The organism is Flavobacterium algoris, from assembly GCF_048158525.1.
Taxonomy (GTDB): Bacteria; Bacteroidota; Bacteroidia; order Flavobacteriales; family Flavobacteriaceae; genus Flavobacterium; species Flavobacterium algoris.
Genome location: NZ_JBLNKT010000005.1, coordinates 1 through 57,671, shown reverse-complemented (window position 1 = coordinate 57,671; position 57,671 = coordinate 1). Strand labels below are relative to the sequence as shown.

Below are 57,671 nucleotides of genomic sequence, written 5' to 3'. Positions count from 1 at the left end.
GCGTTAGTAGCAGGAACTCCAGCTGCAACCGTTTTCAAGATTGAAAATGACGAAGTATTCGAAATTGGACTAACACCTAATCGTGCCGATGCTATGAGTCATCTTGGAACTGCCCGTGATTTAAGAGCGGGAATGTTACAAAGTGGTGTTAATGTAGAATTGATAACTCCATCAGTAAGTAATTTTAGAGTAGATAAAAGAATATTGAAAATTGATGTAGATGTAAAAGAAGTTAAACTTGCTCCTAGATATTGTGGCGTTACTATTTCTGGAATTACTGTAAAAGCGTCACCAGCTTGGTTACAAAACAGATTGAAAGCGATTGGAATAAATCCAAAAAATAATATTGTCGATGTAACCAATTATGTTTTACATGAATTAGGTCAGCCTCTTCATGCTTTTGATGCTTCAAAAATCAATGGCAAAATAATTGTAAAAACACTTGCTGCCGGAACTAAATTCATAACTCTTGATGATGTCGAAAGAACGTTACATGAGGAAGATTTAATGATTTGTGATGAAAAAGGACCATTGTGTATTGCAGGGGTTTTTGGTGGAAAAAAATCTGGAGTTTCAGAAAATACTACTTCAATTTTCTTAGAAAGTGCTTACTTTAATCCGGTAAGCATTCGTAAAACTGCCAAAAGACATCAATTGAACACCGATGCTTCTTTTCGTTTTGAAAGAGGAATTGATCCTACTATTACTGAATACGCATTGAAACGAGCCGCTTTATTGATTCAAGAAGTAGCTGGTGGAGAAATAACTTCGGATGTAATTAATGTATATCCAAAGAAAATTGAAGATTTTACTGTGTTTTTAAATTTTAGTAAAGTCGCTAAAATTATTGGTCAGGAATTACCAAAAGATACTATTAAGAAAATATTAGTTTCATTAGACATAAAAGTAAACAGCGTTTCTGATGCTGGACTGGGATTAACAATTCCTGCATATCGTGTGGATGTGCAAAGAGAAATTGATGTTATAGAAGAAATCCTTAGAGTTTATGGATACAACAACATTAATTTTTCGAAAAAACTAAACGCAACGGTTTCCAATTCTCCAAGAAACGAAGATTATAAAATCCAAAATACGATTGCCACACAATTAAATTCTCAAGGATTTAATGAAATGATGGCGAATTCATTGACTACAGCATCGTATGTAGCACTTTCTGATGTTTTAAATTCAGAGCATAACGTAACAATGCTTAATCCTTTGAGCAATGATTTAGCAACAATGCGTCAATCGTTATTGTTCTCTGGACTTGAAGCGATTTCCTATAATATTAATCGGAAAAATGCGGATTTAAAATTATTCGAATTTGGAAAATCGTACCATAATTTTCCTTCAGGTTATGAAGAACACAAACATTTGACTTTATTCCTTTCTGGAAACAGAAACCAGGAAAATTGGACAAGTGCTCAAAAACCATCCGATTTCTTTTTATTCAAAGGATATGTAAATGGTATACTTTCTAGATTAGGCATTCAAAAAACACAAAATTTACCGGTTACTTCCGATGTGTTTTCTGAGGGAATTGCAATTGGATTTGGTTCAGAGATTATCGTAGAATTGGGTGTGGTTAAAAAATCCATATTGAAAAGTTTTGGAATCAAACAAGAAGTATTTTTTGCTGATTTTAATTGGGCATTGATTCTGAAATTGATTGCTACAAAAATAAAGTATACGGAGATTCCTAAATATCCTGAAGTTCGCAGAGATTTAGCGTTACTTATTGACCAAAACGTAACGTACGATAGTATTTACAATATTGCACGCCAAACAGAAAAATCACTATTGAAAGATATTAATTTATTTGATGTTTACGAGGGTAATAATCTTCCCGAAGGTAAAAAATCATACGCCTTAAGCTTTACCATTCAAGACAATTCAAAAACGTTAACGGATGCTCAAATTGATAAAATCATGGGTAAATTGCAAAATAATTTTGAAGTAGAGCTTGGAGCAAGCCTTAGATAAAACCTATTTTATTTTATTAAAAGTCCCAATTCTAAATAGAACTGGGATTTTTTTTCACAAAAAAGTCCTGTAAAATTACAGGACTTTTTCAATTAACAACTTTCAACCTCTAATCAAAAAAACTATTGTTTTGGTAATACAACTGCATCAATTACATGAATCACACCATTTGATTGGTTTACATCGGCAATTGTAACTTTAGCAGAATTACCATTTTCGTCAGTAATGTATAAATCTTTTCCTTTCATCCAAGCGGTCAAAGTTCCGCCGCTAACCGTTTTTAGAGTAGCTTTCCCTTTTCCCATTTTAATAGCTTTTGCTATATCAGAAGCATTCATTTTTCCTGCTACTACATGGTAGGTAAGAATTGTTTGCAACATTTTTAAATTTTCAGGTTTCAATAATGTTTCAACTGTACCTTTTGGTAATTTATCAAACGCTGCATTTGTTGGGGCAAAAACGGTGAATGGACCTTTACTTTGCAAAGTTTCAACTAAACCTGCTGCTTTTACAGCGGCAACTAATGTAGTATGATCTTTAGAGTTTACGGCATTTTCAATAATATTTTTAGTTGGATACATCGCAGCTCCACCAACCATAACATTTTTTTGAGCGAAAGAAGTTGCTCCAAATACTAATGCAAATAATGCAATCGATAAAATTTTTTTAGTTTTCATAAAATCTATTTTTTAAGTTATATAATTTCATTTACGGTGTTCTTTTGCTTTTGGTTTTAAAAAAACCAAACTATTTCATAAGTAATTGATTTTAAGATATTTGTTTGTAAATAAATTTATTAGATAAACCATTTTATCGGATCTATTTTCAGAAAAATACCCGTTTTATTAGCTGCAAAATAGTTCTTTTGAAACGAATGCTTTAGCCCTGATAGGAATGGAAATCCTTTATGGTTTTTCTTTAAAACCATAAAGATTACTTCACTATAGATTCATTTTAATTGGAGTTCAGTGAACTTCGTTTGTAATAGATAGCAGGAAGTAGCTACTAAAAAATCTTTAAACAAAAAAAAAGCCACACATGACTGTGAGGCTTTCTATATTCAAAAAGTTTTAAGAAATTATTTTTTCTCTGACTTTTCCATTTTAGCTTTCAAGGCTGCTAATACATCATTGTTGTCTCCTAAAGTTGCAGCTGGTGCATTTGTAGATGAGTTTGAAGTAGAAGTGTTTTCAGTAGCTGTTTTTACATTTTTCTCTTCTTCTTCACGGAAGATAGCAGTGTGAGATGCAACTACTCTTTTGAATTCTTTGTTGAATTCAATTACTTTGAAATCAGCTGATTCTCCTTTTTTCAATTTCTTACCATCTTCTTTTTCAAGGTGACGAGTAGGAATGAAAGCAACGATATCATCTCCGAATTCTACAGTAGCTCCTTTGTCAACAATTTCAGAAATTTCACCTGTGTGGATAGTTCCAACTGCGAAAGAATCTTCATATTGATCCCAAGGATTAGCAGTAGTTTGTTTGTGACCTAAAGATAATTTACGTCCTTCAACATCTAATTCTAATACTACTACGTCAAGTTTTTCACCAACGTTTACAAATTCAGATGGATGTTTGATTTTCTTAGTCCAAGATAAGTCAGAGATGTAAATTAATCCATCAATTCCTTCTTCTAATTCTACGAAAATTCCAAAGTTTGTAAAGTTTCTAACGATACCTGTATGTTTAGAACCTACTGGGTATTTAGCAGTGATATCAGTCCAAGGATCTTGAGACAATTGTTTGATACCTAATGACATTTTACGGTCATCTCTATCTAATGTTAAGATAACAGCTTCAACAACATCACCTACTTTTACGAAATCTTGAGCAGAACGTAAATGAGTAGACCAAGACATTTCAGAAACGTGGATTAAACCTTCAACACCTTCAGCAACTTCGATGAAAGCACCGTAATCAGCGATTACTACTACTTTACCTTTTACTTTGTCTCCAATTGCTAATTTAGCATCTAGAGCATCCCAAGGGTGAGCGTTTAATTGTTTCAATCCTAATTGAATTCTTGTTTTCTCATCATCGAAATCAAGGATTACAACATTTAATTTTTGGTCTAATTCAAGAACTTCACTTGGGTGGTTAATTCTACTCCAAGAAAGGTCAGTAATGTGAATTAATCCATCAACACCACCTAAGTCAATAAACACACCATAAGAAGTAATGTTTTTAACAACACCTTCTAATACTTGTCCTTTTTGTAATTGACCGATGATTTCTTTTTTCTGGATTTCGATATCCGCTTCAATAAGCGCTTTATGAGAAACAACAACATTTTTGAATTCGTGGTTGATTTTTACCACTTTGAATTCCATCATTTTGTTTACATATACATCGTAGTCTCTAATTGGTTTAACATCAATTTGAGATCCTGGTAAGAACGCTTCAATTCCGAAAACGTCAACGATCATACCACCTTTAGTTCTGCATTTTACAAAACCATTAACGATTTCTCCTGTTTCGTTTGCCGAAATAACTCTATCCCATGATTTGATAGTACGTGCTTTTCTGTGAGATAATACTAATTGACCAGTTTTGTCCTCACGGATGTCAATTAATACTTCAACAGTATCACCTACTTTTAATGCTGGGTTGTAACGGAATTCGTTCAATGAAATAACACCTTCCGATTTTGCGTTGATATCAACGATAACGTCTCTATCTGTAATTCTAACAACTGTACCATCCACCACTTCTTCTTGATCAGTAGCGATAAATGTTTTTGAAACTAGTTCTTCGAATTCTAATAAGTTTTTCTCATCTACTGCATCAATACCTTCTTCGAAATTGTGCCAGTTAAAATTTGCTAAAAACTCTTCTTGTGATTTTACTTGTTCAGACATGCTGATTAAAAATTTGTATTCTGTATTCTCTCGAGTTTCTTAATGTGCTAGAAAACAACAGAAGTTGTTTGTATAATTAGTTGAACCCTAAAGGAAACTCTTATTCACCAAAAGGATTGCAAAAGTAACACATTTATCTTAAATAGCAAAATTTTATAGACAAGATAATAGATTGAGAATCAGGAGCACAACCTTTTTGGGTTTTATAGAACTTCCACTCCCGCTTTTTGTTGCAATCTCCCGAAAAAAATCGGGAGGATTTCCACTGCAATCGGGGCTAGTTATGACGTTTGAGGTTTTTAAGCAATAAAAAACCCGATACCTATTTAAAGCTATCGGGTTTCATGTAAAAGAAAAGGATTTTAATGCTTAATTTCTCCTAATACTTTTGGTCCAAATTTATCTTTAAAAACAAAAGGAAAAATGATGGCAAGTACTAAAGCATAAGAGGCAAAAGTGATCCAGATATGAAACCAGTCTTTACTCCCATCAGCCATAGTAAAATATTTTTGAATAATATAACCACTCGCAAAACTACCAATCAAGGCACCAAAACCATTTACCATCATCATAAACATCCCTTGTGCACTTCCTCTGATTTTTGAATCCGTTTGTGTTTCCACAAACAAAGAACCCGAGATATTAAAAAAGTCAAACGCCATTCCGTAAACAATGCAAGACATAATAATCATCCAAAGGCCATCTGACGGATTTCCAAAAGCAAACAATCCAAAACGCAATACCCAAGCCAGCATACTAAACAGCATCACATATTTAATACCAAATTTTCTAAGGAAAAACGGAATGGCTAATATAAACAGTGTTTCTGAAACTTGTGAAATCGACATGATTATTGCAGGGTATTTAACTGCAATTGTATTTTTATAGGCATCAACAGTAGCAAAATCGTGAATGTAAGTATCTCCATACGCATTGGTCAATTGTAAGGCAGCGCCCAATAACATAGAAAAGATAAAGAAGATAGCAAATTTTCGTTGTTTAAACAATTCAAAAGCATTCAATCCCAAAGCTTGTGCAAAAGAAGCACCTTTTTCTCCCTTGCACATTGGAGGACATTTAGGAAGTGTAAATGCATAAATTCCTAATAGCATAGAAACGATTCCTGCAATATAAAATTGATTTGCGGAAGTTTCATTATGCGTTAAACTAACCACCCAAAGCGCAATAATAAAACCTATGGTTCCCCAGATTCTAATAGGTGGATAATCTTTTACGACATCCATATCTTTTGCAATTAATGCATTATAAGCTACCGTTATTGACAAGGAAATTGTTGGCATGTAGAAAAACATGTTCACTAACATGACCCAGAAAAAAGTGGTAGGATTATCGACTTGAGGCAAATAAAATAAAGCTGCTGCTCCAAAAAAATGAAGCAAGCCATATAGTTTTTCAGCATTAATAAATCGGTCCGAAATAATTCCTGTTAAAGCCGGCATAAAAACCGAAGAAATTCCCATTGTTGAAAATATGATTCCAAATTCGGTTCCAGACCAATGTTTGTTATTAAACCAATACGCACCAATAGTAAGTAACCAAGAACCCCAAATAAAAAATTGAAGGAAGTTCATTAATACCAACCTATTTTTAATTCCCATAAAATGAATTGTTTTTTTAATTTAAAAAAGTAACAAGGCGTAAATCTAATATTAAAAAAGAAATCTACAAAAGATTAAAGTGTTTTAACAACTTCATCCACTAAATCCAAAACAACTTTAAATTGTTCTTCACGAGTAAGGTAAGAATTATCGATTTCAATAGCATCGTCAGCCATCACTAAAGGCGAATCCTTTCGGTGTGTATCAATATAATCGCGTTCTTCTACATTTTTTAATACTTCTTCATACGTAACTGAATCTCCTTTTTCCTGCAATTCATCAAAACGTCTTTGCGCTCGGGTATCTGCTCCTGCTGTCATAAAAATTTTAAGTTCTGCATCCGGAAAAACGATGGTCCCAATATCTCTACCGTCCATAACAATTGCTTTATCCTTACCCATTTCTTTCTGCTGCTCCACTAATTTGGCTCGCACTTCCGATATTTCAGCCACTTTACTAACAAAATTAGAAACTTCGATAGTTCGTATTTCCTTTTCAACATGGACATCATTCAAATACATTTCGGCAAAACCCAAATCAGGATTGAATTTGAACTGTAATTTTATACTTGGCAAACTGTTAATCAATGTTTCTTTATCAAAAGAATCCGCATTTATGTATCCGTTTTGCATCGCAAAAAAGGTAACGGCGCGATACATTGCTCCTGTATCTACATATACATATCCCAAGTGATTTGCTAGCTGTTTTGCTAATGTACTTTTTCCTGTGGATGAAAATCCGTCAATTGCTATGGTAATTTTTTTATCCAAAATAATGTTATTGCAAGTTAATAGTTAAACCAAATAAGCTCGTATTTCCCGCTAATGTATACTTCGAATACGAATAATTGAATTTTAATTTATTCATTTTTAATCCAAACCCTAAAGAGACTCCCGAAAAATTACGTTGTTCCAAAAGTCGTAATTCTTCTGCTCTTCGAAAATTATAACCTAATCGAATATTAAACGATTTTTTAGGAAAAAGCTCCACTCCCATAATTACATGGCGCAACGCATTATTTATTACTGATACTTTTTCTGCGGTGGAACTCCCATCAATTGAAGATTGGGCTCTTTCAGGATTAGAAAAAGCAATATTCCATTGTTGCAAATTTTCCAGTGTGAGATGCCAGCGAATCGGTACATTTTCTAATTCTTGTGAAACACCTGCTATAATTTCAAGTGGCAGTTTTTCATTAGTACCATTGTAGGTTGTAAATTGAGTTCCTATATTTCGTATTGCCAAACCCCAATTCACATCATTTCTTTCATCTATAAAAAGAGCACCAATATCAATCGCCCCTCCCAAAGAACTATAGCTTTCTAAAGTCGAAGAAATCAATTTAGCATTCGCACCTAAATAAATAGTTGTGTTAGGAATATTGTACGCATAACCTAGGGAAAGAGCAATTTCACTTCCTGTAAATGTGGATGTGGGCTGACCATTTTCATCGTAACCATCAAAATTACCATAATTTACATAATTGACACCAGCCTGAAAAGTTTGCAAATGACGGTCATAAGTATAAGCATAAGAAGCCGTTCCATACGTCACTTCTTTGAAATAACTTCCATAATTTAATGCCAGATGATTATCCATATCTGCATTCAATGTTGCCGGATTAAAATTGACCTGATTCACATCATCGTCATAAATTGTTACCGTTTTGCCTCCTAAAGCTGCTTGTCTTGGCGAAGTGACCAAGTTCAAAAACTGATAGGTGTACTTCCCTCCTATTTGACCGTAAGATACAGCGCAAATAAAAACTAAGGAGTATGATAAAAGTTTTTTTAGCATGCTTTAAATCGCGATTTATGTAAGGTAAAACGCAAATGCGAAGATAAAATTATAAATACAATAAACAGCAACTTTCAAACTCGTAATTATAAATAAAATTCCAAATTCAAAGCACTGCAGAACAGGTTTTGAAATTTGGAATTCAGATCTTATTACTTGTTATCTGTTATTTCAGATCTTTTGCATTTTTTACTTTTTGATCAGTCAAAGCATATTTAAGCACTTCGCTCATTTCTTTAACATAATGAAAAGTCAAACCTTCAAGGTATTCTGGTTTTATTTCATCAATATCACTTTTGTTTTCGTGACATAAAATAATTTCTTTGATATTGGCTCTTTTGGCTGCTAAAATCTTTTCTTTTATGCCGCCAACTGGCAAAACTTTTCCCCGCAAGGTGATTTCTCCAGTCATTGCCAAGTTTTTCTTAACTCGTTTTTGTGTAAACAACGAAACTAATGAAGTCAACATCGCAATCCCGGCACTAGGACCATCTTTTGGAGTAGCTCCTTCCGGAACGTGTAAGTGGATGTTGTATTTAGAAAGTATCTCCGAATCCAACCCTAAAAATTTAGCATTTGCCTTGATATATTCTAAAGCAATCATTGCAGATTCCTTCATTACCGTACCTAAATTCCCAGTAATTGTCATAGTTCCTTTTCCTGGAGAAAGTAACGATTCTATGAAAAGAATATCACCGCCGACAGAAGTCCAAGCCAAGCCAGTTACCACACCAGCAACATCATTGTTCTCGTATTTGTCTCTTTCTAATCTTGGAACACCCAATGTTTTTATAATATCTTCGTCAGTTACTTTCTTGTTATACGGTTCTTCCATTGCAACAGATTTTGCGGCATTACGAATTACCTGAGCAATCTTAGCTTCTAAACCACGAACTCCCGATTCACGTGTATATCCCTCTACAATTTTTTCTAATTGTTTTTTTCCAATGGTTAAATCTTTGGTAGTCAAACCATGCTCTTTCAATTGTCTTGGAAACAAATGCTGACGCGCAATTTCTACCTTTTCCTCAATTGTATAACCAGACATTTTGATGATTTCCATTCTGTCTTTCAACGCAGGTTGAATCGCAGCCATATTATTTGAAGTAGCAATAAACATCACTTTCGACAAATCATATCCCATTTCAAGAAAATTATCATAAAACGAATTGTTTTGTTCCGGATCTAAAACTTCCAATAATGCCGAAGATGGATCACCTTGATTACTATTCGATAATTTATCGATTTCATCTAAAACAAATACAGGATTTGAGGTTCCAGCTTTTTTTAAACTTTGGATTATTCTTCCCGGCATTGCGCCAATATAGGTTTTTCTATGTCCACGAATCTCAGCTTCATCACGTAAACCACCCAATGAAATTCTAACATATTTTCTACCTAATGCTTCTGCGATAGATCTTCCGATAGATGTTTTTCCAACTCCCGGAGGTCCTGTCAAACAAATTATCGGTGATTTCATATCATTTCGCAATTTTAAAACTGCCAAATGTTCAATCATTCTTTTCTTAACATCTTCAAGACCAAAATGATCTCTATCTAATATTTTTTGCGCTTTCTTTAAATCAAAATCATCTTTAGAATATTCATCCCAAGGCAATTCCAAAAACAACTCTAAATAGTTTCTTTGAATACCAAAATCTGGCGCTTGAGGATTCATGCGACGCATTTTAGACAATTCTTTTTCGAAATGTTTTTTAGTTTTCTCGTCCCATTTCTTAGTCAAAGACTTTTGCAACATTTCATCCATTTCCTCTTCCTGTGAAACACCACCCAATTCTTCTTGGATTGTTTTCATTTGTTGATGAAGGAAATATTCTCTTTGTTGTTGGTCTAAATCAAAACGAACTTTAGATTGAATATCGTTTTTCAATTCGAGTTTTTGCAACTCAATATTCATATAACGTAAAGTTTCTAAAGCTCTAATTTTCAACTCATTAATAGCTAATAAATCTTGCTTTTCTTTAACCGTTAAATTCATATTTGAAGTAACAAAATTGATTAAAAATGATTGACTTTCAATGTTTTTAATCGCAAATGTAGCTTCACTAGGAATGTTTGGACTTTCTTTTATAATTTGAATCGCTAATTCTTTGACAGAATCAAGAATTGCGATAAACTCTGTATCCTGTTTTTTCGGTCTTTTTTCTGGGACTTCTTTAATTTTTGCTGTTATATAAGGACTTTCGGCAATTACAGAATCAATTTCAAATCGCTTTTTCCCTTGAAGTATAACGGTGATATTTCCATCAGGCATTTTTAAAACCCTTAAAATTCGAGCTACTGTACCTATACTATGAATATCTTCTGGAGTTGGATCTTCATCTTGCTCATTTTTTTGAGCTACTACACCAATGATTTTACCTGCTGCATTGGCATCATTGATTAATTTAATTGATTTATCTCGTCCGGCCGTAATTGGTATAACAACTCCTGGAAATAAAACCATGTTACGTAATGGTAAAATAGGCAAAGAATCTGGCAATGCTTCGTTATTCATTTCCTCCTCATCTTCAGGAGTCAATAAAGGGATTAAATCAGCTTCAGAATCAAATTCTTGAAGTGACAGATTGTCAATAGTAAGTATTTTATGATTTGACATATATTATTTAAGTCTTTTTGTCATTAAAAATTTTAATTTGTCAAGCAAATATCAAGTATCATAGCAGTGATTTTAAATAAATCGATATATGACCTGATTAATTAGCTTAACACTAAAAGAGTCAATCATTATGCCAAAGTGAAAGTAAAATCGATTACATCTTCTTACAAATAAAGAAAAAATTTAAAAACAATAATTAGGAAAATAGCTGTTTTTTAAAGTATAAAAAACAAAAATCAGAAATGCTATTTTATGTTTTATTAATTCAAAGCATTGTTTTTGGGTACTCTTTTCAATAAAACAACACCTATTATAAAAAACACTCCTAAGAAAACTATCGCAAATCGCGGACTTCCGGTAATTTGGTCAATAATTCCATAAACCAACATTCCGATAACAATCCCAATTTTTTCGGCAACATCATAAAAACTGAAAAAGGAAGCCGTATCTTCTGTCTCTGGTAATAATTTAGAATAGGTTGAACGTGATAAAGCCTGAATTCCGCCCATTACGAGTCCTACTAAACCAGCCATAATATAAAAATGTATGGGTAAAGTTATAAAGTAAGCAGCTGCACATAATAAAACCCAAAAACAATTAATCACAATAAGTGTAGGAATGTTTCCAAACTTCTCTGAAGCTTTTGAGGTTAAAACAGCACCAACAATGGCTACTAACTGAATTAATAGAATACAAATAATTAAACCTGTTGTACTTTCACTTTTTGATGCCCAAGTAATTTCTTGTGCCCCAAAATAAGTAGCGATAAGCATAACTGTCTGAACAGCCATGCTATAAACAAAAAAACTAATGAGATATTTTTTTAAGACACTATTTTCTTCCAATAAATGCCAAACTTTTTTTAATTCTCTAAATCCATTAAAAACTAAAGCTTTAGTCGCTTTGCGCTCCGCATTTCTACTTCCTTTTGGTAAATAATAATACGTATATTGACTAAAAACAATCCACCATATTCCTACCATGATAAAAGAGTATCGCATGGCTTTCATTGCAGCTTCTCCTTTAGTTCCTGTTATACCAAAAATATCCGGCATCATGATCATGCCTAAATTGATAATCAACAATATAACACTTCCTATGTAACCATAAGAATATCCTTTGGCACTAGTTTCATCTTGTTGTTCAACAAAAGCAATATCAGGCAAATACGAATTGTAAAACACTAAACTTCCCCAAAAGCCAATCAAACCTAAAAAATAAAATAATAAACTGATATAAATATTTTCTAAACTAAACCAATACAATCCCACGCAGGATAAGGCTCCTAAATAACAAAAAAACTTCATAAAAGATTTTTTATTACCAACATAATCTGAGATTCCTGATAACAAAGGAGAAATTAGCGCCACTACTAAAAAGGCAAATGCTGTAACAAAACTAATCAACGCAGTGTTTTTGATACTAAAACCAAAAACAGATATATAATGATTCCTGTCTGAAAATAATGCTTCATAAAAAATAGGAAAGACTGCAGACGAAATGACTAATGGATAAACTGAATTTGCCCAATCATAAAAAGCCCAAGCATTTAATAATTTTTTACAGCCTTTTGGTAAATCTGCCATGTTTCTTTTTTTATGTTGCGAATTTATTTATTTTTTATTTAGTATGATTCAAAAAGTAACTAATTTGACGTTAATAAATCATTATTAACACATAATCAACTCTATATCATTACAGTTAAAATAAAAAAATAGGCTATTCTCGTTTGATAAGAATAGCCTATTTAAATCTTTGTTAATATAATAATGATAAACATCAAGAATGTGTTTTTATCTATAAATAACTCCAACTTTAGCAGCTGTTGCTTTCGCTTCCGGAATCAATGCTTTTAAATTTGCAATTCTGGTAGCATCAGATGGGTGTGTACTCATAAATTCTGGTGGTGCTTGTCCTGTAGACTGTGCTGCCATTCTTTGCCAAAATATTACTGCATCATCTGGATTATAACCCGCAATTGCCATCAATGTAAGTCCTATTTTATCAGCTTCACTTTCATGACTTCGGCTAAATGGAAGCATTACTCCTACTTGAGAACCTAATCCATAATATTGTTGCCACATTTGTTGTTTTTCGGCACTTTGACTACCAGTAGCAACTGCAACTCCTACAGCACCCAATTGTTGCAATTGAGCAGCACTCATTCTTTGTGCACCATGATTTGCCAATGCATGTGAAACCTCATGTCCCATTACCGTAGCTAACCCCGCATCATCTTTAGTTATTGGTAATATCCCTGAATAAACAACGATTTTTCCTCCTGGCATACACCAAGCATTTACTTCTTTACTATCAATTAATTTATATTCCCAACGGTAATCATTCAAATATTGTGATTGCCCTAAATAGGTCAAATATTTTTCTGCTGCTGCTTTAATTCGCATCCCAACTGTTTCTACTCTTCTTGCATCTGCAGTTCCGGTAATTACTTTATTCTCATTTAAAAAAGTTCCATATTGTTGAAACGATGATGGAAACAACTCACTGTTTGAAACAAAATTTAGACTTTTCTTTCCTGTAAGAGGATTTGTAGCACAAGAATAAACAAGTCCTAACGCACAAACTCCTAATAATAATTGTTTTTTCATAATTTTAAGTTTAATTAGTATACAAAAATACAAATAGTTATTAATTTTCTTTTTATATAATTAAATTCAAAAGTATCAACTTTTTTGTTTATTCTCCAATAATATGCAGCTCTGTAAATTCTTTATCTATGATTAGATAATTACCATTTTCAAAAGTTCTTTTATCAAATAAAATTTTTTCATTATCAATTTCTATATTTTTAACTTTAAATGGTAAACCTATAAAATTTATTTTATATTTTGAATAATTAGTATCGTATTTTCCTTCTTTATGAACCTGAATTATCAATTCTTTTTCCTTTCCAATTATTTGAAATGACAGAAAACTATATCTACCTTTTTTATAATCATATCCATCTTGAGCATCCTCATAAACTACCGACTTTTCTTTGCCTGATTTGTAATAAACATCTAATGTTAACTCGTCAAATTCTAATTCTCCAACGTATTGTTGAATAGGATATTTTGGAATTATGGAACCTGATTTTACAAAAAGTGGGATTTGGTCAAATTTAGTATCCACCCAAATTTCTTTTCCTCCTTTGACTTCTTGATTTGTCCAGTAATTATACCAATGGCCACGTGGAATATACATTCTTCTTCCTAAAGAATTAGGTTCCAAAATAGGGCAAACTAAAATTTGGTTTCCAAAAATAAATTCGTCATTTCTATAATGTGTTTGAATATCTTCTTGATCATAATATACCAATGGTTTCAACATTGGAATCGCTTCTTCAATATATTGCCAGAACATGGTGTATAAATAAGGTAATAACTGATAGCGCAAACTGACAAATTTTCTAGTGATATCAATAACTTCTTCATCAAAGGCCCATGGCTCTTGATTTCCATGATCCCCAGAAGAATGGGTTCTGCAAAAAGGATGAAAAACTCCTAATTGAATCCAACGTGCGTACAATTCTCCCGATGGTTGTTCCGCAAATCCTCCAATATCTGATCCTGTGAAACCCATTCCTGAAATAGACATTCGTTGCACTTGAATATTTGCAACCCATAAATGTTCCCAAGAGGCAACATTATCACCAGTCCAAGATGATGAATATCGTTGTGCTCCAGCATAAGCTGATCGGGTAATAACGAAAGGTCTTTTTGGGTAAGCAAATCTTTTAACACCATGATAGGTAGCTCTCGCCATTTGAGTTCCATAAATATTATGCGCTTTTCTATGACTGCATGGATTTCCATCGTAATCATGCCTTACATCCATTGGAAATGTTTTATTGGGAACCTCCATAACGGCAGGCTCATTCATATCATTCCACACGCCTTTTACACCTATATCCGAAACTAATTCTTTAAATAAACCTGCCCACCATTCTCTAACTGCTGGATTTGTATAATCTGGAAAATTACATTCTCCAGGCCAAACTTTTCCTTTCATGTAAGGACCATCAGCTCTTTTACAGAAATAATCTTTTTCTAATGCTTCTTTGTATATCGAATATTCTTTATCAATTTTGATTCCCGGATCAATAATTACCACAGTTTTGAAACCATCCTCAGCTAATTCAGCTACCATTCTTTTTGGATCAGGAAAATATTCTTTATTCCAAGTGAAACATCGAAAACCTTCCATATAATCAATATCCAAATACAGCGCATCGCATGGAATTTTCAATTCCCTAAACTTAGCTGCAACTTCTTTTAAATTACTTTCTGGATAATAACTCCATTTGCATTGGTGGTATCCAAGTGCCCAAAGTGGTGGCAATTCCGGTTTACCGGTCAAATCAGTAAATGTGGTTACAACATCCTGCATTTGTGGTCCATAAATAAAATAATAATTCATTTCTCCACCTTCAGCCCAATAACTGGATACATTTCTTCTTTCGTGACAAAAATCAAAATAAGTTCTGAAAGTATTGTCAAAGAAAATCCCATAAGTTTTTTTATTATGTAATCCAATGTAAAACGGAACCACTTTATATAATGGCTCTTGGTCTTTTTGAAAAGCATATTGATCTGTAGCAAAATTTTCAAGCCTTTTCCCTTTCAAATTCAATTGGGTTGCTTTGTCTCCAAGTCCGTAAAAGCATTCTCCATCTTTGGAAGACTTACTCATTTTCACTATATTCCCCCCATATTCATAGCTTTCTTCCCAATGAAAACCCAATTCATCTTCTAAAATCAGATGGTCTTCCAAATCAAAAATAGACAATCGCATATCTATTTTTTGAATTCTACATTGCACTTTACTGGTTTTTATCTGATAATAATCTTCTACCTCAGAAACCTCAAGAAAATTATATCCGTGTGAATGACTTTTGTCAATAGCATATGAAAAATCATTACTAAAATATCCTTTTGTGGTAAATCGAAAACGTATTAAACTATCTCTTAAGACAGTTACTTTTAATATCACACTATTATCAGTATGAAAAAAAACGGAATCTACTTCATGTTCAAAGGAAACTATTTTTGTGGGATATAAATCTCCTTTATATTCTAATTCTGTATTTGTAATCATTTTCGGTGGTATTAATTTTACTGTCAATTTGCTAATCAAACTTACAAAAACACTTCGTAAACAGCTGAATATCTTGTATTTATTCGCGAAAACGTTGTGATTTTCAGGACGTAGTAATACCAAATCACATTACTAATTATTTTCATATTAAATGAAATTTATTAGTAATGCAATTTGATACTATATGTAAAAAATTTATTTATGAAATTTTGAAAACTGTTACACTTAAAGGTGATAAAAGTAATTCTGTAGAATAATCCCTTCCGTCATAAGGCATGGCTTCAACGGTCAATTTTTTAGGATTAGAAAGTCCGCTTCCTCCATAATCAGCAGCGTCACTATTAAAAATTTCGATTAATTTCCCTTTTCTTGGTAAACCAATACGATAATTAGGACGAACTACCTGAGTAAAATTGCAAACTACAATCACATCTTCTTTTGGATTATTTCCTTTTCGAATGAAAGACATCACCGCATTTTGATGATCTGAATAATTAATCCATTCAAAACCTTCCGGACTAAATTGTTTTTCATGCAAAGCAGGTTCCGTTTTATACAATTTATTCAAATCAGTAATCAATTTCTTTACCCCTTCATGGAACGGATATTGCAATAAATGCCAATCTAAGCTTCCTTCAAAATTCCATTCGCTACTTTGTCCAAATTCACTTCCCATAAACAATAATTTAGTTCCGGGATGTGTAAACATATAGCCATACAACAATCTTAAATTTGCAAATTTTTGCCATTCATCACCTGGCATTCTTCCCGCAATTGATTTTTTTCCATAGACAACTTCGTCATGGGAAAGCGGTAACATGAAATTTTCAGAAAAAGTATAAGTCATTGAAAAAGTCAAATCATTTTGATGGTATTTTCTATACACGGTATCTTTTTGAAAATATTCCAAAGTATCGTGCATCCATCCCATCATCCATTTCATTCCAAAGCCTAATCCACCAACGGATGTTGGTCTTGAAACCATAGGGAAAGAAGTACTTTCCTCAGCAATGGTTTGAACTCCTTCATAATTTAAATAAACAGCTTCATTAAACTCTTTTAAGAAACTTATAGTATCCAGATTTTCTCTTCCTCCGTAGATATTAGGTTCCCATTCTCCATCGTTTCTGGAATAGTCTAAATATAACATAGAAGCAACAGCATCAACTCGCAACGCATCGGCATGATAATATTGCAACCAGAATAACGCATTACTAATTAAAAACGAACGAACTTCATTTCGTCCATAATTAAAAACTAAACTTTTCCAATCCGGATGATACCCTTTTCTACGATCAGGATGTTCAAAAAGATTTGATCCATCGAAAAATCCTAAACCATGCGCATCATCTGGAAAATGAGAAGGTACCCAATCCAGAATTACTCCAATTCCTGCTTCATGCAATTTATCCACCAAAACCATAAAATCTTGTGGTTTTCCAAAACGAGAAGTGGGAGCAAAATAACCAACTAATTGGTAACCCCAAGAAGGATCATACGGATACTCCATTATAGGCATAAACTCAACGTGAGTAAAGCCCGTTTCTTTTACATAATTTACTAAATCCTCTGCAAATTCTAGATAAGTCAAAAAACGATTTTCTTTAGTATGACGTTTCCAAGAACCTAAATGCACTTCATAAACTGAATAAGGTTTGTCCAAACCATTATGGTTTTGACGCGTTTTCATCCAGTTTTTATCTTTCCATTTATAATCTAAATCCCAAACTACAGAGGCAGTATGTGGCGGTTTTTCACAGTAAAAAGCAAAAGGATCTGCTTTTTCAGTCACAATTCCTCCATTATTGGATTCTATTTTATATTTATAGGTTGTACCTTTTGTAATGTTGGGAATAAACCCTTCCCAAATACCTGATGAATCCCAACGCACTTGCAACAGATGCTCTCCTTGCGTCCAAAAATTAAAATCCCCAACCACAGATACAGAATGCGCAGTTGGAGCCCAAACTGCAAAATAAACACCATCAACACCATCAACTGTTACGAGATGTGCTCCTAGTTTTTCGTAAAGTCTAAAATGTTTCCCAGCTTTAAACAAATCGATATCAAAATCGGTAAAAAGGGAATGCGAGATAACTTTATTCATATTTTATTGTGTATTTCTAATTACAAAAAATAATTAGAACATTAAATTAAAGAAAAAACAGTTTGTAAATTTACTTTATGATATAATTGTCAGGTATAACTGCACCTTTTTTAATAACAACAATTCCATCTTTAATAGCGTACAATTCATTTGAGAAATCTTCTAAATGACTGCCTCCATTAATGTAAACATCGTTACCAATTCTGCAATTTTTATCCACAAGAGCATTGTTTATAAAACACCTTTCTCCAATACCTATCAATTGTTTATTGTTTTTGATATCCTCATTCATATCACATATATTTTGATAGAAATCATTACCCATTACATAACAATTTTGAATTATGGTTCCCTCACCTATTCTGGATCGAATACCAATCACGGAATGGTTTATTTCTTTGGCATTCAATATACAACCTTCAGAAATCAACGATTTATCAACCGTCGTTTTTTGAAATTTCGAAGGTGGCAATAATCTTGGTCTTGTATAAATTTTATTGTCGTTATCGAATAAATTAAATTTAGGTAAGTCTTCCGTCAGTCCAATATTCGCTTCAAAAAAGGAATCAATATTACCAATATCAGTCCAATATCCTTCATATTGGTAACTTAATATCTTTTTGTGGCCTACAGCTTGTGGAATAATTTCTTTACCAAAATCTTTGGTTTCTTTATTGGACATGATGTCTACCAACAATTTTTTGTTGAATATATAGATTCCCATCGAAGCCAAATAATGCTTGCCTTCGCTTTTCATTTGTTCACTCACATCCGATTCCCAATCTGGCAGCAATTCCTTTGCTGGTTTTTCAATGAAAGATTCAATACAGCTTTCAGAGTTTGTTTTTAATATTCCAAATTCAGGAGCATCTTTTGCATTTACCGGCAAGGTAGCAATGGAAATATCAGCTTCATTTTTGATGTGCTCTTCAAGCATTTCATTAAAATCCATCTGATACAGCTGATCTCCGGAAAGAATCAAAGCGTAATCAAAATCATGATTCAAAAAATGGGGCATACATTGTCTTACAGCATCAGCAGTTCCTTGAAACCAAGTTGGATTATCAGGCGTTTGTTCCGCAGCAAGAATATCAACAAAGGCATGACTAAAAATACTAAAGTTGTACGTATTTTTAATATGTGCATTTAAAGAAGCCGAGTTGAATTGTGTCAATACAAACATTCTATAAATATCCGAATTCATACAATTTGAAATAGGAATATCTACCAATCTATATTTACCTCCTATCGGCACAGCTGGTTTAGATCTTGTTTCTGTCAATGGGTATAATCTGGATCCTTGTCCTCCACCTAAAATAATTGCAATAACATTTTTCTTTTTAGCTTTCATTTCTTCTTAATTATTAAATTGTACATTTCTATATATTCTTGACAGACTCTTTCCCAGGAATGATCTGTGCTCATTCCTATTTTTCTGATTTTATTTAAATGTTTTTTATCGTAATATAAATCGACTGCTCTTTGAATCGAATAACAAACATCCCCTACTGTTGCTTGGTCATGGCAAATCCCATTTCCATCATCTCCAAAATCAATAACAGTATCTTTTAATCCTCCTGTCCTTCTAACAATAGGAATTGTTCCATATCGCAATGAATACATTTGATTTAAGCCACATGGTTCCACTCTGGAAGGCATTAACAGAAAATCAGAACCAGCATAAATTAAATGGGCTAATTCTTCATTGTAACCAATAAAAGTATTGTAGTTGCCTTTATAATCATCCAATAAGCTGTTCAGTTGATTTTCAATTGTTGGATTTCCTGAACCTAAAATTAAAATATTAATTGCTGCATAATTTTCAGATAATGCAAGTGCTGAAGCATGCGGTAATAAATCCCCTCCTTTTTCTTCCAATAATCTTCCAATAAAACTAAAAAGCGGTTTTGTTGGATCTAAATTAAAAAGGCTACATAATTTTTCTTTATTTTCCTGCTTGCCTTTTTCAAAATTTTTAATCGAATAGTTTTTTTCAAGCATAGCATCTTTGGCAGGATCCCAAACTTCAATATCTATTCCGTTTAAAATTCCTCTGGATTTATAACGTACCAAATTAAACAAGGATTCTAAACCATTAGCCGAATAATTTATTTCATTTAGATAATTAGGAGAAACTGTCGTCACTGCCCAAGCACATTTAATTCCGACAGCGAGTGAATTTACACATTTATCCCATTCTAAAACATTCACGTGAGCCAAATCAAATGGAGGCAAATAATGCAATTTATCAAATCCAAACTGTCCTTGATACAAACCATTATGAATAGTGATCATGGAAGGCGAATCGCGTATTTTTTGATATTTATCACAATATAACATCATAAAAGGAATCAAACCAGTATGATGATCATGACAATTGATAACATCCGGAATATCCGCTCTCCCAATTATCCAATCTAAAGTGGCAATTTGGAATGATAAAAAACGTTCAATGTCATCCTGATAACCATAAACTTCTTTTCTGTCAAATAATTCGGGGATTTCTACCAGATACAATTCAAATCCCAACTTGTCTGTTTTTTCTTTAAGAACGTTGAAAGGAAAATTAAAACTCCCTAATTTTACATGTCCCCAATGTACACATTCAAACTCATTTTCGTTTCTAAATTTTGAATCATAACAAGGTATTACTACTCTTACAAGATGTCCCGCATTATTTTGATATTTTGGTAATGCACCCACAACATCGGCTAAACCGCCAACTTTTGCTACTGGGTAACACTCTGCACTGATATGAAATATTTCCATCTATGAATTTTTGTTGTTTTTCAGTTAATTATGATGCTATTTAGGTGTTTTTGCAACAATTCTAAATATTAATTATTTATGCCTTTTATGTTAATACCAATAAAAACTTTGTAAAAAATATTACTTTTATGTTTTTCTAAATTTAGTAAAAAAACCATAACATAATAACACGCATGAAAATTTATTGAAATGACAAAAAAAACTTCTATTCATATACAATCATTGAAAATTCCTAAGATTATCTTATTAACCAGTAAATTAATCTCTATTATTTCGCCAAAATTAATTACATTATTTGCTGCTAAACTGTTTACTACGCCTATAAAACATAAAATTCCCAAAAGAGAATTGGAAATGGATCATAATAGCAGCCAAAAATTAATCAAGATTCCGACAATAAATAAAGAGGTCGTTTTGTATCAATACGGAAAAAGTGAAAAGAAAATTTTATTGGTGCATGGTTGGTCTGGACGAGGAACACAGTTATTCAAAATAGCGGACGAGTTATTAAAAGCAGGATATTCCACTATTAGTTTTGATGCGCCTGCACATGGAAAATCACCTGGAAAAAACACTATTATGGTTGACTTTATTGCTACCATTTTAGAGATTGACAAGCAATTTGGACCATTTCAAGCTGCAATTGGTCATTCACTGGGTGGTATGTCAGTTTTGAATGCCATAAAAAAAGGATTAAAAGTAAATCATGCCGTTGTTATTGGTAGTGGCGATATAGTACAAGACATAATGGATGACTTTGTGGCAAAATTAGGTTTGAAACCAAGTATAAGCACTCGTTTGCGTTTGCATTTCGAAAAGAAATATAAGGAAGAAATGAATAATTATTCGGCTTTTTTAGCGGCTCAAGAAACTACTATTCCTATTTTAGTGATTCATGATAATGATGATCCCGAAGTTCCGGTAAAAGCTGGAGTACACATTCATAAATACTTAAAAAATGGAGAATTATTATTAACCAATGGCTTAGGACACAGGAAAATTCTTGGTAACCCTAAAGTAATTGAAAAAACAGTTCAATTCATTCAAAATAAATAACCGTATAACAATGTTATATATAAAATTATAAATCATGAAATATCCTTTAGAAAAAACAGAACAAGAATGGAAAGAACAATTGGGAGCTGAACGCTACCGAATTCTTCGACAAAAAGGAACCGAATACCCACACACTGGAACGTATAACCTACATTATGAAAAAGGAACCTATTGCTGTGGCGCATGCGGAGAACTTTTATTTGAAAGCAATTCTAAATTTGATGCACATTGTGGTTGGCCTTCTTTTGATGAATCAATTCCTGGAAAAGTACAATATATTTCAGATGTTACACATGGGATGAAACGTACTGAAATTCTTTGTGCCAATTGTGGTAGTCACCTCGGACATGTATTTGATGACGGACCTACTAAAACGGGACAACGGTATTGCGTGAATTCTTTATCAGTGAACTTTAAAAAATAATGTTATGGATTTATTTGAAAATGCAACGGATTGGGCTAAAAAATTAGAACCTATTCTAACAAAATACAAAGGAAAGAAACATCCATTGGACTACCATAATTTATACCAATTATTGGTAATGGTAGTGCTTTCGGCACAAGATTCTGATGCTCATATCAATAAAATTGCTCCCGCTTTATTTGAAGCATACCCAAATATGAAAAGTTTGGCGGTATCGAATCTAGAGGCATTAATACCAAATATCTCCAGTGTCAGAAACTTTGGTACCAAAGCCAACTGGTTGCTTGAAATCGCGCAAACTATTCAAGAAGATGAAAATATTCCGCTAACTATGGAGGGTTTAGTTGCCTTAAAAGGTATCGGACGAAAATCAGCCAATGTTATTATGCGTGAAGCAAAAGTACCAGCTGAAGGAATCATCGCTGATTTACACGTCATTCGAGTAGCACCCAGAATTGGATTAATTACCGAAGCCAAAGACGGTATCAAAGTAGAAAAGCAACTCATGCAAGTGCTGCCAAGAGAAATTTGGGGTGAAATTGGGATGGCTATTTCATTTCTAGGTAGAGAAATTTGTCGGCCACAACCTAAGTGTCTTGAATGTCCCATTAATGCTATTTGTGCCTATTATAAAAATTTAAAATAGTATTAAAAACGGGGGTTTTTCAAAAAATTATCACCTTATTTTTGAGTATATTTGCACTTTTTTTCAATACAAATAATACAGAAAAGGAGTTACATATGCCCAACAATAAATTTAAATCAATCGCTCTTAAAACATTAAAATACATAGGGATTACAATTGGAATCATTCTTTCTTTAATGTTTATAACTCCTTTTATTTTTTCAGAAAGGATTAAACAAGAAATCAAAAAAGTAGCCAATACTAAACTGAATGGAGAGCTAAATTATTCTGATGCAAAAGTTTCCTTTTTTCATCATTTCCCATCTTTGACACTGACTTTAAATGATTTTAAACTCAATGGTTCTGCTCCTTATAAAAAAGAGCAATTCATTACCGCTGAAGAAGTTTCGTTTGGTATAGATGTTTCATCCTTAATTTTCAGTAGTGCAATAAATATTGACCAAATATATCTGAACCATTCCTTTATAAATGTAAAAGTTAATAAAAATGGAGAAGCAAACTATAATGTATATATCGCTCCAAAAGAAACACAAAAAAGTGATAGCTCAGAAACAGCTTTAAAATTAGAAAAAATTGAAATAAAAAATAGCCAAATTATTTATGACGATCAATCAACCAACATACATTTTGATGCTCTAGGTTTTAATTATCTTGGCAATGGAGATTTAAGCAAAGATGTATTTGATTTATATTCTAAAGCAAAAATTGATCGATTAAATATCATTTATGAAAACGAACCCTACTTGATGAACAAAAAAGTAGATGGGGATTTAATCACTAAAGTAAACGTCAATTCATTGTCTTTTATATTTGAGCAAAATGATTTAAAAATCAACAAATTACCAGTCGATTTCAAAGGAAAATTTGATTTTCTAAAAGATGGTTACAATATTGATTTCATTGTCAAATCTACTGATAGTAATTTGGAAGACTTATTTACTGCTTTTCCTCCAAAGTATATCACATGGCTCAAAAAAACAGAACTTAAGGGGAAAACCGATTTACTCCTGACTTTAAAAGGAAAATATATTGCTTCAGAAAAGAAAGCGCCTAATCTAAATCTCGATTTAAAAATAAGAGATGGTTTTGTAAATTATGATAAGAGTAAATTTCCTGTTTCAAATCTAAATCTGGATATATCAACCCAACTTCCTTCCTTAAATCCAGATCTTTTAATTGTTGATGCAAAGAATTTATCTTTGAACGTCGTTGCTGATTATTTAAAAACAAAACTGTATGTAAAAGGATTAAATAATCCTGAAATTGATGCTAATATAAACGCCACGATTGATTTAGAAAAACTCAATCGTGCACTTGGAATTCCTGATATAGAATTAAAAGGAATGCTAACTGGTAATGGAAACGCAAAAGGAAAATACGATCAAAAAAAGCATATTTTTCCGGTTACAAATGCAACTCTAAATTTAAAAAACGGCTATTTAAAAACCAAATATTATCCAAATCCAATTACTGATATCAACATTGTTTCTAAGATAACTAATCAAAAAGGAACATTCAGCGACCTTAAAGCATCACTAAAACCAACACAGTTTACCTTTGAGGGTAAACCGGTTTTTGTAGACGCAGATTTAAATAATTTTGATGATCTAGCTTATGACATCAAAGCCAAAGGAACGCTCGACATTAGTAAAATATACAAAGTATTCTCCCAAAAAGGACTAGATATTGATGGTTCTATCAAAGCTGATTTAGCCTTAAAAGGAAAACAAAGTGACGCCGAAAAAGGCAACTATAGCAAACTGCATAACAAAGGGACACTCGAACTCCGAAATATTCTTGTAGCGTCTGAATATTTGCCAAAGTCATTTCTTATAAAAGAAGGGATTTTCAAAATCAATCAGGATAAAATGACTTTCAATAACTTTTTGGCTGCCTATGGTCAATCTGATTTCAAAATGAACGGTTATTTACAAAACGTATTCAACTTCATAACTTCTAAAAACGGTGTTTTGAGAGGTGCATTTACGCTAAAATCTAAATACATCAATGCGGATGAATTTATGCCGAATACTACCAAAACAACTACAACAGTTGAAACCTCAAAACCTGAAATAGTCACTGCAAAACCAGAAACTGGAGTAATTCTTATTCCGTCTAATTTCGATTTGAAATTCCAAGCTAATGCTCAAAAAGTAAATTTTAATGGACTAACACTCAACGATGCCAAAGGAGCGCTGCAAATGAAAAACAGCAAATTAAACATGCAAAATACCGGTTTTAATCTGATTGGTTGTGCAGTTAGCATGAATGCTAAATATCAAGGAATTACTCCACAAAAAGCGCAATTTGAATATGATATAAAAGCCAGCGATTTTGATATTAAAAGAGCTTATAACGAAATTAAAATTTTCAGAGAAATGGCAAGTGTTGCCGAAAAAGCACAAGGAACCATATCATTAGACTATAAACTAAAAGGTAAATTAAATGAAAAAATGGAACCCGTATATCCTTCTTTAGTAGGTAACGGTGTCGTTTCTGTAAAAGATATAAAATTATACGGTATGAAAATGTTTAATGCCGTAAGTAAAAAAACCAGTCATGAAGGAATTAAAAATCCTGAAATTTCAAAAGTGGATATAAAGACTTCAATAAAAAATAACATCATAACTATTGAAAGATTCAAGTTCAAATTTGCCGGTTTCCGTCCAAGAATAGAAGGAAAAACAAGCTTGGACGGAAAAATGAACCTCAAAATGCGATTGGGTTTACCACCTTTAGGAATTTTTGGAGTTCCATTAGTTATCACAGGGAATAAAAACAATCCAAAAATAAAAATTGGCCGTAAATCAGATGAACTTGAAGAAACGAAAGACACTATCAACTAGTTTTTTTTATTTCATCTCGTGAATTTCTAAACCAACAGATTCCTTATAATTAATAATAATTCCTTTTGGGCGTGACCTTCCCGAAAAAAGTCAGGTCGGGCTATCCGTTACAAGTCCTCGTCCCGTTGAGTTTGAGACTCAACAGGACTGTGGGCTTTTCACTGCTATCCCTCACGCAAAAAAAGTGTTCTTCAAATAAAAATTCTATACAAAGAATTATTTTCAATAAGCTGTCCTAAAATGCTTATTACATAACACTCTCAAAAATAAAATTTTAAATTCATATTCATTGAAGACCATAATTTTCACAAAGATATCAACCCCATATATCACTTGTGAAGCAATCCCCAATGCTACTTTTTACATCGAATATACATTCATAAAACTGGATCAATCCTAAAAGTTGTGGGGAAATATTAAAAAAGGGATATTTGCATTTATAAATAACCACCGATGGCAGATTCTTATAGCGAACTTATCAAATTATTGTTGATTACTTCGAATTAACCTCATACAAAAAAGGAGCAGAAATACTTTATCTTTATTTAAAAGAGGTCAATTCGATTCCCAAAGAATATCGTCAACACAAATTAAGTTCGAAAGGATTCTTTGATGAGATAACTGTTCAGGATTTCCCAATTCGCGGACATCAGGTATACCTACACATCACCAGAAGAAGATGGCTTAATAAGGATACCGGACAAGTCGTTTTTAGAGATTGGAATTTAGTAGCAGACGGAACTCGTGTAACACAAGAGTTTGCGTCTTTTTTAAAAGAGATCAATAGATTCTAGGCCTAATGATTGCAATGCTATTGCCTCTTTTTATGGAGTTACGGGTAAAAAACTGCAACATCAATACAAAGATTTCTTAAGTGATTTTAAAACTTGGGAGCAACTATCGCAGGCCAAACAATGGCTTCTTTTTCCAAAAAACTTAGGCAAACATTTATCGATAGATGAAACTTCACTCTCCAATGGAGAACTCTCTACTATTGTAACCAATAAAGCAAGCAAAGGAAAAAAAGGAACCATAGTTGCCGTTATTGCTGGAACTAAAGCTGATAATGTAATTTCTTTTATTGAAGCAATCCCTCTCAAACTGCGCAATCAAGTCACAGAGATTACACTGGACATGACAGCAAATATGGGATTAATAGCCAAGAAGTATTTTCCAAATGCGACACAGGTAACCGACCGCTTCTATGTTCAAAAATTAGCCTTGGAAGCTTTACAGGAAATCAGAATCAAATACCGTTGGCAAGCAATAGATCAGGAAAATAATGCTATAGAAAAAGCTGAAAAAGCCAATAAAAAATATGAATCTGAAGTGTTAACTAATGGAGATACTCTTAAGCAATTACTAGCCCGAAGCCGTTATTTTTTATATAAGAACAAATCTAAATGGTCAGAACTGCGAAGCACATCACGAAGACCAAAATTCAAATAAAAATGTGAGTAAAACCAAATGGACCGTGCCGCATTATTATTTGAACTATATCCTGATATCAAAAAAGCATACGATTTAGCTCAAGATTTGAGAAATATCTTTGAAAAAACAACAGATAAAATTATTGGACTTTCAAGGTTAGCCAAATGGCATGAAAAAGTAAATCAATCTGGTTTTAAATCATTTAATACTATCTCACGATCTATAATGAATCATTATCAAACTATTTTAAACTATTTTGAGAATAGAAGCACCAATGCTTCTGCCGAATCATTCAATGCTAAAATAAAAGCATTTAGAGCGCAATTTAGAGGCGTTAGAAACGTTGCGTTTTTCCTTTTTAGGCTAACTAATATTTATGCTTAATTTTTCATCTTCCACAGGTTTTAGACTTGATCCTATATATGGGACTTCACAGCGGTATGCGAAAAACGTGCTATTTTTCGAACCAAAAAAAACCTCCAAAATCAAATGACTTTGGAGGTTTTTAAAATTATGGTGGTCCATACGGGACTGTTTACGAACCATTTTATGCAGGATTTGAAGAAATTGAGAAAGTTGTAAATCAAATTAATTTGGTTCAAATCCAATCATGGTCAATATAAAAATAAAGTAAATTAGAGACCCTGTCGGGACAATTCTCGAACCATTTACTGCAAGATTTAAAGCTTTTGAGTATGTTATCATTTGTTGATTCAAACTAACGATAGCCTTAAGTTTATTCTTTACCCAAGATCCACTTTAACTAAGCATATTCAGTTGATTATATCTAATATCAACTACTTTCTTGCAAAAAAAAAAATAATTTTTTGAAGTAACTTAAGAATTTCAATGTTTTATATCAATTTTATAAATTCTCCATCTTTAATAACAACTTTGTTTGTAATTGCATCTTCAATAGATTTTAAAATGTGATTTCGCATATCTTCTGTAACTCGCGCAAAACCAAAAAGCTTACTAATAAGAACAACTGCATTATCAGGTTGAATAGCAATTGAAGTTTCCACTACTTTCTTGATGGCCAAGTTCATTTCTTGAGGCGATATATAAGTTAATTTTCTCGAATTGGGACTGAGATAACTTCGATCTCTTATTACCGGTAAATGATCTTCAATGTGCCAAAGAAAATCATTGCTCTTTTTTATTAATCCAGCTTTTACAGCATAATCAGCAGAATTGACAATTGATGCTCGAATACGGCTTCCAATTTTTGAAATACCATTAGCATCAGCAATTCGACGAGCCATTTCTTCAAAGTGAACTGGGCTTTCAACTTTGACAACTTCATGTATCCATACTGCCAGTTTTCCTAAGGAGTAAGTATGAAGTTCTTGATGTGCAACATCAGGCGGAAGTGAAGCTGCTATATAGCAGCGTGGAAGGGAATTATCTATTTCTTTAGGTTCTTCTCGGATAAGATTTCTTAGTTCTTCCATTAATTCTTCCTCAAGCGCATCATTATGTTCGACTTGATTTTTGGCTTTTTCAATGGCATCTATCAGAAGGCCTAATTCTCCTTCAGGATTACGAAACCAATCAATACTCCATATATTAAATAATTTCCAGCCCATTCCTTCCAGCACAGTACTTCTTAACCGATCTCGATCTCGTGCTGATTTTGCAGCTTCATAAGATTTTCCGTCACAACATATCCCAAGAATGTATCTTCCTGGGTTATCACTATCCACTATTGCTAAGTCAATATAAAATCCTGCAGAGCCGATTTTTTCTCTCACAACATAACCTTTACTGCGAAGGCTTTCAGCGACAATTTCTTCAAATGGCTGTGGTTTAGTTAGAATTTCTTCTTTATCACTTTCAAATTTTCCGTGTTGTGCATAATAGAGAAAACTTTTTAATGCTCGGATACCAAATTTTGCATTTGGTCCAGGATTCATATCACTCGCTGTAATATTTGTAAATACCTCGCATCGATTTTTTGCTCTTGTAATTAAAACATTTAGTCGGCGTTCACCACCTTCATTATTTAAAGGGCCAAAACTCATAGGTACTTTACCGTCTTCTGTTCGACCGTAACCGATGCTGATAAAAATAACATCTCTTTCATCACCTTGTACATTTTCAAGGTTTTTAATAAAAAAAGGCTCAGTAGGATGGTTTCTAAAAAAACTTTCAACATCAGGAATTTTTCTTCTTTTTATTTCAAGTGCATTTTGAATTGCCTGCATTTGTGCAGTACTAAAGGCAATAATTCCAAGACTTAGTTTAGAATTATGTAAAGCATGACTAATTATTGCATCAGCAACTTTTTCTGCTTCTTTAGGATTGGTGCGTGTTTTACCTTTGTCATAATAGGTATCTGGCAAATGATTAAATGCTAAACCCATTTTGCTTTTAGAACCGGGACTAGGGAAAATTATTAATTTATTTTCGTAAAATTCTTGGTTCGACAAGTTAATTAAGGATTCATGTCTGCTGCGGTAATGCCAACGCAGCATACGCTGGGGTGCTCCTTGAGCATCGCACATGCCTAGGATACTCTGCATATCAGCAGTTACATTTTCTTCGTCTTCAGTATCAGTATTTAATTTATCAAAAAAACTTGTTGGAGGCATTTGTTTTGTATCACCGACAACCACCACCTGTCTACCTCGTAAAATAGCTCCTAAAGCATCGACAGGACGCACCTGACTTGCTTCATCAAAAATGACCAGATCAAAATCGATACTATTTGGAGGGAGGAAATTTGCAATTGACATAGGGCTCATCATTATAACAGGTTTAATTGCTTGAATTGCCAGTCCTGCTTCTTGCATAAGTTTTCTAATTGGCATATGTCTGGCTTTGCGGTTGAATTCGCTTTTAAGTACATTAATTTGCCCGCCGCCTTCTTGTTTTGGTAAACTTTCCCAATGTTTAAGTGCAACTTTGGCACGATTATAAAACTGATTAAGTACATCAAGTCGCTTGAATTTTTCAATAACTTCTTCATGACCGGAGCGTTCAAATTTGCGAAGTTCCGAACTATTAATCATTGCCTGTTCAATCAAGTATTCGTACCAGGTTTTTTGTACTGCAGTTTTTAGTTTTAATACTACATCCGGCCAATTATATACTGCTCGAATTAAATAATCGGCGCCTTCTTTTTCAATGTTTTCTTTCAATACATTCCAAGATACTGTCTGATGGATTTCAGGTAATTTTTCGAACCATTGTTTTAATAAACTTTGCTGTTTTAATAAACTTGTTTTTATTCTTTTGTTATCTTTTAAATCCAGTTTTTCTAAAACTGACTTTAATGAATTATTTTGTTTTTCTAAAGCATTCTCTAAGTCAATTAAAAAGTTTGAAGCAATATCAGATTTCTCATTTTTGTTAAGAAAGGATAGAAACGTATTTGAAATTACGTCGTTCTGAATAAGAAGGTGTACATTTTGTATATATTGCGCAGCTTTTTTAAGGGCCGCCCAATCCGTACGTTTCTTTTGATAATTAACTTCAAATAATCTTTGTGCTAAAGGCTCAAAAGACTGGAGGGTTGCTCTAAGACGCTTTCCTTCCATTAAAGAATTGACGTAGTCTAATTTTGTATTTAAATCTGAAGGTATTCCAGTAGTGAGCAATGATGACAATTTCTTTACACTGTTTTTATAATCTCCTATTAAGAATTTATACCATTTACTTCCATGTATGATTAAATTTTGTCTTATTTCAAGTACATCATAATCCCAAGCCTCCGGGATAATTAAATTATCATATTGTGTATGCAGTTCTTGCAGTCGAATTCCAGTTTCTAATAATTCAGCAATATCTACTTGATTATTTAGCCATGCAGAATCGTTCAGATTCATAGATGTAATGTCTGGATTTTCAGCTGCAGTTCTAATAGTTTTTATTAATCGTTCAATATCACTTAATTCAGTGGATGGCTGGATTTCAAAATAATTAGAAATAGAAGTGATAAGAGTTATTACTTCAGTAGTGTCTTTTATTACAATTTCTAATAATCCTTTAGAGGTTTCTTCATCTATGGGTAGAAAAATTTTTTTATCAGTTCCATAAAACAGTAAGTTTTCAGGATGTCCAATTTTTTCTAACCTGATCTGTATTTTTTCAGCCAGTAGTTCTACTTCATTCATACGTGAAGAGTCCCATGAGCTAATATTTTCAATGTGTATTTTCGGAAATTTATAATCTTTATTTTGAATTGTTATTTTTAAAAGAAATCCCATCACTTCTTGTGCTGAATAACCACTTTTAGCTATTTCAGAGTTTACTGCTTTACAATATTCATTGAGTTCATTTATCATAGGAAGAAGAAATCTAATTTCTTCTTCCAAACGCGTCATTGTTGGTTTGCCTAAATCTAAAATTCGTTTGAGTTCATTATGCAATTCTCTTTTGTTGGCTTTGTGACTATGTAATTCTAAGCAGGCTTCTCCTAGGTTAATATTGTCAAGTCGCCGTTTTACAACTTCTAATGCAGCCATTTTTTCTGCAACAAAAAGTACTTTTTTACCATTTCCAATAGCATTTGCTATAAGATTTGTAATAGTTTGTGATTTGCCTGTTCCAGGTGGACCTTGTATTACCATATTACGTCCCTCATGAACTGCAAGCATTGCAATAACCTGCGAGCTGTCAGCGTCTACCACTTGCATCAGCTGATCAGCATTGGTTTCGTTGTCAAGATGATGCTCTTCGCCAATTGATGGTTGAGGTTCATTAAATCCTGTATCAAACAATGATTGTAAAATACTATGATTAAACGGTTTTTTATCATCTGGCCATTTGTCACTATCTAGATCATGGTAAATCATAAATTTGCCAAAGGAAAAGAAGCCTAATTCTATAGCATCCTCATCAATTTTCCAATTCTCAATATGGCTTATTCGCTCTTTTATAATGTTATAATATGCCTCAAGATCAATTTCTTCCTCTTCTGGAAGATCAGGAATTGTGATGCTGTAATCGACCATCATTTTTGCTTGTAAGGATAGATTTGCTCCAATCTCAGTCCCAGTATACTTTAAACGAAAACGCTCATTTGCACTAGAACGTTCCAGTACCACCGGTAGCAAGATTAATGGAGCTTTTCTGGGGTCTTCGGTATTTCCCTTCTCATACCAATTCAGTATGCCTAATGCAAGATACAAGATATTGACACCTTGCTCTTCAATACTTGTTTTAGCAAAATAATAGGTGTTGAGAATTTTTGTCTGAAGCTTGGTTTCTGTTTCATTGGTTTGTAATCGTGTGTCATTATATGCATCCAGTATTTCAGGTTCAGTAAGTTCAGGCAGTTCAAATAATTCATCGTCTTCATTTTTGCCTGGACGACCTAAAAAAGTCATTGCTTTATTCTGCCGCACTAAAATATCGAATACAGATGATGATTTTTCTTGTAGAATTTGTAAACCTCTAACTTTAGAAGTCTTATAATTAAGTAAGGTATTACGCATTCCAAGATCTAAAAGTTCTTTACGAGATGCTTCCAATTTTGGTAGAATTGATTCAGACATATATGAGGTAATTAAGTTTCCTAAGTTATTAAATAAAACACTGCAAAAAAGGATTTGCAATATTTTTAAAATTTTGAAGCATAATTTGAGAAATGGAATTATAATTTACTTTTTTTTAATTTGATTTATGGCAACTTACAACTTGCTATGAAATTTTAGAAGTATGCTGATCAGAAATAAAACGATTTTTAATCTGCTCTATGGGATTTATGTAATTACGGTAATCTATCATTGAATCGTCAGTTTTTGAACTCGATTTAGTGACAGAGATATTCATTGTATTTATTCTATTAATAGAAGTGGATGTGCAAACAAAAAGTAGAGAAAAGGTTAGGCAATATTTTTGTTTGCATCTGCAGATTTTTTTTCTTAATTATACCTATACGCTAAATTAGCATATCGAGTATTATTTAATGCTATGTACTATTTCAATTTTTAACAATTCCTGTTTTATGCATTTGGAAATAAAATCTGGTGCAATTTTTCAAAGGCTTCCTTATGTTTTTGAAGTGGCATTTGTTCCAGATTTATCATTTTCCAACGAACAGATGGAAGATTAGAGATTACCTCAACATTGTCCATTTCCATTAGGCTCCAATCGGGAGTTTTGTTTTTAAATGACAAAAGGAATTTCTTTTCATTTTGGGTCATTTGAGAATTAATTTGCTCAATTAAATTTTCTCTAGCTTCTTCAAGTTGTTCTATTGGAACATCTATTTGAGCCATTTGCATGAACTCCGTTTTATAAATTTCACTTATGTCTTTACGATTTGGTGCTAAGAGTTCAGACATAGGTCTTTGATGACTAATTAAAAACACCAAAAATGTTTTTCGGAGATTTTCCGTCAACCCTTCATTTTCGAGAAGAAATTTTACGTCAAATAAATCTCTGGGATGTTGTCTGTCTAAAGCGGCACACAATTTTCCAGCATACAAATCAGGAAGTGATGCCACTTGCATTTCTACATATCCAAATTCTCTTTCTACTTCTTCGCTAACTTCCATTCTCTCTTCAGGGAAAACAGTTCCTCTGATTACTGGTGATAACTCTACTTTGATTCGCACTTCTCCTTGACTTACAATTAGTCTAAGTGCTTCACTTTGTTCATGCGCATCTTGTACTTTACTACCAGGTATTGTTTGGACTATTAGTTTACTTATGCGGGACAATGCAGCTCTTATATTTATTAATGCCGTTTCGCGATCATCCATTGGTATGTAAAGCAAATCAATGTCAACCGAAAGCCGAGGAAGTGCTCTGTAAAATAAATTGATTGCAGTACCTCCTTTAAGGGCAAAACATTTCTCTGTATCTACTAATGGTAATACACGAACTAAAAGCTGTACTTGTTTACTGTATATATTATTTGCATCTATAGCCATTCTGGTACTGTTATTTTATATTTATTATCTAATTTCCCACCTTTTACTATCATTCGATTTCCTGAACCTAATGAAATGCTTTCCCGATTGATTTTACTTAGCCAAACATAATTATTACGGTCAGCAAACCAAAAGAAAAGCCGTTTGACTTTTACATTTTGACATCCTTCCAATACTTTTTGAAGGTTTCGGGGAGATAATGTTGTCAGTCCTTGCATTAATTGGTCAGCATGTTCAAAAGTTACTTTTTGAGGTACATCTAAAAGTACTTCGAGATATGCTCTTTCCGGAGATGATAGTATTAGTTTTTCATTACTGTTATCCCAATCTCGTTCAATTGTAAAAGAATGTGTTCGTTTTTTTTTATTTGATCCTATTTCGTTTTTTTCTACACTTTTACCAAATAAACTGTTCGTAGTATGTCTAACAAAATTTACATTCAAAGCTAAATTAGCAACCCATTCCGGTATTAGATCATTTCCATACAAATGCACTATTTTATTTTCAGAGAATGATAAATAATGTGATAAGCCTTGCATTTCGAGCGCCGTCAATCCTCCTATTATCAAGTCCGTATTCAGTATCGATTGTAAGGAGTATGCTACCGATTGCCAAGTTATTTTAGTCGCGTTTCTGACATATATCCCTTTGCTTATGGATTCCAGTTGATTGCTCTTTACCAAATTATCTATTGCATGACGGCTTAAATTGTTATCCATAAGCCATATACGGGTAGCAATTACTCCTTCCGGCATTATTTGATATAACTCTTTTCTTCGGGCTACATTGACAGCCATAATTTAAAAGTTTAGTGTTTTGCGGTGATTATCGCCGTTATGTAAAGATAATATAAATTATTTAATTTACAAATTGTTATTTTAACGGCGATAATCGCCGTTATTGTTGAATTATTTAAACTTCTTAAAAAATAATGGCGCAAGAATTTTAAAAAACGGAAACCGAAACAAATTCAGCAATCGGAAAAAAGTATATTTCAAAAAGTTAGTAATGACAATTTACATTCAAATATTAAGAATTTAATTGTTGAAGAAGCTAATGAATTAAAAAGTGTGCATATTCCAACTAATATAAGCTTGAAAACTGCACTAAATGGATGAATATTTATGTTTAAACCTTAGGAAACAATATTGAAAAAGAGAGAAACAATCCTTTTTTATATTTATATATTTACAAATTATAACAATAAAAATGTGTGATGATTTTGAGAGAAGTTTAGTTTAATTCAGGATTTATAAAACACAAATTTAGGAAGATAAGTATAAAAAATAATATCACTTATCTGGATGTTGAAAAGGCTTATAAAGTATTTTAAAAGGATTTAACGTAAGCTTTGGGGACTTTGAAGCTTTTTTTTGAGTATTTAAGGAAACTGAGTCAAGTAATTTTTTTATATTTATTAATATACTTGCCATGCAATAAGATTAAAAATATCCCCCAACTTTCGGTACATATTTTTAATCTTTCACCCCATTTAGATATAATCTCTAAATTGATTAAAACCTGATAATCCTCTTCATCTCCTTTCGGTTCTGGGAATATATTATCTTTAATATTTACTATAGCTTTAAAATACTCTTGCTCTTCTTCATTATTAATATAAGTTGTTTCATCAAATGGGAACATATTCATCCACATTACTAATGAATCCAGTACATTTTGAAAAGATTGTTGTAATTCTAAACTAACTTTTTCAAAATGTTGCTGTAATCTCTTCTGATCTAACTCCTCTAATTTAATTTTATCAAGTAATCTTAAATCGTGAATATGGTCAACTAAAAGAACCAATCGGCCATAATTTTCTGAAGCTTTGCTGATCTCATTAAATTCAGGATACATCTGGGCCCAGCTATCAATTTTAAGATTTTCGAGAATTTTATTACTTATCAATTGGTGGCCAAAGCCAACAATGTTTAAATTTTCATATGAGTTATCCATAATGGTATAAAGTCTTATTTCATTCCAGTTCTTATCGATAATTTTACTATCGGTAGTCTGAATAAAATAAATTCTGGAAAACCATAATTTCAGCATTAGATATTTTAGACTTGTATATTCTGGCTTATTGATTACTTCATGGATAATATCATAAGCTGCTTTCATACCTAATTGTGACCAAAAAGGGCTTATACCATCAATGACTACTATTGGTTTTTCTTCATTTAGAGTATTGTTAATATATTTAATAGTATAGGAGTTAGATTTAGAGATAAGCTTAAATTCTTTAACAATTTTACTGTCAAAATCTGCTTTAAGTTTTAATATTCGGTTATATGAATGGTCTGCTTTAGTACTTTTATTTAAAAAATCTTTCCAATAGGCTGCTGTAGTCAATAAGGTATTAAAGTCAATTTCGCTAGTGTGATTTACATCAATATTGTATAAGGTGTTTTTATATTGGGAATTATATTCCTTAAGTCTTTGAATCGCATCGTACAAATTAATTTGGGACACACGCTCTATGTTTTCATCGTTTATATGTCCTTCTTCAGTTGTTAATTTAATCCTTGATGTCAATGTTTGGGCGGACTGATTTATAAAACTCTCGATACTGGTTTTAAAGTCTGAAAGGCTTTTAAAGAATTTCTCATATTTTGACTCTAAACTCTTTTTTACTTGCTCTCTTTCGTTTTCAGAATTTAAATCATCTCCATATATCCCTAAAGGGTCTGTAATTGATTTTGGTTCTTTAAGATTTTCAGATTTATTAAAGAGAACATTCTGCATAACGGGAATCATAGGGGCGTATGTTTTACTTCCTTTAAACAACTGATCAAACGAATTGTTAACTTCATTAATTTTCTCTTTGATTAGAATCTCCCACTGATTTAACGCTTGGCAGTAATCGTTCCAGTCGTTCGGTCTATCTTTAAATTCATAGAGTTTGACAATACTTGAGTTTATGCCTACCCATTCTTCTAGGGGCATATTCTCAATAGGCATAGTTTTATGTGTGGAATCATGATCGACAGAAATTGTTTGTAATCGGTGACCATAACCTTGAGAATTGAATTGTTTTTTATCCGGAAGAGCAGATCTTATTATATTCAAAATAGTGACAACAAAATCATTGGTTGATCTTTTACTATCAATCGTTAGAATATTTATAATGTAATGTAAATCCACTTCATCACCATTAACAGATAAATGAATAACATCAAAATCAGTTTTTATCCGGTCAACAAAATAATTGATATATTTTTTTCTTATCGAATCTAATTCCGGTGAATATGAATACATTCCTAACATTAGTTTTGATAAATTTTTACTATCCAGTAATTTAAACGCAGATTCAAATTCACTGTCTGTAAATAATGGTAATCTTTCCTTCTTATTATCAATATTCTTTAACCAAAACAAACTTTGCCCAAAGGATTTCCATTCAATTTCTGTAACAGGTATTTCTTTGGGAAAAGGAAGTTTATTTATGACATTGGATGCTAAGTTGAATACATGTTGCTTATGTACTAATCTGTTATTAATATCATCAATTTTTTTTCTACGTTCTTCATCGATTTTAAGCAAGTCAAGTAACCCGCTTCTATCATAATTACTACCAAATAAAAAATCTATAAACATTTTCCATGCTTCACCAAAAATCGATTTGCATTCATCCATTAATTCACGGTTTTTTTCCACGTATTCACGAGTGCCTGCCCATATAAAGGCTTTTAGTATAGATGTATATATTGACCAGTTATTTACAGAAATTTTATTATTTATATCTGAAATAAACTGCTCAGGCTTAAAGATTTCAAGATGGATTAAGTGTAAAAGAAATAAATACAAATCTTGTTCTGCTAATAAAGAAATGCATTTATAGCCATATTCTTCTTTGCTGTTGGTAAACTCATCAAAAAGTATCTCAACCAATTTTTGTGAACGAACGATATGCAGTCCTTGTATATATTTTCTGTCGGATGATTTTTTAACCAGATATTCGTTTGAAAGCTTTTCAATTATAAACTGATAATCAATACTGGAATCCAGTTTCGAAACATCGATTTTAGCTCCTAAAGAGTCAGCAAGGCTAACGATTCTTAAAAATTCAATCTGCTGATTATTGCTTAATCCTCCTTCAATTAAAATTTGCCGGATCTGTTGCTTAAGTTTATTAAGTAAAGAATCTCCTTGAGTAAGGGAGTATACAAATTCTAATAATGGGGTATTGTTCCCTAGTTGAATCCAAGCTTCTTCAAAATCTGCGAAATGACTAATCTTATTTCTTTCATGCAATCTTGAATAAATGATTTCCGCTTCTTCTTTTGAGAGGATTAAATCAATTTCCTTGTGTTCAAATTCAATTCCGATTGCGGAAGCTCTATACCAGTCTTCGTTTCTGATTGCTACCAAAAACTTTATGTGATTAAGATGTACTGATTCTTTAATGACTTGTAACCAATCGGTTGTATTTGGATTTACATTAATTATAAAAACTATTGGAATGTCTAATTTTTTACTTATTGACGCAATGGCCTGAATCGATTTTTGAGTAATGATCGAATCTTGTTGAATATTTAGCTCAAAGCAAAGCCAATTATTGATATATTTATGTACATAACTATATAATAAGGCTGTCTTTCCTTGTCCAGATGCTCCTTTTATTACAATAGTATTATTTTCACTTATTTCTTCATTAATTATACCCAGTAGTTTATCTCTATTTATATCAAGCCCAAGCAAAATATGTTCATATCTTGTTAAAGTAGCATTGTAAAATTCTTTTTCTAATAATTCATGATTTAAATTCTCGATTGAAACTTTATGTAATGGTTTCAGTATTAATCCATATTGCTCGCTTATTGCAATTCTTTCTGTTATATATTTTGCAAAATCTTCAACCTTATTGAAAAAATCATTTGAGGTGATAGGTTGTTGTTTCTCAGCAATGAACTGTAACCAATTTAATAGAAAACCAATTGTTGGTAATGGGTCAATAAGTGGGAAATTGTCTTTCATCATTTTTTCGACATCTTCGGCAATTTTCTCTTCATTAACTTCTTGAAATTGAGTTTTACTCTTAACTAACTTCCAATTTTCAATGGTTAACTTATACTTTTTTAAAAGATTTTTTTCTTTTCCGTCAATTTTATTATTTTGCTTTGCCCACTTTTTAAGATCACTACTTATTTCACCATAGGAAACGAGAATAGGAATTGCATCATTATAATTATCCAAGAATCTTTTTATAAATGATGTTTTTTTATCAGATATAATATCTGATAGTGTAATTCTTCTCCCTAGATTTTTTAATTGAATGGCATATAAAAGTTGTCCATTAGCATCTAAAATATCTAAATCCTCTTCTCCTTCTAAGCGAAATATAAGATTGCTCGTCATATTTGACAGAATGAAATGTAATGAATATAAAAACTGAGTTCTATAACCTTTTAAAGCTGCAATTGCTGACATATTAAAAATCGATATTGTTATTGTTTTAAGTCTTTACTCTAATTTGCAAATTAACCAATAATACTGGGGGGATTTAGTTTTTTTATAAATAAATAGTGCAACAAAGGCAGACATCTACGGATCTATAATTATTAGTTTTAGATGTTTTTATCTCTAATAAGACTTTGTAAATTTTCCAAAATTATAATTTCAATTTGTCCTGTTAATTCATTCTTGTTGTAATAAATCAAATGCATCTTATCAAGTTTGAAAAGAATATTAAAGCCATAATCTGAGTTTGATTTAATGACTTCATGATATATCCGATTCCAGGATCTTAAATAATAGATTGCCTTTAGAAAATTAATTTCGTCTTTATCTAATTCCTTCCACAATTGATATTTAAAACTCAATCTCATCCATACATTTTTTGTTTGCGAATCATCAAGGTTCTCACAAAATTTATTTGCTATCTTTCTACATGCAAAACAAAAAAAGTAGTACTGGAAATTTTCGAAAACTTGTTTTGCTCTAGTTCTATTTTCTACACAAATAAAATTCATTCTGCCACAAGCATTGCAAAAGCCAAAATCAATATGGGAATTAGTATTAGAAACAATTGTAGTTATTTCTTTTAAATTCAATTCAAATTTTTTACTAATTTCATCTACTCTAAAAGTAAATTTACCAGCGGTATTTTGCCAGTAAGCATCCAGAATTGATTGTGAAAGAACAGAAGTATAAGTTTCTTTATCAAAATAGATTTTAGGTTGTTTCATCTTACTAGATTGATAATATATCATTAATTATGTTTCCCTAAAATGGGCTGTAATTCTTTTGCGAGTTTATTCTCTAAAACTACCATATAATCAGCCATTTCGTGTTCAAATTCAAATATATTCATTTTTAAAGAAACATTTGTTCCTTTCGTCCAATAGAAAAGTTGAAGTCCTTGTGTTCCTTGAACTTGTAATAGCGTAAGTGCTGAACTAGTCTTCCTCAAATTCCTTTTTTGACTTAACCAACATAGAGAACTCTACTATTTGGAAAATTCTTTTTGATAGCAGGTACGGCTTGGATATGCAAACAAAAACTGCACAATTAGTTAAGCAACATTTTTGTAATTAATTTGATAGCCCTTTTCTTTTTTTCTTCCTTCTTTTGTTTTTCAGTTGGTTCGGCAAATAATCCGAAGAATATTCAACCTGTATAAGTATATCTAACAGTTTAACAAAATCAGGAATAGTAAGTGTGTTTTTTTGCTGCTGCATGTTATTAATTAATGATTCTTTTAAAGGAAGTTTTTCATGAATCTGATTTCTTTTTCCTCCTCCATCAAATTTTAATCCGCATCGTTCCTGAATAGCTTTTGCGCTGTATTCTTTTCCTAAACTACTACCATTAAAAACACTTTTAGTCTTGTGGTCAACATAGGTAATGCCATAAAGTAGACCTTCTGCACTTCTTCTAAAAACAGTATTAATGCCTTCTTTTTCCAATAGCCTTGCCAGTTCGTTTGTGGACATTGCTCGCTCCCTTAGTAGTGCAATATCAATAGTGTTTTTTACCCGTGTTTTGTCAGGTATTCTTCTAACTTCATTACGTTTAAATTTTTCCTCTAAAAATTTTAAAGTTGGTTTACTATAAAAATCACTTGCTTTTATTGGAACACCAATTGGTTTGCCTTGTTCGTCCAGAATTCGATACATTAATCCTTTAGATAAAAAGATTTTTGAATTCTCGCTACCTCGATCAGCCACGACATTATATTGTTTCAGCACTGCATTAAGTTCAGGAAGGCTCGCATACTTGTATTGATTGAGGACTGCATTCAAAACGTTGGATATGGCTTTCTTTGATTCAATTCGACCGTACAGCACCTTGCTAACGGCAATAGGCTGCAATGTAAATTCCTCTTTCTTTTTTCTTCCTTCCGCTTTAACGAGTCCAAACAGTTCTTCAATTTCTTTTCGTGCTGGCTCAGATTTCCTTATTCCCAAATGATGCAGGTCAATCCGCTTACCATCCCTTTCAATATTTATGGTTACCACGTGTAGGTGTAGGTGTCCCGCATCGTGATGTTGATACACTAAATAAGGCTGCATGCCGAAACCAATTTTCTCCATATAAGTATCGGCAATAGCTATCAGTTTTTCTTTGGAATGATTTTCTGACGGATCAAAATTTAGGGAAATATGCACGCTGTTCCGCTTTGCGTTTTCGTTTAATTCTATCCGTTTTATAAAACGGTTTAGCTTTATGGTATCATTCATTTTGTCAGCATCGACAGGATAGTTTCCTGCTGCGATGCACTCGGCGACACCAGCCTTAACTTTGTTTTCATTATAGTTAAAAATACTGCGGATCGAATGGCTTGTTTTTATGATTGTAACCATTTGTCCGTAATTTTTTGAATGTGTTTTTTGATTTCTTCTACTTTGTTGAAAAGGATTTTTTTATCCAGCTCATAGCTAATTATCCAGTTTCTGAATTCGGGAATCTGTTGCAAAGTGTGTAGTTTTTTTACGGCTTGATTAACATTGTTTCCGATAGCATTCAACTGATTATGAAGTACTATCGTTTCTTCCATAAAATCGTCCAGTGATTGGTTTCGATAGGTAGTCACAATTGACTTATCGAAAAGATGCTTACGGATGTAGTCACTTAATTTTCGGCACGTACTGGCTTTCCATTTTCGCTCAATTTTCGCATATTCTTCGGGAGTTAAGCGCAGCCCAATTATGCGTGTCCTGTTTGAATTTTCTGCTTCCATCATCTATCATTTTCATTGTTTTCAACTCTTTTTATCCTTTCAGTGTCACTGCTCACGAGTTCCGAGTGTGGTGCAGCAAGATCCGGTTGTTTAACAACCGTTCATCTTGCCGATTGCAGGAACGTTGCAATCTTTCAGCTCTTTAAAGGTTAACAGCTAATTTAAAGCTAGTGTTTGACATAAACAATCATAGGTAATTTTTACCTATGAAATGTCTTCGATAAATAGCGGGAAATGTTAGTTTTTTATTCAATCAGACTGCCAAAAAATTTTTCAAAAGAAAAAGAAAAAAAGAAAGCAATACAAAATTGGATATGCATCAAACGGAGTGCTATAAGTCCCGAAGGGTGGCACTGCGAAGAATGAGCGGTGACATTATGGGCACGCAGTTGATGAATGTCCAATACCTTAGTTGTACTTTTTGTGATTTTTTATCTAGATATTTTTGAGGTCTTTAAGAGATACTAAAGCTGTTAGAATATTTATTTCAGAGGTCTTTGAAAGTGTACGCTCCCTTATTCCAATACAGAAGGAAATATTCCTAAATAATTATTAGATCTTGAATAAGAGAGCGTACTTTTTCAAATGAATATGTTTTAATTAATGTGCAAAATTCTGACTGTTTTCAAGAAGGTTTTTGCACATGATTTGAAAAAATTCTAGCAGTTAAAAATCATTTAATTGTTTTCTTGAAGTAACGTAATGGTGTCGGCAAGATCATGGTCTGTGATATAGTCTAAAACAAAATATTCCACCTCTTTTTTATGCTCGGGTGAAGTGGAAAATGAGTTAAGATAATACTCTGTATTTTCATCAGCAATATGAATAATTTCAGTGTAGCCTTTTGAAATTAGAGTGCCTTTTAATTTTAAAACTTTAAGCTCACTTCTATTATCAATTTCTTTTTTAACTCTTAGCTTAATAGTTTTATCCATCGGGTTATTCTTTATTGATGCGCAATACTAATATGTTGCGTAGTTTTTTTAATTTACTCTATATTTTACAAACAAAAAAGAGACTCGGAAGTCTCTTTTTGGAATTAATATATCTTTTATAAAAATTTATTTCACGTTTAATAATTTCTCCAAAACCTTAATCTGGTCATCTTTAGATTTCAAAAGTTCCAAATTCAATCGCTTAATTTCTTCTAAAGCTTCTATCCATTTTTCTACTGGATTTATATTGAAAGTTGGATAATAATTGTACCCATTGGATTGGTCATTAAAAGTATTGGATATGATATTTACTGCTTGCTCCTCATCAAAATTCTGAAATGCTTCAACAGGAATTCTCAATGCATTCGAGATTTGTTTAAGCATGGCATCTTCAATTACATCTTTTTGCTCTAGCAAAGAAATTTTCTTTTGATTCCAGTCTTCTCCCAGATCGAAAGCCAATGCCTCTTGTTTGATGCCAAGCATTTCTCTGAAGCGTTTTACGTTTCTTCCCTGATGTATTTTCTGTTCCATAATGAGTATCAATTTTCTGAAGGCTCAAAGATAAAGCCATTCGAATTAAAAATTCTGAATTTCAAAGATAAAAAAATATCCTGTAAAATATCCCTTTTATCAGATATTATATCCGCTTTTCGAATAGATTATCCTTTTGAAAGAGTGGAACTTCGCTTTTCAATTTTAAATCTTCCCACTATGAAAAAGAATAAAATATCCTTCGAAACAAGGTTTTGGGCAGGGTTCGTGGCAGGAAATCCATTTGAGGCATTTGACGCTATTTTTGACTTTGCACATCTTGATTATTATAAACAGAATTTAAGTGAAGCGGTACTTCACTGTTATAAGAGAAAAGTCTACAAGCAAGAAACCCCCTGTAATGTTTTCGTTTTTTATACTGCTGTCTCCTCTTTTCTCAAAGTCTGTTACTACCTGAAAGAAAAAAGTAAAAAATGGAAAGTAAAACAGTCATCCCGCACTGAAACGGTATTTCATCTTTCTTCCCTGACCAAAGAAGAATTCGACAATCCTTTTTTGGTGCTTCAAAATGGATTTGAAGAGAGAACACTGCAACAGTTTGAATTTTTCTTATCTGAAATCACTGAACTTTCATTGTCTCCCTATTATGAAGATTCTGATTCTGACCTGACGACACCCTATATCCATTTAATCAAAATGCTCGATGCAGGGGAAATAATGAGAGAAAGAGGTGTTGAGAGAATAAAGAAAACTGCTCAGGCTGAACCTGCAACGGAATAAAATATCTTTTATCTAATCTTCAAAGACACAGTATTATGAAAACTCTAGAAAAACTTTCATTTCCAAAACTCGAAAACGAGTTTTTAGAAAATATCCTGAGACAATTGGTTAATCAACATACTATCATTCAGATGTTTTTTACCAGACAGCCCTCTTTCGTGTTTTCATATCTTATTATCCACATCGAAAAAAATATAGATGCACAAGAGCTACAACAGAACAAATGGGTAAAAAAAGTTAGAAATCTCTATCAGATCGATGTCTATTTCATTTACTCTGAAAGGCTTCATCATAGATTTTCTTTAGGACATCCGTTTATTGAATTTTACTGCCAGCCTTCATCTATTATCTACCAAAATAAAGAGTTGGAAAATTCGCTTATCATTAGAAGAGATTGGAAGAAATACAAGAAGAGGTTTAATGTGTTTCAAGACCATTTTCATCACGATCACGATCTTCATAAGTCTCAAATCCAAAATCTCATTTCAGAAGGTTCTTCAAACAGTGTTTTTACATCTTATGCAAGATTGATTGAATATGATCTTGAATATTTAGAAGACCTGTATTTGGGAAATAAATCTGCTTTGCTAAGTTTAGATGAAAGAATCAATAATCTGATTGAATACATTCCTGATATTCAAAAATACTTTGTAAGACACAGCCAAAACAAATTTTATCTTACTGATTTGTTTGTAAAAGTAAAAGAAGCAATCGCCGATGATGAGGCAATTTATAAAGAAGAAATGTATGAAGCAGTTGGAATTGCTGAACAAAGCCTCTATCATTTTATCGAAGAAAGGTTTGACGAATTAAAGAAATTGATAAAAAAAGGATTATTTGAAAGACACGATGTTGCATGTCAAATTGATAAAAAACCTGAAGATATAATTCTCAACGTTGCAATAGAAACCATATTGAACTCGGTTGAAGTCGAACAGATCTACTTATATCATCACATTACTTACCATGAAAAAACGACTTATTATCTGATGCTTATAGCTATGGGTATAGGCAATGAAAAATTAAAATTAATCACTCAATCTCTAAAAAGTAAAATAGAAGGAAAATATGATTTCGTTTTGTTAAGCCGCAGCCGTTACTGGATACAAACTAATCTGTATCAGTATCAAAGTTTCTTTTCCAACATTATTCAAGGCAAATATCTGGCATATTCATCCAACAAATACCTTCCTGAATTTCATTGGGAGATACCTCATAATCCTTGTCATGCTGATCTACATTTTTATTATAAGCCGACCAAAGATATTGCCTTACAATTTTTTACAATAGCCAATGATACTAGAAAAAACTATCAAGGTTTAGATTCCCTTTTTACATTGTTTTTTATGTCCTTTTGTAGAACATATATTTTTATTAAGACTTATTACCTGCCTAATTATCTGTCTAATCAAACATTATGGCAACTATGTATTTATGCCGATGCAGACATGAAAAAGTATAATTATTTAATAGAGCAGTTCTGGACAGATTTCTTTCCTTATTTGGATAGATATATGATTCTTCATCATAAGTTGTCAAAGCTCAACAAAGAGGAGGTTGATCAGATGAACTTTATTGTTGAGAAATTGATGTCTGAACTGCACAATTTGGTTATTGAATGCAGATTACTATTGCCCTTTGAGCAAGACTGATATATTGTTATTGAATAAAATTAACCGATTTAAAAATAAAGATCATGGAAATAGATGAAATTGAAAAGCTAGAAACTATTAAAAGATTAACTTCCAATTGTCTCAATACTTTGAGACCTGTTGACAATAAAAATAGGATTCACATTGCTGAAATAAAAGTATATGATTATTACGAACTTGCCTCGGTCATAAGAAATCTGATGAAATTATGTATTGTGGCTCTGGATCATGATGGAGCTAAAGTTCCTGATACAATAGAGGGTCAGTCGATTGATGTTGGGCTTATTCTGGAAATTGCCTTGCAATTATTTCCAATTGATGAATTTGAACTACTAAATGAAATCAGCATTTTGTTTCCTGCAGATTCTAGAAATGAGAATGAAAATATTCTCAAAGAATAATAATCCAAAGCCATCATAGATATATTTTACTTATGATCATTAGAAATCAAGGTCTTATCTTTATAGCGATAGATGATTGTTGAACAAAAAAGACCATTGTTGGTCTTTTTTTAATGAAGTGAGATGACAAATGAAAAACAATGAAAGAAATGAAAGAGGGAGACTTACAGCTGAACAAGCTTTAAAAATGTTCAAAGAAGAAAATTTAGACCTGACACTTGACCAAGCAAGGATAATCTTCGAATTTATGCGCAAACTAGCGAGTATAACAGTATCTAATTTTTTAAATAAACAAAATGAAACAAATAGCAGACCTTTATGTGAGAGTGAGTACGGACGAGCAAGCCGACAAAGGTTATTCACAAAGAAACCAAGAAGAAGTACTAAAAAAATACTGCCAGATAAATAACATTGCAGTACGCGATGTTATTTATGAAGATCATTCTGCCAAAACATTTATTAGACCAAAGTGGAAATTGTTATTGGTTAACTTAAAAAGATTTAAAAACAAAACGGATCTACTTTTATTTACCAAATGGGATCGATTCAGTAGAAATGCAGGAGACGCTTATCAAATGATTAGCATCTTAAGAAAACTCGGAGTTGAGCCACAAGCCATAGAACAGCCTTTAGATTTATCTATTCCTGAAAACAAAATGATGCTCGCCTTTTATTTGGCTGTTCCAGAGGTAGAAAATGATAGAAGGGCGTTAAATGTTTTTCATGGTATGCGTAGAGCAAAGAAAGAAGGAAGATATGTTAGTCAAGCTCCAATAGGATACGTAAACAGATCAAAAGACGACGGTAGTAAATATATTGCAATTAAAGAGCCAGAATCATCTATAATGCGCTGGGCATTTAATGAAATTGCAAAAGGTATTTTCAGTACTGAGGATATTCATCGCATGGCAAGGAAAAAAGGTATAAAAACAGGAAAGCACAGCTTTTGGCTTGCTGTTAGAAATCCTTTGTACTGCGGGAAAATAAAAGTTCCTCAGTATAAGGATGAAGAGAGCTATTTAGCCAATGGACAGCATGAAGCAATTATCAGCGAGGAATTATTTTATAAAGTTCAAGATGTAGTGGACGGAAGAAAGAAAGTAATTCGTGCTAAAGTTGAAACTATTTTAGAACTTCCTTTAAGAGGGTTTTTAATATGTCCAGTTTGTGGAAAAGTGTTGTCTGGAAGCAAATCAAAAGGGCGTAATAAATATTACGCCTATTACCATTGTTATAAAGGTTGTACCTATCGCTCAAATGCTGATGATGTAAATCAAATGTTTATAAAGGAACTTTTAAAATATGCTCCAAAACGACAATATAAAAAAGTTTATAGTATCATAATTCTAGAAGCTTATAAAGAACAAACAAAGGAAAGACAAAATGAAAAGGCTCAGCTATTAAAGCAAATAAAGGATTATGAAGGTAGATTAAGTAAGGCCCGAGATTTACTAATGACAAATCAAATTGACTCAGCAGACTACAGAGATATAAAATCTGATTATGGAGAAACATTAGCAAGGCTTCAAGCAAGATACTCAGGAATCGATACTGATCAAGATGATATTGAAAAATTACTTAATCAGGGAATTGAAAATTTGCTTAGGATTCATTCTATCTATGATAATTCTGAACTTGTGGTATGCAGAAATTTGATTGGTTCAATATACCCTGAGAATTTGATATATGATGGAATTGGATTTCGAACCAAAAGAATCAATGAAGCAGTAGAGCTAATGTACTTGATTAATGAGCAGTTAGACTCAAATAAAAAAGAGACAAATCAGAATATTTCTAACTTGTCTCTTATGGTGGGCGATGAGGGATTAGAACTTAATCTCTAATGCGCTGATATATAATGAAATATATTAGTCTAAAACAGAAGGGTCTCGATTTTGCTCCTTCTAACAGATACAAATATCACTAAATCTTATAGTGTAAATTTACTGATTAATAAGGGATTGACCAAATCTATATGCAATAAATTCATACTAAATAATGAACTAGTTATTAAACAGGTTGAGAATGCTAGGAAATTATATTTCCCTTTTTTGAATTTTTAGTTTTCAGCCAAAAATCAAGTGAGCCACTTGTTCATATTTTATTCCAGCATACAAACAAAACTCATCTATTGTTAAAAACTCATTCTCGAGTTTTTTCAGGTCGTTTTTAACCTTTTTCATCAATCGTGTACTTTGGCGATAACTCTTTCCTGTTATGCGTTGTATGTCCTTTGGATAGATGCAAACTCTTTGTTTCTCAATATTCATACTCTATCTGTAGTTTTGACTAGGCTTTGATTAGCTTGAACTTACCATGCACTAAATTTTAAGATTATATAAATATAAGTTTTTCTTAAACATAATCTACTATCGCAATTTACTATGTTTTCTGGTGGTTGTAAACAGGCATTTATGTCGATTTAAGTCATTTATGTCACTTTGTGACATATGGAATAGTGAGTGCTTTTTTATTCGCTTTAATTGACTAAAATTTGTTTTGAAATCAATCGGAAGATGTTGCAACGGAAAAGATGATTTAAGGATTTTAAAAATAAATTTTAATCTAAATTTTAGAAATTATGGCAAGACAGAAAGGCATAATTAAATTAAAAGGTACTATTGGAGATATTACTTTTTACAAAACCAAAGATGGCCATTTGGCTCGTGAGAAAGGCGGAGTCGATGCGAACAGAATTGCGAACGATCCAGCGTTCCAGAGAACACGTGAGAATGGTTCCGAATTTGGAAGAGCCGGGAAGGCCGGAAAAACTTTGAGAACGGCATTAAGAACTTTGCTTTTGAATTCTGCCGACAGCAGAATGGTGGGCAGACTTACCCAATCTATGGTCAAAGTGATTCAAGCGGATTTAACCAATGAAAGAGGTTTACGTAATGTCATTGATGGTGAAGCGGAATTGTTAGTAGGCTTTGAGTTCAATATCGGTGGAAAATTGGGAACTACCCTATTTGCTCCTTTTATTGGAGCGATTGATAGAGTCGCTGGCGAAATCACGGTTGATTTGGCATCGTTTATTCCTGCCAATATGATTGCAGCTCCAAGTGGAACTACTCATTTCAAAATAATATCAGCTGGTGCTGAAATTGATTTTGAAGCAGAAGTTTTCGTCACTACAAATTCTGAAACTGCCATTCTTCCATGGGATATGACTCCAACTGTTGCTATCAATCATTTGAATGCGGTAACTCCTAACAGTACAAAACCTTTGTTTTTAGCTCTTGGAGTTGAGTTTTATCAAGAGGTCAATGGCAGAATGTATCCTTTGAAAAATGGTTCTTATAATCCATTGGCATTGGTGCAAGTAAGCGGATTGTAAGATGATTTTGGTACTATCCAGAACTTATTTCCCTGATGGAACTAACGGTAAACTCGAATGCGAGGGTAAATTGATTTGTAAAACCATTGAATTGCCTTGGAAGAAAAACGAAACGAAAGTTTCCTGCATTCCGGAAGGGAAATATTTTATAAAAAAGCGATACAGCAAGAAATTTCAATGGCATTTGGAGGTTTTGGATGTAAAAAATAGAAGTTTAATTTTATTTCATCCTGCTAATAATGCTTTACAAGAATTGAATGGTTGTATTGCTCCAGTAACAAAACTTTCTGGACCAGGTTTAGGTCTTATGTCTCGAAAAGCTTTTGCCAAATTAAAAGAATTGGTTTATAAAGCTTTGGATAAAGAAGAAAGTGTTGAATTGATTGTCAAATCTTTAATTCATCAATTATGAATGTAATAAAAAGAGCGAAAGCTCCAACACCAAAATTTTTCAAAGTGCTTCGAAATATTGGTTTGGCATTGGCTGCCGTTGGCGGAACAATTTTAGCTGCGCCAATCGCTTTGCCAGTTGTGCTAACTTCTATCGGAGGTTATTTGGCGGTGGCCGGCGGTGTTATTTCGGCAGTTAGCCAATTGACAACCACAACAGGAAAAGTCGATGCAACACAGTAATTCAACTGTAATTGGTACCGCAGGCGGTACATTTTTAAGTGTTTTGCCGAATCTGCATTCGGAAGATGTTTTGAAAACTGTAATATTAGCCTCAGTTGGCGCAATTGTCAGTTTTTTAATATCTTTGATTCTCAAATTTTTTATAAAGAAGCACAAAAAATAGTCTAATTCTAGTTGTGGTGACCTTTGGATTAGACAAATTTAAAGCCAAGTCGTGAGACCTGGCTTTCTTTTTAATTAATATTTTTTTTTACAACTTCTTTCACTCCTCCTTTTGTCAAAATTACAGAATTGCAAATACCTGATTTGTCCTGAATAAATTCAATTGTCCTGTCGTTGTTGTCCGCTCTAAAAAATTTTGTTTTGGATTCAGGTATGAGTTCCATTTCTACATTATTATAATAAAGTTTACCGTCAATTTTTAATATTTCAATTTTACCATACTTGCCTACATATTTATCATATATTGTAGAATCTATTTTAGTTTGATAATGTTTGTAGGGAAGTTCTACTTCTTTTTGCAATGCAATTGCTGAAAGTCCATAGCCTATAATATGTGAAAATGATTCGTTATTAGAAAGTACAGTCACAAAAATTTTGTCATCTGTAAATCGGTTAAAAGAAGTCATTGTACCAAAAAAGCCCCCGTCGTGAGCAATTAGTTGATGCCCGTGATTATAAAATGGATTAATTATAAATCCATATCCCCAATTTTCGGAACTATAGGGAGTAAACATTAGTTTCTTCATTTCTGTTGACAAGATGGTCGTTCCGTATAGCGCATTGTCCCATAAAGCTAAATCTTCAACGGTAGAATAAACACCATCGTGACCTATGTTGACTTCCCAATTGATATAGGGATTGTGGATAAATCCTTTTTCCGTTCGACAATAAGTCTTTGCTTTTTTTGAGATTATCGAATCATTATTACTAACACCCGTATTCTTCATTCCTACTTTTTCAAATATATTTTTTCTTAAAAAAACTGCGTACTTCTCGCCTGAAACTTTTTCTATAATCTTAGCCAATAAGTAATAGCCTATATTGCTATATGCGGTTTTAGTTCCTGGTAAAAATTCATAAGGCATTTTTTTTATTTCAGAATAAGCAGAATCTACGTTAATAGTGCTTATTGCAATTTCTTTAAAACCTAAAGCAAGTCCTGAAGTATGAGATAATAACATATGAATAGTAACACTATCGGCTTTTGGGTAATCTGGAAAAAATTTACTTAAATGATCATTAAGTGATAATTTTCCTTTTTCTACTAATAGAAGAATAGCTGTAGCTGTAAATTGTTTTGTTACCGAAGCCAACTGAAATTTAGTATCTACAGTGTTTTTAATATTCCATTCGTAATCTGCTAAACCATATGCTTTTTTTAATAAAACGGAACCGTTTTTTGTAACAAGCACTGTTCCACTAAAGTTATTTACTTCAACCTGTGCTTGCATATATTTTGCAAGATTAGTTGATACATTTTTTTGTCCAAAAATTAATGTTGGAAAAAGTATAATTATTAAAACTTGTGCCGATATAAGTATTTGATAGATTTTTTTCATTTTATTGTTTACAATTAGTAATTATTTTATTTAAAGTTTTATAGAGTATATTAATTTCTTCCAATGACAAACCATTTAGTGCCGTCTCCCTATTTAGTTGTACAATTGGGTTAATTAATTCTAGCGTTTTCATCCCTTTTTCGGTTATTTCTAGATTAAATTTTCTTCTATCCTCTTTATGGATAGTCCTGTTTAAATAATCTTTTCTAACCATTAATTCTATCATTCTCGTGATTGATGCATTGTCTTTAAATATAAGATTTGCCAATTCATTTTGAGAAATTTCAGCATCATTGTTAAGAATTATCAAGACCAAACATTGATCTATTGTAATATCTTTTACAATTTTTGAAATATTTCTCTGTGATACTTTTCTATACTCTTTAATTGCTTGTTCAATTAAATAAAGTACTGTTCCTGTTGGGTTTTTGTTATTCACATTAATTTGTTTGATGCAAATATATTTGATATATCAATATAAACCAAAAAATTGTTTCAAAAACTATAATTATAGCCACGTTTGGATTAGACAGTATTGAAGCCCAAACCTTAAGGAATGGACTTTTTTTTAAGTTTTAAAACTACACTTCTTCAAATAGATTTAGCGTAACTTCTAAAACCACTACTTCGGAATTGTGGTTGTACAATTCTTGCCATTTTGCACTATCAATGACTTTGGTTCTGGTGTCGAAAACGCCAAAACATACTCTTGATGCTTTGCTTTTCCAAATATCGGTTTGGTATATAATGAACAGTTTCATAGTATAGATCATTTAGGTTACTAAAAATTATTTCCTGTTATAGCGGTATAAAATGGCTTTACGGAGGTCATTTATGAGCATCATATCCTCTTTATATTGCTTTTCTTTTTTCTCCAAAGAATGGTAACTGAAAAATGCGAAATTATATGAGTGATAAGTTTTATAAAAAGTCAACCATAATAAATCTACTTGTTTTTTTATTCCAATTATTGAAAAATTAATTTATATAATAATTAATTATATTTTCATAATTCACAGATAATCACCTCAACCATTAATATTTAGCTACATTTGAGAACTAATCCTTATTTAAACAAAAGGTAAAAATTCAACCCCAATTAAACAATCATTTTATGATCAAGAAACAAATTCTCGCATTTTTATTTATTGCGCTATCAATTGTAAGCTGTAGTAAAGACGAACCAACATCATCGCCAGCGATTGCATTTACACAATCAGAAGGAAAAGCTGTAAATGGACAATATACTATTACTGGAACAATTACGTCATCAGTTTCGTTATTAAAGGTGATTGTTACAAAAGAAGGAGATACTGCTCCATTCATCATTGATGACACAACAGCAAAAAATAAAAACAGCTATCCTTACTCTTACCTAATTACTGGTATTACCAAGGACACTTACATTATTATTGATGTCTATGATCAAAACAACACAAAAACCTCTACGAGATTTTTAATCAGAGTTTAGTGGCACTATTAATAACCAAAAAGCTCATTTTTACATTTGGGCTTTTTTTATCTTTAAATTTCAAAGGTGGTACGTACAAATATATTAGACGACCAAGTGGTCCTTTCAAAAAACACACAACCACAAAAAAAGCCCGAAATTTGGGGCTTTTTTCGTTTTTAGCCCATAATAAATGTGAATTGCTTTGCTTTTCTTCGATTTATTTAAGTGGTGCAATCATATTGCACTTATGCGTTGGTTTGCTTGGGAATAAGGTGCAAACAATCCTAGTCCATTTGGACTAGGATTGATTTATTTTCTACAATAACGGTATAAAATGGCTCTGCGGATGTCATTTATGAGCATTATGTCCTCTTTGTATTGTTTTTCTTTTTTCTCCAGAAGTTTGAGAGCTGCAACATTTTTTTGGTGCTGCTCGTGTTCGACCATCAACAAACTGGCTTGCGGATTGAACTCCTTTTTGAAGTCTGGAAGGCGTAAAAATGGAATTACTGAACCAATTAAGAACTGGTGCCAGAATTTTGTTTGCCATAAACTATAAGCAACAAAAAATAGGCTTTCGCAATCTTCTTCTTTCTCAAAAATGATGACAAAACTGTTCGTAAATTGCTCTTTTTGGGGCTTACCGCTATTCATCCCTTTGTTAAGTATAAACAAATGGGGTTTTGAGTAAAAAGTGTCTTTTCGGTGGGTCTTGATGATGAAATTAGGCATAGCATTGGATTTAAAAACGGGGTTAACTTTCCTATTTTCCACAGGATTTTATTCGAAAGACCAATGTGCTTCGCTACGCTCCGCCCATAAAATTTTTCAAAACAAAAAAAAGAAAAAAAGAAAGCCATACGTTCAAGTGGAAGGTTTCAAAAAAGCAAGTTTTTTTGATAAAATACTACCCGAATGGGTGGAGATTTTATCAAAAACCCGCAGGGCTTAAACTTCCTTTTTTGTAAACCTGGAACTTACCTTTGCTCTCTTTTTTTTTATTTTTTATTTTGATTTCATTTACCAATCGTCATCGTATAATCGGAAGATTTTTGAAGGAAAAGGAGTTGATTTGGAAGAGGGTGGTTTACGGAAAGGGTATGAATTTTTAAAACAGAAAAAAGAGATAAAATACCATTCCGATTATTTTTCTGGTTTGAAAATTCATACTCTTTCTTGGACTTGATTTTGCGGGTATTGAAAATCACTTATCGCAAATTTTTCTAATTACCGTAAATGTTATAAAGTGATTTTCAATACTTACAAAAACGATGAAAAGATAATTCCTAGTGCGATGAGGCAGCAGCGCAGGCAAGTGTCTGGTTTTTTATTTGTTTACTAGGATGCTTCTGATTGTTTTTATGATGGCTTGATGCCACAAACGGTCTTGGAATTATTAGATTTCCAATTATTAAAGAATGTTCTATGGAATTGTTATGGGATCTGGCAATCGTGAAAATAATTACTTCCTGTTTTCTGGCAAATAAAAAATCACACTCTTGCTGGCATTTTTGGTTTTGTGGGTGCCAAAAATAGCATAATCAAAAGTTGTATTATAGAAAATATTCCTTGCTATTTTCGGCACTTACAAAAGCAATACAAACACTACCGATTTCAACATTAAGTTGCTAAAACCATAGAGAAGTTCTTATGAAAAAGAAATATCCTCGTTAAAAATAAAGTGGAATCGAAGCGGTGATTGGGGTTTGCGAAGGACGGTTTTTTGAGCGGCTGGGTGATGCGATGGGAGCTGCTCAAAAAGTTGTCCTGGAGCAAACCCCTTGTGCGTTGGCTGGGGCGGCTGTTTTACATAAATGATATTATAGCTTCATTGCAAAAACCAAAAAACCAATAAAAACGCTTTGTAATGAACTATAATGCCACATTATGTAACACAGCTTGGGGAATAGTTTTTGTTCTCCATTCCAAGGTGTTTCTGGTTTGCAAAAATGTTGTTGGAGATACAAAAACTATTGGAGCGTTGGCTAAGGAGTGACATACGGAGGCTAAAATATTCTCGATAAAACAGAACGAAAAAGAATGTTCTAGTTACTACTAATGTAATTAGCGAAATGAGACAAGCAAAGACCTGAGTTTAGGAATACTTGGACTAAATGAGGGTTTTGTGAAGGTGAATGAGGTAATGGCTCGTGGAGATATTCGTGCAGTCATTGAACTTTAACAACCTTCAATGACCTCAACTTTTATTTGCCTTTTATAATTTTTATTTGCTTTTTTATGTAAGAGTATGTATATTTGCATCATCATTTCCCTAGGGAAAAGGATCTGGTCGGCCACAACACCTTAGTTGTGGCATTTTTATTTTACCCTATTTTGGTATTTTCTTCCGTAATATTTTTGGTTTCTCTCATCATCTATATGGAAACTTGAAACTATTATATAATCAGGCGTGATTTTTTCCATAATCACCAAAAAGTATCCTTCTTTAAACCAAAAGTAATCCCTGATTTTCCCATCTCCTTCCAGAAACTGAAAACAAATTACATCGTCAGTATCTTTATTTTCAAGGATAGGTTTTATCCAATGTACTTTATTCGCTCTTTTTTTATCAAAACATCTCTTGCCTTTGTCTCCTCTTGTGATTAATTTCACAAAAGTGTGAGGGTATTGTTTAAATCCATCTTCTTTGGAATTTCTTGTATCAATAATTACTTTACAACCGTCAAAATAAAATTCATCATCCAAAAAATCTTCTTTAAATAATTGAAAAAGTGCCTCCACGTGTTCCTGTGAAGGGTCTATACCCAAATTAGGGATATGGTCGTCTAAATCAAATAAATCCATTACCCTTTCATTTTAGGTTGGTGATCGAAAATATTGAATTTAGTTTCCCATGGTTCTGTACCTTCTTCTAAATTAAAACCTGATTTTTGTTCCAGATAGTTAATAAAATCCATTTTGCTTTGTGTCGGATTTTTGATGTCGTCCAATACTATTCTTGATTTATAGGTTATGGCACCAATAAAAAAATCGGCTAACTGGAAGAAAAGATTATCGTGCGAATGCAAATGTTGAAATTGAACAAAAGGTGTTTTTCCTTTGTATTCATTATCAAAAACTTCATTTATTTTTTTTAATTTTTCTCTTCCACGCGTATCTTTTACATCAATAAAAACCCTATACTCGTTTCCGTTACTTTCGTTAGGCCGCAATAGGAAATAAATCATTTTATAATAGAAATTATCGTGAGAGCCCTGGTTGAAATCCTTGTGATTAAGACGTTCTTTATACTTTACCAAAATACAACGAAATTCCAAAGGCGTGCGAAAAAAGAAATCTACCAATTCTTTATACAACTCCTTTCTGGTATTAGAAAATTTATTCCATTTTAATTCAGAATGTTGGTTGTTTCTTTCCAAAATTTGATTGAACTCTTCTTTCAATTTGATGTACTGTTGCATAGGTACTTTGATATAACCAATACACATAACCGGTATATGGTCATTCTCTAAATGGCAACTTTCATCAATATAAAAATCATATTTGTTATTCATATTTTGTGTAGAATTAATGACGAATTCATCGATATAAAACTATTAAACGTTTTTAAAGGGAATGAATTTTGAAAGCCGAAATTTACAGAATAAATTATAAAAACATTGTATTAGTATTTCAATTTTTAAAGCGTAGTTATGAAAGACTAAATTGCGAAAACTATTGTTTATTCATAAATCTAATCGGTTTTTGAAAATCATGACTATTGTGAATAGAAAAAGGATGCTTGCATTTACAACAAACATCCTTTTTCTGGAATAATAACAAACTCTAAAATTTCATTCGTTGTATTCTAACTGTGTTTAAAACCGATAATAAAGCAATATTTTAGGGATCCGTAATTTTAATACATCTAATGTATATAACCTGAATATTATCATTTTCTAAATAAAAACTTGCAATAAAATACAAATATATTTATTTTTCACACTTTGAAGATAATTAATAACGGAATCTTTTAATTAATACATGTCCCGTCCTGAAATAGCGATACACAAAAAAGATCGTTATGGAAGAAAACATAAATTATGTAAAACGCACCCAACGCGATTACAGTATGTCTTTAAAGCTTCAAATTGTTAGAGAA

44 protein-coding genes and 1 pseudogene (1 of these 45 running past the window's edge) are annotated in these 57,671 nt (G+C 32.4%); 16 read left to right on the top strand and 29 right to left on the bottom strand.

Features of this window, described 5'->3' with window-relative positions; all coding sequences use genetic code 11:
* Window positions 1-1,983: the 3' portion of a phenylalanine--tRNA ligase subunit beta gene (pheT, locus tag ACM55I_RS03995; protein ID WP_416845482.1), read on the top strand. The gene continues 438 nt to the left of window position 1, outside the view; 1,983 of the gene's 2,421 nt are visible here — the last part of the coding sequence; its start codon lies beyond the left edge, outside the window; the stop codon is at window positions 1,981-1,983.
* A gap of 122 nt (window positions 1,984-2,105) precedes the next feature.
* Here pheT and ACM55I_RS03990 read toward each other — a convergent pair whose 3' ends face one another.
* From ACM55I_RS03990 to ACM55I_RS03935, 12 genes are all read right to left on the bottom strand, one after another.
* Window positions 2,106-2,660 carry a fasciclin domain-containing protein gene (locus tag ACM55I_RS03990; RefSeq protein WP_416845481.1) on the bottom strand — a complete coding sequence of 185 codons (555 nt, stop codon included), beginning with the start codon at window positions 2,658-2,660 and terminating at the stop codon, window positions 2,106-2,108.
* A gap of 401 nt (window positions 2,661-3,061) precedes the next feature.
* A complete protein-coding gene (rpsA, locus tag ACM55I_RS03985) occupies window positions 3,062-4,843 on the bottom strand; it encodes a 30S ribosomal protein S1 (RefSeq protein WP_416845480.1) in 1,782 nt (593 codons plus the stop codon).
* A 362-nt stretch (window positions 4,844-5,205) separates the two neighbouring features.
* A complete protein-coding gene (locus ACM55I_RS03980; RefSeq protein ID WP_416845479.1) occupies window positions 5,206-6,462 on the bottom strand; it encodes a nucleoside permease in 1,257 nt (418 codons plus the stop codon).
* Between the two features lie 74 nt (window positions 6,463-6,536).
* On the bottom strand, window positions 6,537-7,232 hold the full coding sequence (gene cmk, locus ACM55I_RS03975) for a (d)CMP kinase (protein WP_416845478.1): 696 nt from the start codon (window positions 7,230-7,232) through the stop codon (window positions 6,537-6,539).
* 7 nt (window positions 7,233-7,239) lie between these two features.
* Window positions 7,240-8,259 carry a type IX secretion system protein PorQ gene (porQ, locus tag ACM55I_RS03970; protein ID WP_416845477.1) on the bottom strand — a complete coding sequence of 340 codons (1,020 nt, stop codon included), beginning with the start codon at window positions 8,257-8,259 and terminating at the stop codon, window positions 7,240-7,242.
* 166 nt (window positions 8,260-8,425) lie between these two features.
* On the bottom strand, window positions 8,426-10,879 hold the full coding sequence (gene lon / locus ACM55I_RS03965; RefSeq protein WP_416845476.1) for an endopeptidase La: 2,454 nt from the start codon (window positions 10,877-10,879) through the stop codon (window positions 8,426-8,428).
* A gap of 260 nt (window positions 10,880-11,139) precedes the next feature.
* Window positions 11,140-12,465, bottom strand: coding sequence for an MFS transporter (locus tag ACM55I_RS03960; protein WP_416845475.1), 1,326 nt, complete (start codon window positions 12,463-12,465; stop codon window positions 11,140-11,142).
* 207 nt (window positions 12,466-12,672) lie between these two features.
* Window positions 12,673-13,488: a M48 family metallopeptidase gene (locus tag ACM55I_RS03955; RefSeq protein WP_416845474.1), complete on the bottom strand. Its 816-nt coding sequence runs from the start codon at window positions 13,486-13,488 to the stop codon at window positions 12,673-12,675.
* Window positions 13,489-13,576: 88 nt separating this feature from the next.
* Window positions 13,577-15,976, bottom strand: coding sequence for a glycoside hydrolase family 31 protein (locus tag ACM55I_RS03950; protein WP_416845473.1), 2,400 nt, complete (start codon window positions 15,974-15,976; stop codon window positions 13,577-13,579).
* Window positions 15,977-16,175: 199 nt separating this feature from the next.
* On the bottom strand, window positions 16,176-18,083 hold the full coding sequence (glgB, locus tag ACM55I_RS03945) for a 1,4-alpha-glucan branching protein GlgB (RefSeq protein WP_416845472.1): 1,908 nt from the start codon (window positions 18,081-18,083) through the stop codon (window positions 16,176-16,178).
* 70 nt (window positions 18,084-18,153) lie between these two features.
* The gene (locus ACM55I_RS03940; RefSeq protein WP_416845471.1) at window positions 18,154-19,434 is read right to left on the bottom strand and encodes a glucose-1-phosphate adenylyltransferase; all 1,281 of its coding nucleotides are present in this window, start codon (window positions 19,432-19,434) and stop codon (window positions 18,154-18,156) included.
* Window positions 19,431-20,852, bottom strand: a complete 1,422-nt coding sequence (locus ACM55I_RS03935) for a glycogen synthase (protein ID WP_416845470.1) — start codon at window positions 20,850-20,852, stop codon at window positions 19,431-19,433. The genes ACM55I_RS03940 and ACM55I_RS03935 overlap by 4 nt, the downstream gene beginning before the upstream one ends.
* A gap of 189 nt (window positions 20,853-21,041) precedes the next feature.
* Between ACM55I_RS03935 and ACM55I_RS03930 the strand changes: the two genes are divergently transcribed.
* The 6 genes and pseudogenes from ACM55I_RS03930 (at window position 21,042) to ACM55I_RS03910 (ending at window position 27,639) form a co-directional block, all read left to right on the top strand.
* Window positions 21,042-21,908: an alpha/beta fold hydrolase gene (locus ACM55I_RS03930; RefSeq protein WP_416845469.1), complete on the top strand. Its 867-nt coding sequence runs from the start codon at window positions 21,042-21,044 to the stop codon at window positions 21,906-21,908.
* A 34-nt stretch (window positions 21,909-21,942) separates the two neighbouring features.
* Entirely contained in the window at window positions 21,943-22,332 is a 390-nt protein-coding gene (msrB, locus tag ACM55I_RS03925; RefSeq protein WP_416845468.1) for a peptide-methionine (R)-S-oxide reductase MsrB, read from the top strand.
* Between the two features lie 4 nt (window positions 22,333-22,336).
* The gene (locus ACM55I_RS03920) at window positions 22,337-22,978 is read left to right on the top strand and encodes an endonuclease III domain-containing protein (protein ID WP_416845466.1); all 642 of its coding nucleotides are present in this window, start codon (window positions 22,337-22,339) and stop codon (window positions 22,976-22,978) included.
* Window positions 22,979-23,073: 95 nt separating this feature from the next.
* Window positions 23,074-25,824, top strand: a complete 2,751-nt coding sequence (locus tag ACM55I_RS03915; protein WP_416845465.1) for an AsmA family protein — start codon at window positions 23,074-23,076, stop codon at window positions 25,822-25,824.
* A gap of 482 nt (window positions 25,825-26,306) precedes the next feature.
* The gene (locus tag ACM55I_RS16330) at window positions 26,307-26,618 is read left to right on the top strand and encodes an ISAon1 family transposase N-terminal region protein (protein ID WP_465245405.1); all 312 of its coding nucleotides are present in this window, start codon (window positions 26,307-26,309) and stop codon (window positions 26,616-26,618) included.
* Window positions 26,608-27,639: pseudogene (locus ACM55I_RS03910) on the top strand (ISAon1 family transposase). Before ACM55I_RS16330 ends, ACM55I_RS03910 begins: the two are co-directional and overlap by 11 nt.
* A gap of 470 nt (window positions 27,640-28,109) precedes the next feature.
* Here the strand turns inward: ACM55I_RS03910 and ACM55I_RS03905 are convergent.
* The 10 genes from ACM55I_RS03905 to ACM55I_RS03860 all read right to left on the bottom strand — a co-directional run bounded on the left by ACM55I_RS03905 (window position 28,110) and on the right by ACM55I_RS03860 (window position 43,790).
* Window positions 28,110-32,756: a DUF3320 domain-containing protein gene (locus ACM55I_RS03905; protein WP_416845464.1), complete on the bottom strand. Its 4,647-nt coding sequence runs from the start codon at window positions 32,754-32,756 to the stop codon at window positions 28,110-28,112.
* A 450-nt stretch (window positions 32,757-33,206) separates the two neighbouring features.
* Window positions 33,207-34,139 carry a nucleotidyl transferase AbiEii/AbiGii toxin family protein gene (locus tag ACM55I_RS03900; RefSeq protein WP_416845463.1) on the bottom strand — a complete coding sequence of 311 codons (933 nt, stop codon included), beginning with the start codon at window positions 34,137-34,139 and terminating at the stop codon, window positions 33,207-33,209.
* On the bottom strand, window positions 34,130-34,936 hold the full coding sequence (locus ACM55I_RS03895; RefSeq protein ID WP_416845462.1) for a type IV toxin-antitoxin system AbiEi family antitoxin domain-containing protein: 807 nt from the start codon (window positions 34,934-34,936) through the stop codon (window positions 34,130-34,132). Before ACM55I_RS03895 ends, ACM55I_RS03900 begins: the two co-directional genes overlap by 10 nt.
* 598 nt (window positions 34,937-35,534) lie before the next feature.
* Window positions 35,535-39,569: a hypothetical protein gene (locus tag ACM55I_RS03890; RefSeq protein ID WP_416845461.1), complete on the bottom strand. Its 4,035-nt coding sequence runs from the start codon at window positions 39,567-39,569 to the stop codon at window positions 35,535-35,537.
* A 137-nt stretch (window positions 39,570-39,706) separates the two neighbouring features.
* Window positions 39,707-40,327 carry a hypothetical protein gene (locus ACM55I_RS03885; RefSeq protein ID WP_416845460.1) on the bottom strand — a complete coding sequence of 207 codons (621 nt, stop codon included), beginning with the start codon at window positions 40,325-40,327 and terminating at the stop codon, window positions 39,707-39,709.
* 23 nt (window positions 40,328-40,350) lie between these two features.
* Window positions 40,351-40,551: a hypothetical protein gene (locus ACM55I_RS03880; RefSeq protein WP_416845459.1), complete on the bottom strand. Its 201-nt coding sequence runs from the start codon at window positions 40,549-40,551 to the stop codon at window positions 40,351-40,353.
* Between the two features lie 121 nt (window positions 40,552-40,672).
* Window positions 40,673-41,944: a relaxase/mobilization nuclease domain-containing protein gene (locus ACM55I_RS03875; RefSeq protein ID WP_416845458.1), complete on the bottom strand. Its 1,272-nt coding sequence runs from the start codon at window positions 41,942-41,944 to the stop codon at window positions 40,673-40,675.
* On the bottom strand, window positions 41,929-42,321 hold the full coding sequence (locus tag ACM55I_RS03870) for a plasmid mobilization protein (RefSeq protein WP_416845457.1): 393 nt from the start codon (window positions 42,319-42,321) through the stop codon (window positions 41,929-41,931). Before ACM55I_RS03870 ends, ACM55I_RS03875 begins: the two co-directional genes overlap by 16 nt.
* A gap of 677 nt (window positions 42,322-42,998) precedes the next feature.
* A complete protein-coding gene (locus tag ACM55I_RS03865; protein ID WP_416845456.1) occupies window positions 42,999-43,256 on the bottom strand; it encodes a hypothetical protein in 258 nt (85 codons plus the stop codon).
* A 126-nt stretch (window positions 43,257-43,382) separates the two neighbouring features.
* Window positions 43,383-43,790, bottom strand: a complete 408-nt coding sequence (locus ACM55I_RS03860) for a helix-turn-helix domain-containing protein (RefSeq protein WP_416845455.1) — start codon at window positions 43,788-43,790, stop codon at window positions 43,383-43,385.
* A gap of 180 nt (window positions 43,791-43,970) precedes the next feature.
* On the opposite strand from ACM55I_RS03860, the gene ACM55I_RS03855 reads away from it, so the two are divergent.
* From ACM55I_RS03855 to ACM55I_RS03840, 4 genes are all read left to right on the top strand, one after another.
* A complete protein-coding gene (locus ACM55I_RS03855) occupies window positions 43,971-44,531 on the top strand; it encodes a hypothetical protein (RefSeq protein WP_416845454.1) in 561 nt (186 codons plus the stop codon).
* Window positions 44,532-44,566: 35 nt separating this feature from the next.
* Window positions 44,567-46,183: a hypothetical protein gene (locus ACM55I_RS03850; protein ID WP_416845453.1), complete on the top strand. Its 1,617-nt coding sequence runs from the start codon at window positions 44,567-44,569 to the stop codon at window positions 46,181-46,183.
* A 44-nt stretch (window positions 46,184-46,227) separates the two neighbouring features.
* Entirely contained in the window at window positions 46,228-46,584 is a 357-nt protein-coding gene (locus ACM55I_RS03845) for a hypothetical protein (RefSeq protein ID WP_416845452.1), read from the top strand.
* Between the two features lie 296 nt (window positions 46,585-46,880).
* Window positions 46,881-48,428, top strand: coding sequence for a recombinase family protein (locus ACM55I_RS03840; RefSeq protein ID WP_416845450.1), 1,548 nt, complete (start codon window positions 46,881-46,883; stop codon window positions 48,426-48,428).
* Between the two features lie 222 nt (window positions 48,429-48,650).
* Here ACM55I_RS03840 and ACM55I_RS03835 read toward each other — a convergent pair whose 3' ends face one another.
* The gene (locus ACM55I_RS03835) at window positions 48,651-48,854 is read right to left on the bottom strand and encodes a hypothetical protein (protein WP_416845448.1); all 204 of its coding nucleotides are present in this window, start codon (window positions 48,852-48,854) and stop codon (window positions 48,651-48,653) included.
* Window positions 48,855-49,165: 311 nt separating this feature from the next.
* Here ACM55I_RS03835 and ACM55I_RS03830 point away from each other — a divergent pair, with 311 nt between their 5' ends.
* Genes ACM55I_RS03830 through ACM55I_RS03820 form a run of 3 tightly spaced genes read left to right on the top strand, consistent with a single transcriptional unit; the run spans window position 49,166 to window position 50,554 of the window.
* Window positions 49,166-49,921 (top strand): hypothetical protein, encoded by a 756-nt coding sequence (locus ACM55I_RS03830; protein ID WP_416845446.1) that lies wholly within the window; start codon window positions 49,166-49,168, stop codon window positions 49,919-49,921.
* Between the two features lies 1 nt (window position 49,922).
* Window positions 49,923-50,333 (top strand): DUF5675 family protein, encoded by a 411-nt coding sequence (locus ACM55I_RS03825; RefSeq protein ID WP_416845445.1) that lies wholly within the window; start codon window positions 49,923-49,925, stop codon window positions 50,331-50,333.
* Window positions 50,330-50,554 (top strand): hypothetical protein, encoded by a 225-nt coding sequence (locus ACM55I_RS03820; protein WP_132070864.1) that lies wholly within the window; start codon window positions 50,330-50,332, stop codon window positions 50,552-50,554. The genes ACM55I_RS03825 and ACM55I_RS03820 overlap by 4 nt, the downstream gene beginning before the upstream one ends.
* Window positions 50,555-50,787: 233 nt before the next feature.
* Here the strand turns inward: ACM55I_RS03820 and ACM55I_RS03815 are convergent, their stop codons facing one another.
* The 3 genes from ACM55I_RS03815 to ACM55I_RS03805 form a co-directional block, all read right to left on the bottom strand.
* Entirely contained in the window at window positions 50,788-52,116 is a 1,329-nt protein-coding gene (locus ACM55I_RS03815) for a serine hydrolase (RefSeq protein ID WP_416845443.1), read from the bottom strand.
* A gap of 1 nt (window position 52,117) precedes the next feature.
* Entirely contained in the window at window positions 52,118-52,555 is a 438-nt protein-coding gene (locus ACM55I_RS03810; protein ID WP_416845442.1) for a MarR family winged helix-turn-helix transcriptional regulator, read from the bottom strand.
* A 142-nt stretch (window positions 52,556-52,697) separates the two neighbouring features.
* The gene (locus ACM55I_RS03805) at window positions 52,698-52,877 is read right to left on the bottom strand and encodes a hypothetical protein (RefSeq protein WP_416845441.1); all 180 of its coding nucleotides are present in this window, start codon (window positions 52,875-52,877) and stop codon (window positions 52,698-52,700) included.
* 353 nt (window positions 52,878-53,230) lie between these two features.
* Here ACM55I_RS03805 and ACM55I_RS03800 point away from each other — a divergent pair, with 353 nt between their 5' ends.
* Window positions 53,231-53,587 carry a hypothetical protein gene (locus ACM55I_RS03800; protein WP_416845440.1) on the top strand — a complete coding sequence of 119 codons (357 nt, stop codon included), beginning with the start codon at window positions 53,231-53,233 and terminating at the stop codon, window positions 53,585-53,587.
* Between the two features lie 291 nt (window positions 53,588-53,878).
* Here ACM55I_RS03800 and ACM55I_RS03795 read toward each other — a convergent pair whose 3' ends face one another.
* Window positions 53,879-54,301, bottom strand: a complete 423-nt coding sequence (locus ACM55I_RS03795; RefSeq protein ID WP_416845439.1) for a DUF6943 family protein — start codon at window positions 54,299-54,301, stop codon at window positions 53,879-53,881.
* A 1,135-nt stretch (window positions 54,302-55,436) separates the two neighbouring features.
* On the opposite strand from ACM55I_RS03795, the gene ACM55I_RS03790 reads away from it, so the two are divergent.
* Entirely contained in the window at window positions 55,437-55,565 is a 129-nt protein-coding gene (locus tag ACM55I_RS03790) for a hypothetical protein (protein WP_416845438.1), read from the top strand.
* Between the two features lie 323 nt (window positions 55,566-55,888).
* Here ACM55I_RS03790 and ACM55I_RS03785 read toward each other — a convergent pair whose 3' ends face one another.
* The gene (locus ACM55I_RS03785; RefSeq protein WP_416845437.1) at window positions 55,889-56,374 is read right to left on the bottom strand and encodes a hypothetical protein; all 486 of its coding nucleotides are present in this window, start codon (window positions 56,372-56,374) and stop codon (window positions 55,889-55,891) included.
* The gene (locus ACM55I_RS03780; RefSeq protein WP_416845436.1) at window positions 56,374-57,084 is read right to left on the bottom strand and encodes a DUF3800 domain-containing protein; all 711 of its coding nucleotides are present in this window, start codon (window positions 57,082-57,084) and stop codon (window positions 56,374-56,376) included. The genes ACM55I_RS03785 and ACM55I_RS03780 overlap by 1 nt, the downstream gene beginning before the upstream one ends.
* Window positions 57,085-57,671 lie beyond the last annotated feature (587 nt).

Excerpts from the sequence above, each read along its gene's own strand:
- ACM55I_RS03990 (WP_416845481.1), bottom strand. The coding sequence starts at position 2,660 with ATGAAAACTAAAAAAATTTTATCGATTGCATTATTTGCATTAGTATTT.
- rpsA (WP_416845480.1), bottom strand. The coding sequence starts at position 4,843 with ATGTCTGAACAAGTAAAATCACAAGAAGAGTTTTTAGCAAATTTTAAC.
- ACM55I_RS03980 (WP_416845479.1), bottom strand. The coding sequence starts at position 6,462 with ATGGGAATTAAAAATAGGTTGGTATTAATGAACTTCCTTCAATTTTTT.
- porQ (WP_416845477.1), bottom strand. The coding sequence starts at position 8,259 with ATGCTAAAAAAACTTTTATCATACTCCTTAGTTTTTATTTGCGCTGTA.
- lon (WP_416845476.1), bottom strand. The coding sequence starts at position 10,879 with ATGTCAAATCATAAAATACTTACTATTGACAATCTGTCACTTCAAGAA.
- ACM55I_RS03960 (WP_416845475.1), bottom strand. The coding sequence starts at position 12,465 with ATGGCAGATTTACCAAAAGGCTGTAAAAAATTATTAAATGCTTGGGCT.
- ACM55I_RS03955 (WP_416845474.1), bottom strand. The coding sequence starts at position 13,488 with ATGAAAAAACAATTATTATTAGGAGTTTGTGCGTTAGGACTTGTTTAT.
- ACM55I_RS03950 (WP_416845473.1), bottom strand. The coding sequence starts at position 15,976 with ATGATTACAAATACAGAATTAGAATATAAAGGAGATTTATATCCCACA.
- glgB (WP_416845472.1), bottom strand. The coding sequence starts at position 18,083 with ATGAATAAAGTTATCTCGCATTCCCTTTTTACCGATTTTGATATCGAT.
- ACM55I_RS03940 (WP_416845471.1), bottom strand. The coding sequence starts at position 19,434 with ATGAAAGCTAAAAAGAAAAATGTTATTGCAATTATTTTAGGTGGAGGA.
- ACM55I_RS03935 (WP_416845470.1), bottom strand. The coding sequence starts at position 20,852 with ATGGAAATATTTCATATCAGTGCAGAGTGTTACCCAGTAGCAAAAGTT.
- ACM55I_RS03930 (WP_416845469.1), top strand. The coding sequence starts at position 21,042 with ATGACAAAAAAAACTTCTATTCATATACAATCATTGAAAATTCCTAAG.
- msrB (WP_416845468.1), top strand. The coding sequence starts at position 21,943 with ATGAAATATCCTTTAGAAAAAACAGAACAAGAATGGAAAGAACAATTG.
- ACM55I_RS03920 (WP_416845466.1), top strand. The coding sequence starts at position 22,337 with ATGGATTTATTTGAAAATGCAACGGATTGGGCTAAAAAATTAGAACCT.
- ACM55I_RS03915 (WP_416845465.1), top strand. The coding sequence starts at position 23,074 with ATGCCCAACAATAAATTTAAATCAATCGCTCTTAAAACATTAAAATAC.
- ACM55I_RS03905 (WP_416845464.1), bottom strand. The coding sequence starts at position 32,756 with ATGTCTGAATCAATTCTACCAAAATTGGAAGCATCTCGTAAAGAACTT.
- ACM55I_RS03900 (WP_416845463.1), bottom strand. The coding sequence starts at position 34,139 with ATGGCTATAGATGCAAATAATATATACAGTAAACAAGTACAGCTTTTA.
- ACM55I_RS03895 (WP_416845462.1), bottom strand. The coding sequence starts at position 34,936 with ATGGCTGTCAATGTAGCCCGAAGAAAAGAGTTATATCAAATAATGCCG.
- ACM55I_RS03890 (WP_416845461.1), bottom strand. The coding sequence starts at position 39,569 with ATGTCAGCAATTGCAGCTTTAAAAGGTTATAGAACTCAGTTTTTATAT.
- ACM55I_RS03885 (WP_416845460.1), bottom strand. The coding sequence starts at position 40,327 with ATGAAACAACCTAAAATCTATTTTGATAAAGAAACTTATACTTCTGTT.
- ACM55I_RS03875 (WP_416845458.1), bottom strand. The coding sequence starts at position 41,944 with ATGGTTACAATCATAAAAACAAGCCATTCGATCCGCAGTATTTTTAAC.
- ACM55I_RS03870 (WP_416845457.1), bottom strand. The coding sequence starts at position 42,321 with ATGGAAGCAGAAAATTCAAACAGGACACGCATAATTGGGCTGCGCTTA.
- ACM55I_RS03865 (WP_416845456.1), bottom strand. The coding sequence starts at position 43,256 with ATGGATAAAACTATTAAGCTAAGAGTTAAAAAAGAAATTGATAATAGA.
- ACM55I_RS03860 (WP_416845455.1), bottom strand. The coding sequence starts at position 43,790 with ATGGAACAGAAAATACATCAGGGAAGAAACGTAAAACGCTTCAGAGAA.
- ACM55I_RS03855 (WP_416845454.1), top strand. The coding sequence starts at position 43,971 with ATGAAAAAGAATAAAATATCCTTCGAAACAAGGTTTTGGGCAGGGTTC.
- ACM55I_RS03850 (WP_416845453.1), top strand. The coding sequence starts at position 44,567 with ATGAAAACTCTAGAAAAACTTTCATTTCCAAAACTCGAAAACGAGTTT.
- ACM55I_RS03845 (WP_416845452.1), top strand. The coding sequence starts at position 46,228 with ATGGAAATAGATGAAATTGAAAAGCTAGAAACTATTAAAAGATTAACT.
- ACM55I_RS03840 (WP_416845450.1), top strand. The coding sequence starts at position 46,881 with ATGAAACAAATAGCAGACCTTTATGTGAGAGTGAGTACGGACGAGCAA.
- ACM55I_RS03835 (WP_416845448.1), bottom strand. The coding sequence starts at position 48,854 with ATGAATATTGAGAAACAAAGAGTTTGCATCTATCCAAAGGACATACAA.
- ACM55I_RS03830 (WP_416845446.1), top strand. The coding sequence starts at position 49,166 with ATGGCAAGACAGAAAGGCATAATTAAATTAAAAGGTACTATTGGAGAT.
- ACM55I_RS03825 (WP_416845445.1), top strand. The coding sequence starts at position 49,923 with ATGATTTTGGTACTATCCAGAACTTATTTCCCTGATGGAACTAACGGT.
- ACM55I_RS03820 (WP_132070864.1), top strand. The coding sequence starts at position 50,330 with ATGAATGTAATAAAAAGAGCGAAAGCTCCAACACCAAAATTTTTCAAA.
- ACM55I_RS03815 (WP_416845443.1), bottom strand. The coding sequence starts at position 52,116 with ATGAAAAAAATCTATCAAATACTTATATCGGCACAAGTTTTAATAATT.
- ACM55I_RS03805 (WP_416845441.1), bottom strand. The coding sequence starts at position 52,877 with ATGAAACTGTTCATTATATACCAAACCGATATTTGGAAAAGCAAAGCA.
- ACM55I_RS03800 (WP_416845440.1), top strand. The coding sequence starts at position 53,231 with ATGATCAAGAAACAAATTCTCGCATTTTTATTTATTGCGCTATCAATT.
- ACM55I_RS03795 (WP_416845439.1), bottom strand. The coding sequence starts at position 54,301 with ATGCCTAATTTCATCATCAAGACCCACCGAAAAGACACTTTTTACTCA.
- ACM55I_RS03790 (WP_416845438.1), top strand. The coding sequence starts at position 55,437 with ATGAACTATAATGCCACATTATGTAACACAGCTTGGGGAATAGTTTTT.
- ACM55I_RS03785 (WP_416845437.1), bottom strand. The coding sequence starts at position 56,374 with ATGGATTTATTTGATTTAGACGACCATATCCCTAATTTGGGTATAGAC.
- ACM55I_RS03780 (WP_416845436.1), bottom strand. The coding sequence starts at position 57,084 with ATGAATAACAAATATGATTTTTATATTGATGAAAGTTGCCATTTAGAG.